The 56,948-nt window shown below is 57.6% G+C and carries 54 protein-coding genes (2 of these 54 cut by a window edge); 40 read left to right on the forward strand and 14 right to left on the reverse strand.

Annotated elements, in window-relative coordinates:
* The 3 genes in view from rlmN to L8V22_RS01245 are tightly spaced (at most 18 nt apart) and all read left to right on the forward strand, a layout consistent with a single transcriptional unit that may run on beyond the window.
* A protein-coding gene (rlmN, locus tag L8V22_RS01235) for a dual-specificity RNA methyltransferase RlmN (RefSeq protein WP_420839923.1) crosses the window boundary here: on the forward strand, positions 1–643 show its 3' portion. It extends 470 nt beyond the left edge of the window; the window shows 643 of its 1,113 coding nt (coding positions 471–1,113); the start codon falls outside the window, past its left edge; it ends in the stop codon at positions 641–643.
* An 18-nt stretch (positions 644–661) separates the two neighbouring features.
* On the forward strand, positions 662–1,492 hold the full coding sequence (locus L8V22_RS01240; RefSeq protein WP_238799660.1) for an ABC transporter ATP-binding protein: 831 nt from the start codon (positions 662–664) through the stop codon (positions 1,490–1,492).
* A 5-nt stretch (positions 1,493–1,497) separates the two neighbouring features.
* Entirely contained in the window at positions 1,498–3,090 is a 1,593-nt protein-coding gene (locus L8V22_RS01245; RefSeq protein WP_238799664.1) for a hypothetical protein, read from the forward strand.
* A gap of 186 nt (positions 3,091–3,276) precedes the next feature.
* Here the strand turns inward: L8V22_RS01245 and L8V22_RS01250 are convergent, their stop codons facing one another.
* Positions 3,277–3,738: a DUF2631 domain-containing protein gene (locus L8V22_RS01250; RefSeq protein ID WP_238799673.1), complete on the reverse strand. Its 462-nt coding sequence runs from the start codon at positions 3,736–3,738 to the stop codon at positions 3,277–3,279.
* A gap of 177 nt (positions 3,739–3,915) precedes the next feature.
* Between L8V22_RS01250 and dxr the strand changes: the two genes are divergently transcribed.
* From dxr to map, 5 genes are all read left to right on the forward strand, one after another.
* Entirely contained in the window at positions 3,916–5,076 is a 1,161-nt protein-coding gene (dxr, locus tag L8V22_RS01255; protein ID WP_238799675.1) for a 1-deoxy-D-xylulose-5-phosphate reductoisomerase, read from the forward strand.
* A gap of 14 nt (positions 5,077–5,090) precedes the next feature.
* The gene (locus tag L8V22_RS01260; RefSeq protein WP_238799677.1) at positions 5,091–6,299 is read left to right on the forward strand and encodes a M50 family metallopeptidase; all 1,209 of its coding nucleotides are present in this window, start codon (positions 5,091–5,093) and stop codon (positions 6,297–6,299) included.
* A 108-nt stretch (positions 6,300–6,407) separates the two neighbouring features.
* Positions 6,408–7,571: a flavodoxin-dependent (E)-4-hydroxy-3-methylbut-2-enyl-diphosphate synthase gene (ispG, locus tag L8V22_RS01265; protein ID WP_179386645.1), complete on the forward strand. Its 1,164-nt coding sequence runs from the start codon at positions 6,408–6,410 to the stop codon at positions 7,569–7,571.
* Positions 7,572–7,652: 81 nt separating this feature from the next.
* Positions 7,653–9,506 (forward strand): penicillin-binding transpeptidase domain-containing protein, encoded by a 1,854-nt coding sequence (locus tag L8V22_RS01270; RefSeq protein ID WP_238799679.1) that lies wholly within the window; start codon positions 7,653–7,655, stop codon positions 9,504–9,506.
* Positions 9,507–9,571: 65 nt separating this feature from the next.
* A complete protein-coding gene (map, locus tag L8V22_RS01275; protein ID WP_238799681.1) occupies positions 9,572–10,441 on the forward strand; it encodes a type I methionyl aminopeptidase in 870 nt (289 codons plus the stop codon).
* 231 nt (positions 10,442–10,672) lie between these two features.
* Here the strand turns inward: map and L8V22_RS01280 are convergent, their stop codons facing one another.
* The 4 genes from L8V22_RS01280 to L8V22_RS01295 form a co-directional block, all read right to left on the reverse strand.
* A complete protein-coding gene (locus tag L8V22_RS01280; protein ID WP_238799683.1) occupies positions 10,673–10,972 on the reverse strand; it encodes a hypothetical protein in 300 nt (99 codons plus the stop codon).
* A gap of 242 nt (positions 10,973–11,214) precedes the next feature.
* The gene (locus L8V22_RS01285) at positions 11,215–11,427 is read right to left on the reverse strand and encodes a hypothetical protein (RefSeq protein WP_238799685.1); all 213 of its coding nucleotides are present in this window, start codon (positions 11,425–11,427) and stop codon (positions 11,215–11,217) included.
* Positions 11,428–11,710: 283 nt separating this feature from the next.
* On the reverse strand, positions 11,711–13,114 hold the full coding sequence (mtr, locus tag L8V22_RS01290; protein WP_238799686.1) for a mycothione reductase: 1,404 nt from the start codon (positions 13,112–13,114) through the stop codon (positions 11,711–11,713).
* Positions 13,115–13,141: 27 nt separating this feature from the next.
* Positions 13,142–14,173: an alpha/beta hydrolase gene (locus L8V22_RS01295; protein WP_238799687.1), complete on the reverse strand. Its 1,032-nt coding sequence runs from the start codon at positions 14,171–14,173 to the stop codon at positions 13,142–13,144.
* A 264-nt stretch (positions 14,174–14,437) separates the two neighbouring features.
* Between L8V22_RS01295 and mqo the strand changes: the two genes are divergently transcribed.
* Positions 14,438–15,934 (forward strand): malate dehydrogenase (quinone), encoded by a 1,497-nt coding sequence (mqo, locus tag L8V22_RS01300; RefSeq protein WP_238799688.1) that lies wholly within the window; start codon positions 14,438–14,440, stop codon positions 15,932–15,934.
* A gap of 81 nt (positions 15,935–16,015) precedes the next feature.
* On the opposite strand, the gene L8V22_RS01305 is transcribed toward mqo, so the two are convergent.
* Together L8V22_RS01305 and L8V22_RS01310 are read right to left on the reverse strand one after the other, a co-directional pair.
* The gene (locus L8V22_RS01305; RefSeq protein WP_238799689.1) at positions 16,016–17,371 is read right to left on the reverse strand and encodes a protein adenylyltransferase SelO; all 1,356 of its coding nucleotides are present in this window, start codon (positions 17,369–17,371) and stop codon (positions 16,016–16,018) included.
* Positions 17,372–18,193, reverse strand: a complete 822-nt coding sequence (locus tag L8V22_RS01310; RefSeq protein WP_238799690.1) for a PhzF family phenazine biosynthesis protein — start codon at positions 18,191–18,193, stop codon at positions 17,372–17,374.
* 67 nt (positions 18,194–18,260) lie between these two features.
* Here L8V22_RS01310 and L8V22_RS01315 point away from each other — a divergent pair, with 67 nt between their 5' ends.
* The 5 genes from L8V22_RS01315 (at position 18,261) to L8V22_RS01335 (ending at position 23,286) form a co-directional block, all read left to right on the forward strand.
* Positions 18,261–19,445, forward strand: coding sequence for a sensor histidine kinase (locus L8V22_RS01315; protein ID WP_238799692.1), 1,185 nt, complete (start codon positions 18,261–18,263; stop codon positions 19,443–19,445).
* Positions 19,438–20,181 carry a response regulator gene (locus tag L8V22_RS01320; protein WP_238799693.1) on the forward strand — a complete coding sequence of 248 codons (744 nt, stop codon included), beginning with the start codon at positions 19,438–19,440 and terminating at the stop codon, positions 20,179–20,181. Before L8V22_RS01315 ends, L8V22_RS01320 begins: the two co-directional genes overlap by 8 nt.
* A gap of 66 nt (positions 20,182–20,247) precedes the next feature.
* A complete protein-coding gene (locus tag L8V22_RS01325; RefSeq protein ID WP_420839924.1) occupies positions 20,248–21,147 on the forward strand; it encodes an ABC transporter ATP-binding protein in 900 nt (299 codons plus the stop codon).
* 45 nt (positions 21,148–21,192) lie between these two features.
* The gene (locus L8V22_RS01330; protein WP_238799699.1) at positions 21,193–21,945 is read left to right on the forward strand and encodes an ABC transporter permease; all 753 of its coding nucleotides are present in this window, start codon (positions 21,193–21,195) and stop codon (positions 21,943–21,945) included.
* A gap of 27 nt (positions 21,946–21,972) precedes the next feature.
* Complete coding sequence (locus L8V22_RS01335) at positions 21,973–23,286, forward strand: DUF4921 family protein (RefSeq protein WP_238799700.1); 1,314 nt, start codon at positions 21,973–21,975, stop codon at positions 23,284–23,286.
* Positions 23,287–23,317: 31 nt separating this feature from the next.
* Here the strand turns inward: L8V22_RS01335 and yaaA are convergent, their stop codons facing one another.
* The gene (yaaA, locus tag L8V22_RS01340) at positions 23,318–24,040 is read right to left on the reverse strand and encodes a peroxide stress protein YaaA (RefSeq protein WP_238799701.1); all 723 of its coding nucleotides are present in this window, start codon (positions 24,038–24,040) and stop codon (positions 23,318–23,320) included.
* Between the two features lie 31 nt (positions 24,041–24,071).
* Here yaaA and L8V22_RS01345 point away from each other — a divergent pair, with 31 nt between their 5' ends.
* Both L8V22_RS01345 and L8V22_RS01350 read left to right on the forward strand, forming a co-directional pair.
* Positions 24,072–25,841 (forward strand): proline--tRNA ligase, encoded by a 1,770-nt coding sequence (locus tag L8V22_RS01345; RefSeq protein ID WP_238799703.1) that lies wholly within the window; start codon positions 24,072–24,074, stop codon positions 25,839–25,841.
* Between the two features lie 40 nt (positions 25,842–25,881).
* Positions 25,882–26,244 (forward strand): DoxX family protein, encoded by a 363-nt coding sequence (locus L8V22_RS01350; protein ID WP_238799705.1) that lies wholly within the window; start codon positions 25,882–25,884, stop codon positions 26,242–26,244.
* A gap of 126 nt (positions 26,245–26,370) precedes the next feature.
* On the opposite strand, the gene L8V22_RS01355 is transcribed toward L8V22_RS01350, so the two are convergent.
* Both L8V22_RS01355 and L8V22_RS01360 read right to left on the reverse strand, forming a co-directional pair.
* The gene (locus L8V22_RS01355; RefSeq protein WP_238799707.1) at positions 26,371–26,700 is read right to left on the reverse strand and encodes a transglycosylase family protein; all 330 of its coding nucleotides are present in this window, start codon (positions 26,698–26,700) and stop codon (positions 26,371–26,373) included.
* Positions 26,701–26,879: 179 nt separating this feature from the next.
* A complete protein-coding gene (locus L8V22_RS01360; protein ID WP_238799709.1) occupies positions 26,880–27,731 on the reverse strand; it encodes a DUF4439 domain-containing protein in 852 nt (283 codons plus the stop codon).
* A 38-nt stretch (positions 27,732–27,769) separates the two neighbouring features.
* Between L8V22_RS01360 and rimP the strand changes: the two genes are divergently transcribed.
* The 9 genes from rimP to L8V22_RS01405 all read left to right on the forward strand — a co-directional run bounded on the left by rimP (position 27,770) and on the right by L8V22_RS01405 (position 37,297).
* A complete protein-coding gene (gene rimP, locus L8V22_RS01365) occupies positions 27,770–28,309 on the forward strand; it encodes a ribosome maturation factor RimP (RefSeq protein WP_238799711.1) in 540 nt (179 codons plus the stop codon).
* Between the two features lie 23 nt (positions 28,310–28,332).
* On the forward strand, positions 28,333–29,349 hold the full coding sequence (gene nusA / locus L8V22_RS01370) for a transcription termination factor NusA (protein ID WP_238799713.1): 1,017 nt from the start codon (positions 28,333–28,335) through the stop codon (positions 29,347–29,349).
* 84 nt (positions 29,350–29,433) lie between these two features.
* Positions 29,434–29,781: a YlxR family protein gene (locus tag L8V22_RS01375; protein ID WP_238799715.1), complete on the forward strand. Its 348-nt coding sequence runs from the start codon at positions 29,434–29,436 to the stop codon at positions 29,779–29,781.
* Positions 29,782–29,887: 106 nt separating this feature from the next.
* A complete protein-coding gene (infB, locus tag L8V22_RS01380) occupies positions 29,888–32,722 on the forward strand; it encodes a translation initiation factor IF-2 (RefSeq protein WP_238799717.1) in 2,835 nt (944 codons plus the stop codon).
* Positions 32,723–32,982: 260 nt separating this feature from the next.
* Entirely contained in the window at positions 32,983–33,426 is a 444-nt protein-coding gene (gene rbfA, locus L8V22_RS01385; protein ID WP_238799719.1) for a 30S ribosome-binding factor RbfA, read from the forward strand.
* Entirely contained in the window at positions 33,427–34,392 is a 966-nt protein-coding gene (locus L8V22_RS01390; protein ID WP_238799720.1) for a DHH family phosphoesterase, read from the forward strand. It abuts the gene before it with no gap.
* Complete coding sequence (locus tag L8V22_RS01395) at positions 34,389–35,729, forward strand: MATE family efflux transporter (RefSeq protein WP_238799723.1); 1,341 nt, start codon at positions 34,389–34,391, stop codon at positions 35,727–35,729. Before L8V22_RS01390 ends, L8V22_RS01395 begins: the two co-directional genes overlap by 4 nt.
* An 84-nt stretch (positions 35,730–35,813) precedes the next feature.
* The gene (locus tag L8V22_RS01400; RefSeq protein WP_238799725.1) at positions 35,814–36,626 is read left to right on the forward strand and encodes a metallophosphoesterase family protein; all 813 of its coding nucleotides are present in this window, start codon (positions 35,814–35,816) and stop codon (positions 36,624–36,626) included.
* Complete coding sequence (locus tag L8V22_RS01405) at positions 36,623–37,297, forward strand: 4'-phosphopantetheinyl transferase family protein (protein ID WP_238799727.1); 675 nt, start codon at positions 36,623–36,625, stop codon at positions 37,295–37,297. Before L8V22_RS01400 ends, L8V22_RS01405 begins: the two co-directional genes overlap by 4 nt.
* Here the strand turns inward: L8V22_RS01405 and truB are convergent.
* Positions 37,294–38,187 (reverse strand): tRNA pseudouridine(55) synthase TruB, encoded by an 894-nt coding sequence (truB, locus tag L8V22_RS01410; RefSeq protein WP_238799730.1) that lies wholly within the window; start codon positions 38,185–38,187, stop codon positions 37,294–37,296. The genes L8V22_RS01405 and truB overlap by 4 nt on opposite strands.
* A gap of 23 nt (positions 38,188–38,210) precedes the next feature.
* On the opposite strand from truB, the gene L8V22_RS01415 reads away from it, so the two are divergent.
* From L8V22_RS01415 to L8V22_RS01430, 4 genes are all read left to right on the forward strand, one after another.
* On the forward strand, positions 38,211–39,233 hold the full coding sequence (locus L8V22_RS01415; protein ID WP_238799732.1) for a bifunctional riboflavin kinase/FAD synthetase: 1,023 nt from the start codon (positions 38,211–38,213) through the stop codon (positions 39,231–39,233).
* Positions 39,234–40,166: a nucleoside hydrolase gene (locus tag L8V22_RS01420; RefSeq protein ID WP_238799734.1), complete on the forward strand. Its 933-nt coding sequence runs from the start codon at positions 39,234–39,236 to the stop codon at positions 40,164–40,166.
* Between the two features lie 170 nt (positions 40,167–40,336).
* A complete protein-coding gene (rpsO, locus tag L8V22_RS01425; RefSeq protein WP_238799737.1) occupies positions 40,337–40,606 on the forward strand; it encodes a 30S ribosomal protein S15 in 270 nt (89 codons plus the stop codon).
* 143 nt (positions 40,607–40,749) lie between these two features.
* The gene (locus L8V22_RS01430) at positions 40,750–42,996 is read left to right on the forward strand and encodes a polyribonucleotide nucleotidyltransferase (protein ID WP_238799739.1); all 2,247 of its coding nucleotides are present in this window, start codon (positions 40,750–40,752) and stop codon (positions 42,994–42,996) included.
* 96 nt (positions 42,997–43,092) lie between these two features.
* Here L8V22_RS01430 and L8V22_RS01435 read toward each other — a convergent pair whose 3' ends face one another.
* Both L8V22_RS01435 and L8V22_RS01440 read right to left on the reverse strand, forming a co-directional pair.
* Positions 43,093–43,788: an AMIN-like domain-containing (lipo)protein gene (locus L8V22_RS01435; RefSeq protein WP_420839925.1), complete on the reverse strand. Its 696-nt coding sequence runs from the start codon at positions 43,786–43,788 to the stop codon at positions 43,093–43,095.
* A 122-nt stretch (positions 43,789–43,910) separates the two neighbouring features.
* The gene (locus L8V22_RS01440) at positions 43,911–44,300 is read right to left on the reverse strand and encodes a VOC family protein (RefSeq protein WP_238799741.1); all 390 of its coding nucleotides are present in this window, start codon (positions 44,298–44,300) and stop codon (positions 43,911–43,913) included.
* A gap of 141 nt (positions 44,301–44,441) precedes the next feature.
* Between L8V22_RS01440 and dapB the strand changes: the two genes are divergently transcribed.
* From dapB to L8V22_RS01475, 7 genes are all read left to right on the forward strand, one after another.
* On the forward strand, positions 44,442–45,188 hold the full coding sequence (gene dapB, locus L8V22_RS01445; RefSeq protein ID WP_238799743.1) for a 4-hydroxy-tetrahydrodipicolinate reductase: 747 nt from the start codon (positions 44,442–44,444) through the stop codon (positions 45,186–45,188).
* Positions 45,189–45,191: 3 nt separating this feature from the next.
* Positions 45,192–45,938: an FAD-dependent thymidylate synthase gene (gene thyX, locus L8V22_RS01450; protein ID WP_269966377.1), complete on the forward strand. Its 747-nt coding sequence runs from the start codon at positions 45,192–45,194 to the stop codon at positions 45,936–45,938.
* Positions 45,939–45,994: 56 nt separating this feature from the next.
* Positions 45,995–46,903, forward strand: a complete 909-nt coding sequence (gene dapA, locus L8V22_RS01455) for a 4-hydroxy-tetrahydrodipicolinate synthase (RefSeq protein ID WP_238799747.1) — start codon at positions 45,995–45,997, stop codon at positions 46,901–46,903.
* A gap of 2 nt (positions 46,904–46,905) precedes the next feature.
* A complete protein-coding gene (locus L8V22_RS01460; protein WP_238799749.1) occupies positions 46,906–49,050 on the forward strand; it encodes a ribonuclease J in 2,145 nt (714 codons plus the stop codon).
* A gap of 57 nt (positions 49,051–49,107) precedes the next feature.
* Positions 49,108–49,743 carry a TIGR03085 family metal-binding protein gene (locus tag L8V22_RS01465; protein WP_238799750.1) on the forward strand — a complete coding sequence of 212 codons (636 nt, stop codon included), beginning with the start codon at positions 49,108–49,110 and terminating at the stop codon, positions 49,741–49,743.
* A gap of 217 nt (positions 49,744–49,960) precedes the next feature.
* Positions 49,961–53,275: an FtsK/SpoIIIE family DNA translocase gene (locus L8V22_RS01470; RefSeq protein WP_420839929.1), complete on the forward strand. Its 3,315-nt coding sequence runs from the start codon at positions 49,961–49,963 to the stop codon at positions 53,273–53,275.
* 166 nt (positions 53,276–53,441) lie between these two features.
* Positions 53,442–54,563, forward strand: a complete 1,122-nt coding sequence (locus L8V22_RS01475; protein WP_238799755.1) for a TerC family protein — start codon at positions 53,442–53,444, stop codon at positions 54,561–54,563.
* Here the strand turns inward: L8V22_RS01475 and L8V22_RS01480 are convergent.
* Positions 54,560–54,847: a YciI family protein gene (locus L8V22_RS01480; protein ID WP_238799757.1), complete on the reverse strand. Its 288-nt coding sequence runs from the start codon at positions 54,845–54,847 to the stop codon at positions 54,560–54,562. The two genes, L8V22_RS01475 and L8V22_RS01480, sit on opposite strands and share 4 nt — an antisense overlap.
* Positions 54,848–54,906: 59 nt before the next feature.
* Here L8V22_RS01480 and pgsA point away from each other — a divergent pair, with 59 nt between their 5' ends.
* The 4 genes from pgsA to L8V22_RS01500 all read left to right on the forward strand — a co-directional run.
* A complete protein-coding gene (gene pgsA, locus L8V22_RS01485; protein ID WP_238799759.1) occupies positions 54,907–55,491 on the forward strand; it encodes a CDP-diacylglycerol--glycerol-3-phosphate 3-phosphatidyltransferase in 585 nt (194 codons plus the stop codon).
* 7 nt (positions 55,492–55,498) lie between these two features.
* Positions 55,499–55,996: a CinA family protein gene (locus tag L8V22_RS01490; protein ID WP_238799761.1), complete on the forward strand. Its 498-nt coding sequence runs from the start codon at positions 55,499–55,501 to the stop codon at positions 55,994–55,996.
* 26 nt (positions 55,997–56,022) lie between these two features.
* Positions 56,023–56,385, forward strand: coding sequence for a helix-turn-helix domain-containing protein (locus L8V22_RS01495; RefSeq protein ID WP_238800065.1), 363 nt, complete (start codon positions 56,023–56,025; stop codon positions 56,383–56,385).
* Positions 56,386–56,573: 188 nt separating this feature from the next.
* On the forward strand, positions 56,574–56,948 hold the start of the coding sequence (locus L8V22_RS01500; RefSeq protein WP_238799763.1) for a PspA/IM30 family protein. It continues 486 nt past the right edge of the window; the window shows 375 of its 861 coding nt (coding positions 1–375); its start codon is at positions 56,574–56,576; its stop codon lies off the right edge, out of view.

Below are 56,948 nucleotides of genomic sequence, written 5' to 3' on the forward strand. Positions count from 1 at the left end.
CGCTGCGGCGGCCATGGCTGCAGAAGGCGGGCGCCTTTCTAATGTGGTCTTCATGGGCATGGGTGAGCCGCTGGCTAACTATAAGCGAGTGGTGCAGGCCGTACGCCAGATTACTGGCCAAGATGGTGCCGGCTTTGGTCTATCTCAGCGCAACGTGACCGTCTCCACCGTGGGTTTGGCTCCGGCTATCCGCAAGCTTGCGGACGAGGACTTGGCTTGTACTCTGGCTGTTTCCTTGCACACTCCGGACGATGAATTGCGTGACGGTCTAGTGCCGGTCAACAACCGGTGGTCCGTTGATGAGGTGCTGGATGCCGCGCGTTACTATGCGGATAAGTCCGCGCGTCGCGTGTCCATTGAATACGCCCTAATTCGCGATAAGAATGACCAGGATTTCCGCGCAGATATGCTGGGGCGCAAGCTGCACCAGAAGTTGGGCTCTAAGGTCCACGTTAATGTCATTCCGCTGAACCCCACGCCGGGTTCGGAGTGGGACGCGGCCCCGCAGGAACGCCAAGACGAGTTCGTGCGCCGCGTGCAGGCCCAAGGCGTTCCCTGCACAGTGCGTGATACTAAGGGCGATGAGATTGCGGCGGCGTGTGGTCAGCTCGCAGCGGATGAGCGGGAAGATAAGTCTGCCTAACTGATAAGATTGGCGGACATGATTGTTCCGAATTATCCGCCACTTGCAGATGATCCGACCACGCAGGCCTTTGCCGTGCGCGGTCTGAACAAAATTTTTGCTGGACGCCCCGCGGTGTCGAATTTGAGCCTCGACATCCCGCGGGGCTCTATTTATGGCATCGTTGGCCCTAATGGCGCAGGCAAGACCACCATGCTGACTATGGCGTGTGGCCTGCAACGCCCAGATAGCGGCGAGGCCTTTATCGCTGGGCACAATACGTGGCAGGATCCGCTACCAGCCAAGGCGGCCATGGGCCTGCTTGTTGATGGCGCTCCGGTCTTTGACCGTTTATCGGGCCCAGAGTACTTGTTTTATCTCGGCGCATTGCGTCGCATGAATCAAGCCGAGGTAGAGCACCGCAGCGCACAGCTATTGGAAGCCTTGCAGCTTGCCGACGCCGCCGATAAACCCATTGCGGACTACTCCGCCGGCATGACTAAAAAGATACTTCTGGCTGGCGCGCTTCTGCATAATCCAGAGGTCGTGATACTAGATGAGCCTCTAGAGGCAGTGGATCCCGTTTCGGGGCAGCTTATTCAAGAGATCCTGCGTGCCTATGTCACCCGCGGAGGCACAGTAATCCTGTCTTCACACGTTATGCAATTAGTGGAAGGCTTATGCGATCACGTAGCCATCATCGCCGGTGGCCAGGTGCTCTCCGCCGGCCACGTGGAAGATGTGCGCCAAGGCGGCAGCCTGACGGATGCCTTTATCCACTTCGCCGGCGGAAGTGAATTTGATGCAGACTCTTTCGAGTGGTTGCGCAGCGAAGGCGGCACAACGCAGCGTGGGGAAGGGGAGGAGTAGGCGCAATGACTTCGACCCTGCTCAAGCTGCACCGCACCCTGTGGGCCCGCAGCCTTAAAGCGAATGCTGCAGCGGTTATGATCCCGATCTGCCTTTTGCTCTATGGACTCATCGGGCTAGCATCGCTCGCCGCTCTTGCTGCGGCAGATATTTCCACTGGAACTGGGAACGTGCAAGCCCTAACCGTGGCCCCTGGTCTTGGCACGCTTGCTTTCATTGTTATCGCCCTCATCATGCCCAGTGGAGAGAACCAGCTATCTGCCCGCGAACTTTCCGCGTTGCCGCTGCGGCTAAAAGACATCACACCGGCACTCGCTATCGCCTCGGTGCTTAATTTACGCGCCCCGGTATCAGTCTTGCTGTCCATTGCTTATGCGGTGGCCGGAAGCGTGATCCTGGCGGCAAACGGGAAGGCATTGTTCATCTTGCCTTTCTGTCTAGGAATGCTTTTCGCCCTTGTGCTGACGCTGGTGCTGGTGGATCTCGCGGTTTATGTGGGGGCTACTGCCGCGGAGCTTAGTTCCACGAAGCTTAAGGCCTTAGGCTCGGTGGCAGTGTTTGTGCTTATCTTTGGCTCGACTCAACTTTCCTCCCTCGCCGGCTCTGACTTCCCTTTGGGAACGGTAGGTGAAGGATTAGCATGGACGCCTGTAGGAGCGCCGGTGGGGTGGGCGCTTGCGCTTGCTCAAGGCGGACTGGTGGAAGCCTGCGCACAATTTCTCATCGCCGTAGTAACGCTGGGTGTAGCTGTGTGGGCGTGGCATCGATTGTTGCGGCGGCAATTCGAGCACCGCACGGTTTCCCCGTCGGCACGCAATCACCGTGAGAAGTCCAAGGGGATAAGCCGCTTTTCCCTTGGTTCCTTTTCCTATAGCAGCCCTGCTGCCATGGAATTTACGCGCTCGCTGCGCTATATTTTCCGTGACTCCCGCCTTATTGGCAGCATTATCATGCAGCCAATTCTGGCAGTCGTCTTGATCATCCAGGGCTTTGCTATTGACTCCGATTTATCGTCAGTAGGTTTGTTATTTCTGGGGCTGATAGGCGGAATAGTTGCTACCAATGATTTTGGTTATGACGGTCCAAGCCTGTGGGTAAAGATGGCCGCCCCAGTTCGTCCGCGCACGCTGCTTTACGCGCGGCACTGGGCGCACATGGCGCTATCCGCCATAATTTTTGTGCTCACGGCGATGCTGCTTTTTGCATTCAGTGCGGATAAAACTCGCACTGCCTGTTTGGCGGTTACTGCCTTGGGAATCTTCATTTCTTCCGCCGGATTGTCCTTGCTGCTCACCACCTTTAATCCCTTTGCCACCGCGCGGCCTGGAGGGAATATGTGGGCGGATAAATCCGGCTACTCGGCTAGTGCCTTCTTAAGCGCTATTTTGAGTTTGTTTATTGGCTGGGCACCTATTATCCCAGGCGTCATCCCGATGGCCATCGGCTACGGTTCGAATAAGGTGCTAGTTGCGCTGGGGTTTGTACTCGTTATCGCTGTGCCTGCTGCGTATTATATCCTCGCCCTCCGCGTCAGTGGTAAGCGCGTGGATAGTACCTTGCCCGAGATCTACGCCAAGGTGGGCCACTGGGTGTCCTAAACCCAGAGCGCTTCTAGCAAGCATCACCTGCATCGCAGAGCTGCTAGGGGCGCGGTGCGGGCAGAACGGCACCCAGCAGAGCGACACCCAGCAGAGGGAGCGCGAGAGGACGTCGTCAAGCGGAGACAAAAAGAAACCGCCGACCTTCGCAGGGAAGGGCGGCGGTAGCTAAAGTGTGCTGAAAGCTTAGAGCGCGTGCTTGCCGGAGGAAACCGGGGTGGCGTTGTTGGTGCCTGGCTCAACGCGCAGGTGAGAAACGCGGGAAGGCTCGATGTTGAGCGCGCGCAGCTGGGAATCGGTAAGCTCTGCGTATGCGCCAGTGCTGGTCTTTTGGTCGTAGACCCAGTCTGGCTCCTGGTGGCCCACCGGCTGGTTGCGGGCGGTCACGGTGCGCACCTGGTGCAGCTTAGGCTGGAAAGCGTGAATGAGCAGGCCAACTGCTACCAAGATAGCCAAGGCGATGAGCCAGATGGTCTCAACGTGGCCTTTGTGGTTACCAAAGTTGTAGGCAAGCAGGAACAGGACAGAGATCCAACCAGCAATCTGTACGCCAGAGCGGCTGATGCGAGACCAGCCGAATCCTGCGGATGGGACGTCCTCAGTAGAAACACCGTCATATACCTGTGGTACCGGCTTGTGGGAAGACACTTGCTCTCCTTCGCTTCTGCGTGTGCCCGTCTGCGCGATGGGCGTGCGGGCACACCAATGCCATTTGTCTGCTCAACATTCTAAAACATTGCACCCTAGATGGCGATTAAACACCCCCGTTGCAATGCCGGTTACCTGCCGTACCCGCCCCGTGGTGATGGGCGCTAGGGTGGAGGGGTGACTACACAGCGAATACTCATTCTTGGTTCCACCGGTTCAATCGGCACGCAAGCTTTGGAAGTTATTGCGGATAATCCCGATAAATTCGACGTAGTGGGAATCGCGGCGGGCGGCTCCAACCCGCAGCTCATCATTGAACAGGCTCGCCGCCTCAACCTTTCGTTTGACCACGTTGCAGTGGCTAAAGAGGAGGCTGCCGTCGAGGTCTCCGCCGCTTTGGGCGGCTCGGTATTAAGCGGCGCCGATGCGGCAGAGAACCTAGTGCGCTCGACCCCGGCCGATACTGTACTCAATGCTCTAGTGGGATCCCTCGGCCTTAAAGCCACTCTAGCGACGCTGGAGATGGGGGAGTACTTGGCCTTGGCTAATAAGGAATCCCTCGTCGCCGGTGGCAGGCTTGTTACCCAGGCGGCGCGCCCCGGCCAGATTATTCCCGTCGATTCGGAACATTCCGCCATGGCGCAGTGCTTGCGGGCCGGTGAGGAAGGAGAGCTAGACAAGCTCGTGCTTACCGCTTCGGGCGGGCCTTTCCGCGGGTGGTCGCGCGAAGAGATGTGGGACGTGACCCCAGAGCAGGCGGCGCAGCATCCCACGTGGTCGATGGGCCAGATGAATACCCTCAATTCAGCAACGCTCATCAATAAAGGTCTAGAGCTGATTGAGGCTACGCTGCTCTTTGACATCGACCCCGAGCGCATTGATGTCACCGTGCATCCACAGTCCATAATTCACTCTATGGCTACCTTTAAAGACGGCTGCACCATCGCCCAAGTTTCGCCGCCGTCGATGAAGCTGCCGATTTCACTGGCACTGAATTGGCCGCACCGCGTGCCAGGTGCGCAGCCTTCCCTGGATTTTGCGCAGGCACATGACTGGCGGTTTGAGCCGCTTGACGATGCCGCCTTTCCCGCCGTCGATCTCGCCCGCCGCGCCGCGGCAGAGGGAACAGGTGTCATCTATAACGCCGCCAATGAGGAAGCGGCGGCCGCGTTTTTATCCGGTCGTATCCACTTTCCAGAAATCGTGGACGTAGTAGGCAAGGTTCTTGATTCCGCTTCCGAGTTTGCTGGTGTAGTCTCTAGCCTCGATGAAATCCTCGCGGTAGAAGGCGAGGCGCGCAGGCGCGCGAATGCGCTTATTGATTCGCTGGCTGACTAGAAAGCTTTCACACCATGGCAAATTTGCTGGGCATTGTGTTTTTCGCCCTTGGCATTGGGCTTACCGTAGCGCTGCATGAAGCAGGCCATATGCTCACCGCGCGTGCCTTTGGTATGCGCGTGCGCCGCTATTTCATTGGATTCGGGCCACGGGTGTTTTCCTTCCGGAAGAGGCACACTGAATACGGGCTGGCGGCTTTTCCAGTGGGTGGCTTTTGCGATATCGCTGGAATGACCGCCCAGGATGAATTCCTCACCGAAGAAGAAGAGCCCCATGCTATGTACAAAAAGCCGTGGTGGCAGCGCATTATCGTGTTGGCAGGTGGCATTGGCGTCAACCTGGTTTTGGGTTTTGTCATTCTTTATTTTGTCGCGATGACGGCGGGCTTGCCCAACCCGGATGCTGATGTGCGCCCCCGCGTGGGCGAGGTGACCTGCTCGGCCAATCAGAAGCCGAACCAAGAGCTGGAGGAGTGTACGGGGTCGGGCCCTGCTGGCAAGGCTGGTGTTCGACAGGGAGATATCATCGTGGCCCTCGATGGCCAGAAGCTGGATTCTTTTACCCAATTGCGCGATGAAGTCATGCAGCGCCCCGGTGAGACCGTCACCCTGACGGTGGAGCGCGATGGGAAAGATAAAGACATCCCAGTCCACCTGGATACGGTTAAGCGGCTTAACAAAGACGGAGAACTGATAGATGCCGGCTCTATCGGGTTGAGCAATCAGCTTATCGATGTCGTCGAAAAGCACGGCGCCGTCGACGCACTACCGGCAACGTGGCGCTTTAGCACCTACTCGCTGGGGGCAACGGTTGATGGCCTCAAACAGTTCCCCGGCAAAATTCCGGGTGTAGTGGCCTCCATCTTTGGTCAGGAACGCGAGGCTGATGGCCCCATGTCTGTTGTCGGCGCTTCCCGCGTGGGTGGCGAATTAGCGGAACGTTCCCTGTGGTCGATGTTCTTTATGATGCTGGCCACGCTGAACTTCTTCCTAGCGCTTTTTAACCTGATTCCGCTGCCGCCCTTTGACGGCGGGCATATCGCCGTCATCATCTATGAAAAGCTGCGCGATGGGATCCGCAAGCTGGCAGGCAAGCCAGCTTTGGGCCCGGCCGACTACACCAAGTTGATGCCGGTGACGTACGCGATGGCTGCGCTGCTGATGGGCGTCGGCGTCATCGTTATCGTTGCGGATGTGGTAAACCCCATCCGGCTATTTGGTTAGCAGCCGCGGCCATCGCTGCGCGTACTTCAGGCATAAAGCAAGCAGTGCTAGAGTGGGGGCGTTAATCACCCACCGAATGTATTTACTGTGCTTCAACAAGGAGAATTCATGTCGACTCCTATCGGTCTAGGAATCCCAGACGGCCCACCACCGGTCCTGCACCCGCGCCGCAAGACTCGGCAGCTGCAGGTGGGCCCGGTCGGCGTTGGCTCTGACTCACCGATTTCGGTGCAGTCGATGACCAATACGAAGACGCACGACATTAATGGCACACTGCAGCAAATTGCGCAGCTGACCGCTTCCGGTTGCGATATCGTGCGCGTGGCTTGCCCTAAGCCCATCGATGCGGAAGCTCTTCCTGCCATCGCTAAGAAGTCTCCCATCCCGGTGATTGCGGATATCCACTTCCAGCCCAAGTACATCTTCCAAGCCATCGATGCCGGCTGTGCCGCTATTCGCGTTAATCCAGGCAATATCCGCGAGTTTGATGGTCGTGTGAAGGAAGTCGCTAAGGCTGCAGGCGATGCTGGCATTCCAATCCGCATCGGTGTTAATGGTGGTTCTTTGGACAAGCGCCTGCTGGAAAAGTACGGCAAGGCCACCCCGGAGGCACTCGTCGAGTCCGCAATTTGGGAGGCTGGCCTGTTTGAGGAGCATGGTTACGGCGATATCGCTATTTCCGTCAAGCACTCCGACCCGGTCCTGATGGTGGAAGCCTACCGACAGCTGGCGGAAAAGACTGACTACCCGCTGCACTTGGGCGTGACCGAGGCAGGCCCGAAGTTCATGGGAACCATCAAGTCCTCAGTTGCCTTCGGTGCGCTATTGGCTGAGGGTATTGGCGATACCATTCGCGTATCCCTGTCCGCGCCGCCGGTAGAGGAGATCAAGGTAGGCGACCAGATCTTGCAGTCGCTCAACTTGCGCCCACGCAAGCTGGAGATCGTGTCCTGCCCTTCCTGTGGTCGCGCCCAGGTGGACGTCTACAAGCTGGCAGAAGAAGTTACCGCTGGCTTGGACGGAATGGAGTTCCCACTGCGCGTTGCCGTTATGGGTTGCGTTGTCAACGGCCCGGGCGAGGCACGCGATGCCGACCTAGGCGTTGCCTCCGGTAACGGCAAGGGACAGATCTTTGTCAAGGGCGAGGTCGTACGTACCGTGCCGGAAGACAAGATTGTGGAAACTCTCATTGAAGAGGCCATGCGCATTGCCGATGAGCAGGGAATGGAGGCCGTAGAAGGCGCCAAGGCTGAGGTTCGCGTCACCCAGTAATCCACCCACATTAAGTAGACTGCCCCGCACTTCGGTGTGGGGCAGTCTTTTTTAGCTCTTGCGCTGCTAGAGTCCCAAGGCATGAAGAAGTTGGTCGCGCTGGTTGCCACTATCACGCTCGCTTCCACCAGCGTGGTTGCTTGTACGCCTAAACCGGTTTCAGCAGAACCGGTGGCGGAGGAATTCCTCGAAGGGATGGAATCCCGCAATAACGACGGTTTGGCCGCGCTTACCGACGCCCCCTCTGACGCCACCGCCGCCCTCGATGCCACCTACTCCGGCCTGCAGGCCGAGGGGCTCGACATTGAGTTAGAAGGCATTGACCAAAACGAGAACCTCGCTACGGCGAACTACAAGGTCAATTGGGATCTGCCCAAGGATCGCACCTTGAGCTATGACACGCAGATGACGCTTACCAAGACAGAGGATGAGTGGACGGTGCGCTGGAAGCCGAGCCTTATACACCCGGACCTGGGGGCAAATCAGCACTTGGAGCTGCGTGCTTTGGAGGCAAAACGTGCCAGCGTGGTTTCTTCCAATGGGGTGGAATTGATGAGCCCAGGGCTCAACTACCGGCTGGTGGTAGATACCGACTCGCTAGAAGATGTGCGCCCTACGGCCGCAAAGATCAGTGGCGCGTTGGCCGCCGCTCACCGGCAGGACAATTCCATCGCGGAGATGGATGCTAAGGACTTGGCCAAGAAATTGGAGGATGCAGACGGCCCCTTCTCTGTCACTATGTTCACCGAAGACCAAGCCAAGGCCGTGCGTCCCAAGGTGGAGGGTATGGACGGCGTGCGCCTCAACGAGGAGCCAGCCCTGGTTACCCGCGACCGCGGTCTTGCTCCCGATCTCATGTCGCGCGTGCGCTCTGCGGTCCAGGATGAGGTTGACGGCCAGACCGGCTGGTCTATTTCCGTGGTCAATGAGAATGGTGCGGCTCTTTCGGACGTCGAAAAGCATGATCCCAATGCGGCGCCTTCCATCAAGGTTGGTCTGGATTACGATGTGCAGCGCGCCGCGCAAGAAGCGGTAAATGAGCGTGCAGATTCGCAAGCCATGCTCGTAGCCATCCGACCTTCCAATGGCGATATCTTGGCCGTAGCCCAAACAGAAAAAGCCGATGAAGATGGCGACGTCGCCCTACAGGGTCAGTACCCGCCCGGTTCTGTTTTCAAGATTCTCACCGCCGCGGCAGGCGTGGATAAACAGGGCCTAAATACCGATACCATCGTTCCGTGCCCGGGAACTATGGATATCTTTGGCCGCGTGGTGACCAACTACAATGCCTTCTCTTTAGGTAGCGTTCCGCTCAGCCAAGCCTTCGCGCAGTCCTGCAACACCACCTTTGCGGATATCTCCACCAAGCTTAAGCCCGGTGAATTGAAGGACATGGGCAAGAAGTTCGGCTTCGGCGTTGAGTATGACATCCCCGGATTGACCACCATCACTGGCTCGATTCCAGAGGGAAAGGAGCCATTGGAGCGGACGGAAGCTGGCTATGGTCAGGGCTATGACTTGGCTAGCCCCTTCGGAATGGCGCTGGTTTCTGCAACGGTGGCTAATGGCAAGACGCCAACGCCTAGGCTGATTGAGGGCCATGAGACTAAAGCGTCCGATAAGCCGCAGCAGATTCCCAAGCCTGTGCTGGACAATGTCCGTGCTATGATGCGCCAAGTGGTCACCAGCGGTACCGCGCGCAGCATGGCTGCTGGCGGCACCATCTATGGCAAGACCGGTGAGGCCGAGATTAATGAAGGCTCGCATGCCTGGTTTACTGGCTACCGGGAAGAAGACGATATTGCCTTTGCCACCCTCGTGGTTTTGGGTGGTGGCTCCGATGCCTCGGTCAACATTACGAGCAATTTCTTGCAGAAAGTCGACGATTACCGCTCTGGTCCACACGAGGGGGCGGCGCCTCCAGCTGAAGGTTAGAACACCGACCGCCCTCGAGACCCCGGCTGCTGCTTTATGGGCGCAGAGGACTACCATGGGAAACCATGAGCAATCGAGGAAAGCTAAAGCCAGGAAAGCCCACCCCCATCCTCACCGTGCCGGAGAGCATTGAGCGACCGGAGTACGTGTGGAAGGACGAGGTACAGGAGGGCATTGGCGAGCCCTACGTCCAGTCCCCAGAGGTCATCGAGAAGATGCGCGAGGCCTGCAAGATTGCGGCCAACGCACTCAAGGAGGCTGGCAAGGCCGTTAAGCCGGGTGTGACTACTGATTATGTAGACCGCGTGGCACACGAATACATGTGTGACCACGGCGCCTACCCTTCTACGCTGGGGTACCGTGGCTTCCCTAAGTCCAGCTGTGTATCCCTTAATGAGATTGTCTGCCACGGCATCCCGGATACCACTGTGATCGAAGACGGAGACATCGTCAATATCGATATCACGGCTTATAAGAATGGCGTGCACGGTGATAATAACGCCACCTTCCTTGCGGGCGATGTCTCTGAGGAGCACCGTCTGTTGGTGGAGCGCACCAAAGAGGCCACTATGCGTGGCATCAAGGCAGCAAAGCCTGGCCGCGAAATTAACGTCATTGGTCGAGTTATTGAGTCTTATGCCAAGCGTTTTGGATACAACGTCGTGCGCGACTTTACCGGCCACGGCGTTGGCCCGACCTTCCACAACGGTCTGGTTGTCCTTCACCACGATTCGACCGTCTACCGCGATATCCTCGAGCCCGGTATGACGCTCACCGTCGAGCCGATGATTAACCTTGGCTCTCTGGATTATGAAATCTGGGATGATGACTGGACCGTCCAAAACACTGACGGTAAGTTCACCGCCCAGTTTGAGCATACCCTGGTCATTACCGAGGATGGCAACGAAATCCTTACCATCCCAGACGAAGACTAAGAATAAATAGCGACGGCCGCCTCCACGACCCGAAGCGGGGAAGTGAAGGCGACCTTGTGTATGCTTGCCGGCGCCGTGTCTAAGCCGTCCCATTCTTAGGGCGTACCGACGCGTAGAATAGGGGCCTCGTTCTAAGAACGAGGCCCTGCAAACCCTAGCTATCTAGAGCCAATCTACGGCTAATGATTAGCGGCGGAAGATTGGGTCCAGAACGTGAGGGACGAAGCCGTTCTATACGGTGTAGTTGTAGGCACCGATCAGGGTGCCGATTGCCGAGTTGATGTCCAGAGCAACGGTGCCGTCGCGCCAGATCTCGCCCCAGCGAGGGTTGTCCTTGTCCTTCTCTTCGCCGAGGATGGCGTGGCCGGTTACCTGCTGATCCTTGTCAACGTTAGCGCCGATCTTGGAGGACAGGGCGGGGAACTCGCCGTCGTCAGCCTTGGTGTTCTCAGCGGAAGCGACAGCGACGCCGCCGAAAGCGACGGTAGCAGCGGTGGCAGTAGCAACGGCTGCAGTGCGGAAGTTGCGCATTGTGAAATTTACCCTTCGGAAATTTTGATTTAGCCGTAGGGCTGTTGCTTAGAAGAAAGGGCCGTGGTTGATGAAGTTGAAGACCGGGCCGATGACGCCGCCCAGAACTGCACCGATGCCACCCAGGATGGTACAGGGGGTACAGAACCTTAGCCCATACCGACTGCTCGGAGAAGTCCTTAGAAGAGCCGAAGATCTTGGTGCCGCCAGCCGGACGTTCGCCTTAGTACTCGAGGTTCTGGTCAATCTGTTAGGGAGGTTCTGGCCCCGGAAGAGGAGCCCTGCTGGGAGGGGTCCTCGCTAGCTGAGGTGGTGGTCGGGTTAGCCTCAGCGGAGAAACCGTCTGCTGCTACGGCAATAGTGGTGCCGCCGAAGGCAACGGCGATACCGGTGGCGCCAGGGAATGCTGCATTGCGGATCGGCGTATCAAAATTTCTTAAAAGTCGTACTTGCAAGGGTTCCGCACAGGGAAACCAAAGTGTTATTGAGTACACAGGAGATATTCATGAACGTGCGGTAGCTGTTTTCAAATCGGCTCGAACCGATAGCTCATGGATTTTAAAAGACTGCGGCTCTTTTGCGCGACAAAGACCGGAATATCATCCATTAAATTAATGTCTGGCCCAATATGGTGGTAAATTCCTGAAAGGCTGAATGAGACTTCCTTGGCGTGAGGCGGGAATATGCTTCAAAAGCTGGAAGAAAACTGGGCGGGTGTGAGAAAGATTACGTAACAATTTACTTTTGCCACTCCAGTCCCAAAAGGGCGTTTTCCACCACTTCTGGTAGCGCGGGGTGGATCCAATATTGGCTACGCGTGAACTCCCGCATGTCCAACTTATAAACCATCGCGGTAACCAGTTGCTGGATCAAGGTAGAGGACTGTGGGCCCATGAGATGAGCGCCGAGAAGCTGCCCAGTAGCGCGGTCTGCAATTAGTTTGCAGATGCCGGTGCTATCTTCCATAGCCCAGCCATAGGCAACATCGCCGAAGTTTTGCACCTTGACGGTGATATCGAAGCCTTCCTTACGCGCCTGCTTCTCGGTAAGGCCCACCGTTGCGATCTGCGGGTGGGTAAAGATGGCCGCTGGGACATTGTCGTGGGGCAGTGGGCGGAGGTCTTCTGGGTGCAGCAAGTTGTGCTGCACGGCGCGGGTCTCGGCATTAGCAACGTGCTTGAGCATGTACGGCGAGGAGACGTCGCCAAGCGCCCACACGCCCTCGGCAGTGGTGCGACCAAATTCATCCGCTTTTACGCGGCCGTCGGCAAGCAGTTCAATGCCTGACTTGTCTACGTCCATCTGATCACCATTAGGGGTACGTCCAGTGGCGACCAGGATTGCCTCTGCTTCTATGGACTCACCATTGTCCAATTCCAACCGCACTCCCTGGTCGGTCTCCTCGAGCTTGGTGCCATTGGCAATATGCACGTCGAAGCGGTCGCGAGCAATCTGATTAAAGCGACTGGAAAGGTCGTCATCAAGGTGGCGCAGCAAAGTCTCGGAGCGATTGACTACGGTGACCTTGGTGCCGAGGCCGTCAAAGACATGGGCAAACTCCATCGCGATATAGCCACCGCCCACCACAATCAGACTCTCTGGCTGGTGGTCCATGCGCATAATGTCTTCATTGGTGTAGTACTTCACGCCGGAATTGGCATAAACGGCCGGAATGACCGGGCGGGAGCCAGCAGCGATGACAATTTGGTCGCCAGTGATGACATGTTCGCCGGTCTTAAGGGTTTTCGGGCCGATAAAGCGGGCGTGCTCGTCGTATACGGTGATATTCGGGGTTTCCTCACCGCGGCGGTACTCCTCGCCGCCTTGGGCAATCTGGTCAACGCGGTTGGTAAAGACGCGGTCCACGATGGAATCCCAGTCCACGCTATTGACCTGTGCGTCAAGGCCTAGCCGGCCGGCCTCGCGTGCAGCCAAGGCAATATCGGCGGCGTAGACGTACATCTTGGTGGGAATGCAGCCTACGTTGAGGCAGGTGCCGCCAAAGGTGCCCTTCTCAATAATGGCGATCTTGTGGTTATCAAACTCCGGGCTGGGAATGGAATTGCCGGAGCCAGAGCCGATGATGATGAGGTCAAAATGTTCCTCGCCGGCCGACGTGTGAGTCTGGTGTGAAGGAGTCATGTTTATTCCTTATATTTAGGGGCTAAATTACTGGACGGATTTATGGGAATCTAGGACTGTGGGCAACCACTCGTCACAGGCACCGAAAGCCTCTTGGAGCGGATCCGGAAGCGATAGAAAAACATCGTGCCTAGCGCCCTTGATGGGGTGCAAAGTGTAGTGGACGCCAAGTTCCTTTGCCCAGCGGCGCGTTTGGGAAACATCAATGATGACGTCCGCGTGGTTCGCGCTGTCGGAATAGGGCTGACCCAGCTGAGTGCGAGTGGACTGCAGGGTCAAAATAGGTACGCCGGCATCAACACGCCCGCTGTGGATAGCGTCAAAGCCACGGAATACTGCGGCTATCCAGCCGACATACTTTTTATGCCCAGCCAGTGGCTTAAAGCGAAGGTCAAAATTCCACTCGCCGTAGAAATCTTTGTGAACAGACTCGCCATAGGCGGTGAGGTTGCTACCGGGAAGGGGAGTCATGGGAGCGATGCGAGCCAGCGCGTACAACAGCGGTTTGAGTGGGGTGAGAACCTGGCCAGGCACACCCATCATGTCGAGCCACGGGCTATTGAGGATGAGGCCCTTTAGCCTCCGGTGGCGTTGTTGGTCGGAGTGGCGCAGGTGATCCATCCATAGCGGAGCGATTAAGCCACCGGTGGAGTGAGCGATGAAGATAACCTCATCATTAGGGATGGCATCGAGTGCGGCGGTGAGGTCAGCAAAATAAAACGCCAAATCCGAAACATAGTGCCATGACTGGCCGGGGCGGCGCGAACGGCCACACTTGCGCAGATCGACGGCGTAAAAGTCATAACCTTGGGCGGCAAAGTGCTCGGCTACGTGGGTGTGGAAGAAGTAGTCAGTCATGCCGTGTAGCCACACCAGTGCCGGGCGGGATGAGGTGGCGGATGACTCTCGTGCGGCATCGCCTGCTTGCTGGGGTGCGTAGTGCACCAGCGTGGTGACCACGTTGCCCTCGTCGTCGGGGTCTTCGCCCAAGTCAAGGGTGGAAGCTTCAAAGTCGGGACCGAGTTTATCTGGGCCCCATACCGGGGAGTGTGTAACCATGCCACGATTCTAGGTGCAATGAAGGATTGATGGTGTGGGTGCTGAGGTATAAATAATGGGGGGCGGAAATTCCCACATTTTTGCCACTGGTCTGGGGGAGAAATCCCAAATTGAGTAAGAAAAGCGTAGAGTAAGGCCTTAATGCGTGACGCGCTGCCAAGTTGTCATAGTGCAACGATGGTAGCGCGGGGCGCTAAGCGCTAAAAACAAGGCGTAGACCGCGCCGATGGATATCTATTTTCAATTCGAAGAGGTAATAACACAGTGTCCTCCGCTAAGAAGACAGCACAGGTTGTAGATGAGGTCGATGTAGCACTTATCGGTGCCGGCATCATGAGCGCCACCCTGGGTGCTATGCTCCGCGAGTTGGAGCCCAGCTGGACTCAAATGGTCTTTGAGCGCCTCGACGGCCCCGCATTGGAGTCCTCCTCCCCGTGGAATAACGCCGGTACCGGCCACTCCGCACTGTGCGAGTTGAACTACACCCCGGAGAAGAACGGCCGCATTGATGTCTCCAAGGCTCTGGGCATTAACGAGAAATTCCAGAAGTCTCGCCAGTTCTGGTCCCACCAGCTCAATAACGGCATCCTTACTGACCCAAGCGAATTCATTAACCCGGTCCCGCACGTATCCTTCGCTCAGGGTGAAATCCAGGTGGATTACCTTAAGCGCCGCTACGACGTGCTGAGTGAAAAGCACATGTTCCCAGGCATGCAGTTCTCCGCCGATGATTCTGTCTTTGCAGAGAAGCTGCCGCTGATGGCACAGGGCCGTGACTTTTCCAATAAGGTAGCAATCTCTTGGACTGATGCCGGCACTGACGTTAACTTCGGCGCGCTGACCAAGCAGTTCCTGACCGCAGCTAAGGCCTCCGGTACTGAGATCCGCTACGGCCACGAGGTCATCGATATCAAGCGCGATGGCTCCGCTTGGAAGGTGTACTCCAAGAACAAGCACACCGGTGATATCACCGTCGTAAAGGCTAAGTTCGTCTTCGTTGGTGCCGGTGGTTACGCCCTCGACTTGCTACGCAAGGCAAAGGTTAAGGAGGTTGCCGGTTACGCAGGCTTCCCAGTATCCGGTCTGTGGCTGCGCTCCAAGAACCCTGAGCTCATCGAGCAGCACCAAGCAAAGGTTTACGGTAAGGCAGCTGTCGGTGCCCCGCCAATGTCCGTGCCGCACCTGGATACACGCGTAATCGACGGTGAGAAGGGCCTGCTATTCGGCCCTTACGGTGGCTGGAGCCCGAAGTTCCTGAAGAAGGGCACTTATCTAGACCTGTTTAAGTCCATCCGCCCGGACAACATCACCTCTTACCTTGGCGTTGCCGTCCAGGAGTTTGGCCTGACCAAGTACCTAGTAGACGAGGTGCGCAAGAGCTTCTCCGACCGCGTGGAGGCCCTGCGCGAGTACGTACCGGAGGCAAAGGAAAGCGACTGGGAGACCGTCATCGCTGGCCAGCGCGTCCAGGTAATCAAGCCAGCCGGTGCCCCGCAGTTCGGCTCCCTCGAGTTCGGCACCACCCTGGTCAATAACCAGGAGGGCAATATCGCCGGCCTGCTCGGCGCTTCCCCGGGTGCATCCATCGCCCCAGCCGTCATGCTGGAGCTGTTGGAGCGTTGCTTCGGCGAGCACATGATCGATTGGGCAGACAAGATCCGCGAGATGGTTCCGTCCTATGGCATCAAGCTGAGCAACGATGAAAAGCTCTATGACGAGATGTGGGAGTACACCCAGAAAACCCTGAAGCTGGACCGCTAGAACCAGCTTCTTCCTAGATAACCCCTGTACCGCACCGAGACGGTACAGGGGTTTACTCGTTCTGGGCGAGGTGGGCAGGAGCTAGGTGCCGCAGTAAGTGAGGTATCCCTCCAGACCGTTGGGGTCCGGCGATTCGAATGAGGGGTTGGGCTCCCATGGGTGCGTTACCGCGTGGAGGAGTTCCTGATAGGGGCCTATGTCTCCGCGTTCTGCAGCGCTCAGCGCTGATTCCACTGCGAGATTGCGCGGGATAACCCGCGGCATGGCGCTATCTACACGGGCCGGATCCGGAGAAGAAGCCAGATACTCCTCTAAGAAGTCGCCCTCAGGCAAAAGCTCACGGGCGGGGGCGGGGTGGCCCGCGGCGGCGTCGGCAAGAGCGCGGTGGGCCAGCGTAATATCCGGGCCGTTGAGCTGCATGGCGGTGGAATAAGAAGAGATAAGGTCTGGGGAGGTATTCAAAGCCGCCGCCATATCTGCCTTGCGCTGGGCCTCAAAGTGATCTGCGAAGCCGTTGATTGACTCTTGGGCGAAGTCCATGGCTTTATTCATATCCAGGTCAAAGAGCGGCAGGAAGGACTCCGCCAAGCGCGCCAGATTCCAGCCCAGGATTGAGGGTTGATTGCCAAAGGCATAGCGGCCTTGGGTATCGATGCTAGAAAATACCGTGCTCGGTGAATAGGACTCCATGAAGGCACACGGGCCATAGTCAATCGTCTCGCCGGAGATGGTGGTGTTATCCGTATTCATCACGCCGTGGATAAAGCCGAGCCGCATCCACTGGGAAACAGTGCGGATCTGTGTATCCATCACCTGGGCGAAAAAATGCTGGTAGTCCGCACCAGGGTAGTGGCGCGCGATGGCATAATCGGCCAGCTGACGTGTGTAATCAGTCTGCGCGGCGAGGTGGAAGGTGCCGACGCGGATGTGACTGGCGGCCACGCGCACTACTATTCCGGCAGGCTGTACGTGGCCGCGCTGGATGGGCTGGCCGGTGGAGAGTACTGCAAGTGCCCGGGTGGTGGGCACGCCCAAGGCATACATGGCTTCAGAAACAAGGTATTCACGCAGCATGGAAGAAAGCGTTCCGCGGCCATCGGAGCCCGGGCGGGAAAAGGGTGTCAGCCCAGTTCCCTTGGCATGGAGATCCCACAGCTGGCCGTCCTTTTCCACCTCTCCTAAGAGCATGGCGCGGCCGTCTCCCATCTGCGGATTAAATGCACCGAATTGGAAGCCGGAATAGGCCATGGCGTGGCCGCCCGCGCGGCCGGTGAGGAACTCGATGCCTTCGGAGGAGCGCAGCCAGTCCGGATCAAGGCCTAGCTGTGTGGCTAGCTCCTCGTTGAGGATAAGCAGTTGTGGGTGCGGCTGCTCCTCGCCTTCGGTAGGGCGGACCAAGTGGGGAAGCTTCTGGGCAAAATCGTGGTGTAGCTGCATTTAAACCTCCAGTGTTCCGCGCACGCGAATATGGGCGCGCCCGCCTACCCAGATATCCGTGCCATCATCGTTAATAAAGACCTCGCCCGCTCTGCCTATCTGGCTTCCTTGCACAGCCGTATAGCGTGGCGGGACTAGGTTTCGCGAGCGCATAAACTGCGCGGCGCCGCCATTGAAAGACCCAGTCACCGGATCCTCGAATTGAGTGGTAAAAGCTCGCACTTCATAAGCCGGCTCGCCCTCTGCAGCGCGGGCATTGAGCCCCACAATGCCGACCTTGGGGCGCCCTGCTTGCGGCGTCACTGCGCGCACCGCGTCGGCGTTACGCATTTGCAGCAGGCGCCAGCCCGGACCATTGTCTACCCAGCTGTGGTCCACAATGTCTGCGCTTTCAAGGCCCAACCCGACGCACGCTTCCTCTAGCTCTTCTGGGGACAGCGGTTCCTCGCGGCGCAGCGGCGGGGTAGCAAAGGAAAAGACTGAGTCTTCTTCGCGGACGGTAACTAGACCCACGCCGCATTCTTGGACGAGTGTTCCCTCCACTCGCGGGTGATTGCCTAGGGCACGCCACGCGGCGGCACTCCCTAAGGTGGGATGGCCAGCGAAGTCAAACTCCTCGTACGGGGTGAAAATGCGCACGCGGTAGTCCGCGCGGGCGTCGGTAGGCTCGAGCAGGAAGGTGGTCTCAGAAAAGTTGGTCCAGTACGCAATGGACTGCATCTGCTGGGAGCTTAAGATATCGGCACCGGCTACTACCGCGAGCGCATTTCCGTTAAAGGCGCCGGTGGCAAAAACATCAACCTCAAAGAACTCGTGCTGCATGCCCGCCAGTTTAGTCAGCCCCAGGGATGAGGACTATAGCCTGAAGCCTGCGCTAGCCTAGAAGGCCATGAAGAAGCTATGGCCGGATGCGGTTCGTGCCTGGGTAGGCTCGCCGTGGAGAATTATCATTCCGTTGTTTTTCTGGGTTTCTTCGGTGCCGGCGGCAGAAGGTGCCATTGATAAAACATCGCTTTTTCAAGAGTTGGTCTTCTTACTTTATGCCGTTGGAGTTCCATTATCACTGTGGCTGCATCCTAAGCTCAAGGAATACGCTATTGGGTTTATTGCGATTACATTAACGGTGTGCATCTTTACCCCGCTGGCTGCAATGGGTAACGCTCACTTCTTCCCAGTGGCATACTGCGTATTTCTTATAGGTGCACATTCACCCAAGCGGTTACAACGGATCTGGATAGGGTGGATTGCATTAGGCACCTTGGCGGCCACTGCAGCGTCGCTCTACGGGCGGAGGGTTTTTGGCGGCATCGACTTTGGCCTAGAGGATTCTAGCATCGGCCCGCTGCCTGCTTTTGGGTCCCTCATCGCCATGGCGTGGCCGGTTATGGGCTTTTTCTACTTGCTTGGCACCAATGACCGTAAAAAGCGCGAGGACCAGCAGCTGCTGATTGAACGTGCGGAAATGGCTGGCGCGGTAGAGCGCAACCGCATTGCCCGCGAGATGCATGACATTGTGGCGCATAATTTAGCGGGCGTTATTGCCCTTGCCGACGGCGCCCGGTTCGCCGCCGCCAAAAATCCCGCAGCAGCCACAGAAGCCTTGGAGACCATCGCCTCTACCTCCCGCGATTCCCTCAAACAGATGCGCGGTTTGCTCTCTGTGCTGCGTGATGGGGATTCCCGCGCCGATACCAAGGCACCTGGTGCGAGCGATATTGCAGGACTTATTTCGGAAGCGCGCCGCACCGGTTTCGATATCACCGTGCACGGGCTGGAGGATTTGCCGACCGAAAGCGACGAGCTATACCAATTCACCGTCTACCGCGTGGTGCAAGAACTTTTGACCAATATGATCAAGCATTCGCGTGATAAAAGGGGAGTACTGCGCTTTCGCTCTACTGGAAATGGCTTAGTACTTAACGCCGATAACCCGGCCTCGCGTACGCCGAATAATCACAATCCTGGCTACGGCCTCATCGGAATGAGCGAGCGCGTCAAGGCCTATGGTGGCAGCGTTGAGACCCGCACTGAGGATGGACATTTCTTAATTACCGTGGAGGTACCCAATGACTAGCCCTAAGCAGCCAGCAAGCTCGCATGCTGGCCCCATCCGCATTGGCTTGGTAGATGATCAGCCCCTCGTGCGCGCCGGGTTCGCTATGCTTCTCGGCTCCCAAGAGGATTTAGAAGTTGCTTGGCAGGCATCCGATGGCGATGAAGTGCTCGATCTAGCCCGCGCGCAGCCCGCCGATATTGTGCTCATGGATGTCCAGATGGCCCGCGTCAACGGTATCGCCGCCACCGAAAGGCTCCTGCCAGAGTTTCCGGAAACCCAGGTCATTATGCTTACCACCTTCGATGACCAGAACTTTGTCCACGGCGCCATTTCCGCTGGGGCTTCCGGATTCCTGCTGAAAGATGTAGAACCTGAAGAACTCCTCGCCGCCATCCGTACCGTGCATTCCGGCGAGGCGGTGCTTTCGCCGCGCATTACCGCCCAGGTGCTGCAGCAACTACGCAGCGAACAGGCTGCTTCTAAGTCGCCCACCAACCACGTGGAGCCCGCGGCGGCACCGCCCGTCCCTCCGTCAGCAGACCTCACCCCACGCGAGCTTGACGTCCTTAAGTTGATGGCATTGGGGTATTCGAATACCGAAATCGCGGAGTGCGAGTTCGTATCCATGGCCACGGTGAAGACTCACGTGCGCCATATTCTTACTAAGACCAGCTCGCGCGACCGTGTTCATGCCGTGCTGTATGCCCTAACTCATGGCGTGGTTTCGGTAGAGGAGCTGCTGTCTCATCCCTAGGTATGACCTGCTAAATCACTCCCGAGGATGGTTACTGCGTGCTGGTCAGGCGGCACGATGGAAACCATGCTCAAAGTTTCACACCTTTTCAAGAATTTCCGTACCTTTAAAGCAGTAGATGACCTCTCCTTTGAGGTCCCAGACGGCCAAGTCACCGGATTCCTCGGCCCGAACGGTTCTGGTAAGTCCACCACCATGCGCATGTGCGTGGGCCTAGAGAATCCGACTTCCGGCACCGCGACCTTTGATGGCACGCCTTTCCGCGAACTGTCCAATCCTGCCACCACGGTGGGCACGTTGCTGGATGCCAACTGGTTCCACCCGGGTCGCAGCGCCCGTGCGCACTTGGGCTATATGGCTGCGTTGCAGGGCGTGTCCATGGACCACGTGGATGACACCTTGGACCGCGTCGGCCTTACCCAGGTAGCCACCAAGCGCGTGGGCGGATACTCGCTGGGTATGAAGCAGCGTCTGGGCCTTGCCTGTGCGCTTATCGGGGAGCCGAAGCACTTGCTTCTCGACGAACCCGTCAACGGCCTCGATCCCGAAGGCGTGCACTGGATGCGTGCTCGCATCCGTGAATTCGCTGAGGCCGGCTGCTCCGTACTTGTTTCTTCCCACTTGCTTTCGGAAATGCAGCTAACAGCAGACCGCCTTGTGGTCATCGGCAAGGGCAAGCTGTTAGGTGAAGGCACTATGGATGAATTCGTGAACGGTACGGAAAGCGCAAGCTTTGAGGTCATCGTTGACCAACCCGATGAGCTCCTCCGTCTGCTACACGGCACCGATGCGGAGACCTCCTTTGACGGCGAAGTCCTGCGCGTGCGCGGCCTAGAAGGCTCTGACATCGGCCGAATCTGCCTGGATAACCGCATCCTCATCTCCAGCTTGGAACGCAAGCAGCCCTCTCTGGAAGAGGCCTACCTCGGCGCCACTGCCGACCACGTGGCCTACCGCTCTGCATAGTTTTTCACCTGCACAATACGCTTCATCTGCAAAGGATTGAGTTAAATGAACGCTCTGATTTCTGAATCCCGGAAACTATTTTCGCTCCGCTCTACTTGGATATACCTCGCCGTAGTTTCAGCTGGCATGGCTGCCGGCGCTGTCTTGTTGGCTTGGGCGAATGACTTCAATGGTACGGTCGACGGCAAGTTCGAGGCTGTCGATGTGTCCATTTCCGGTTCACTCGCCATTGTCGTGATGGTGTTTGCTGCCGCCATGATGGTAGGCGGGGACCAAAGTAATGGAACAGTTTCATGGTCATACCTCTCATCAAATCGCCGCGTAGGTATAGTGCTGAGCCAATTTTTCATCATCACCTTTTCGTTACTGCTCGCGGCCACACTGGGCATGATGGTAGCCACGCTGTTGATTACTGCCTTCGGAGGTGATTTCAATTTTGACAGCTTCATGCATTGGCCGGATAACAATGGGTTCATCCTTGCCTACGTTGAGTGGACTGTCTTTATCCTGTTAGCTACCAGCTTGGCCTACCTTTTGCGCAGTGGTGCACTCGCAGCGATGATTCTCGTGGCAGAGTATTTCGTCATTGAAACCGCCCTCGATGCCGTTAGCGCTCCTTGGGCTAAGGCTATCCTCCGCGTGCTGCCTGATGCCAACGCTTGGGGGCTAGTAATGGGCGTCAATCGCAGTGGTGATGAGCAATCTCGAGCCGGTGCCGCTGTCATTCTAATCGTGATGATCTTGCTCACCGTTGGCGGGGCCTGTGCGGTGGCGCGTCGTCGCTCTGTTGCGAAATAGCTACTAGGCGTTACTACCCTAGTGGGCATGAGTGACGCACTTTTTGCCCGCATTGAGCCCATCCAGTCCATGCGGGATGGCACGGTCAAACAGGTCAACCCGTTCTCAGGAACCGAGGTGTGGACCGTGCCAGGGCGCGGCAACCGCCCGCTGGCTGTACCAGTAGCTAACCCGCAGCCGCTACAAGAGGAGGACTTGGCCCACCGGTGCGCTTTTTGCTCCGGACGCATGACCGATACCCCGCCGGAAAAGGCTCGCATCCTGCCTTCCGGCGGGATTGTGCGTGGATTGCCTTTGCAGGAATACGACCACACCGTAGCGGCCTTTCGCCGCATCCCCAACCTGTTTGAAATCGTCTCCTATGAGTACTGGCACGCCAACTACGGCTTTGAAATGGATGCCGAAACCCGCCAGCGCATGGATAACTACATCAGCGATCCGGCCGGCCGAGAACATGTGCTCAAGATAGTGCGCACTAAGCGCAAGGCGGCGCACCTGCCTGAGGCAAGCGAAGAAGAATTGGTGGACCAAGCCGCTGGATTCTTCGCCGGCGGTCACGACGTCATCGTGGCGGGCCGCCATTTTGAGCGCGGCGCACAAGATGATTCGCAGTTGGCATCTTCAGGCACGCTAAGCGCCGAAGAACATCTGCTGTTTATGCAGCTGACCATCGACTCCATGCGGGACCTCTACGAGCGCAACCGCTACGCGCCTTACGTGGTGGCTTTCCAAAACTGGCTGCAGCCAGCCGGCGCCTCCTTCGAGCACCTGCACAAGCAGCTCGTTGCTATCGATGATCGCGGCATGGCTTCACACCGAGAAGTCCAGATGCTGCGCAGCAATATGAATATGTACAACGAGTGGGCGGTGGATTATGCCGCTAGCCGCAACCTCATCATTGCGGAAAATGATCATGCCGTCCTCTTCGCGGGCTTTGGTCACCGCTATCCCACCTTGGAGGTCTACTCCAAGTCCGCAACCTGCGAGCCGTGGCGGCAGTCGGAAGAGGAAGTCCGCGCCATGAGCGACCTTGTGCACGCGGCCCACGCCGCAGTTGGCCGCGAGGTGCCCTGCAATGAGGAATGGCACCACAAGCCCGCTGACGTCGATGTTGCCCAACCATGGCGCATCCTCATCAAACTGCGAATTTCCACCCTTGCCGGATTCGAAGGCGGCACCAAGATCTACCTCAACACCATTTCGCCCTGGGACCTGCGCGATAAGGTAGTAGGTCAGCTGTATCCTCTGCGCGAGTCGGGGCACGTCGCTAGCTCAGTGCATGTAGCCACCGAATGCTCTGTACAGCGCAATAGCCTGTTGTATAACCCGCTGCTGCGCTAAACAGGTTGCGTTGAGTGGTGTCCTAGTGGGCTCAACGCTTCACGACGAGCGTAAGCTCACTCGACCCTGGCCTCGGCTCTTCAATGGTCATCCCCGCGGCGCGCGCGATAGCAGCAACGTCGGCGGCGCTATAGGCATCGGCAGGAGAGAGCGCTAGCTCGCGGGCGAGGAGGCCCTTGTAGTGCTTATTAAAGTGGCTGACTACCTTCCGCGAGCCATCTTCTTGCACGCTTTCCACCCGCACCGTTACCGCGTCTTTCACCCGGCCCAATTGTTGGTACGTACCCGAGCGCAGATCAACAATAAGCTCGTCTACCCCCTCCAGAGTCTGCGTAATCTGCTTGCCCCAGTGCGATTTCATGGTGCGGCCGTTAAGTTTTGTCCCGCCCGACAGACGGTAATGGGGGATGGGGTCGCTGGCGCGGAGGACGCCAAAAAGGGCGTCGCCAATGGCAAGGCGGTCCCACGTGGGAAGGGTGGGAGCGTCTAAGGCATCAAAAAGCACGCCGGTATAGCGCAACACGGCCGGCATGGTGGGGGTGGTATACAGCCCCTGATTGGATTCGGCCTCACCGCGCAGCTTTTCCGAAAGCCGCAATACTTCCATGGCCTCGTCAACCGGAAGAGACTGCAGCTCAGCGGCGATTTCGCGCCGGGTGTCGTGCAGTTGTGGGAAAGAGAGCTTATCAAAGTCAAGAGGCTGGCCCGTACCGTCGTGCGCTTTAGTTTCTGAAGGAGGGAGGATAATGAGCATATATACAGGGTAGCGAGGTATATTTTGGTGCATGATTACCCGCCTTTCTGAACTATTTCTCCGTACCCTCCGTGAGGATCCCGCTGATGCCGAGGTCCCTAGCCATAAGCTGCTCGTTCGCGCTGGTTATGTACGCCGCGTCGCGCCGGGCGTGTATACCTGGCTGCCGTTGGGTCTGCGCACCCTGCGCAAGATTGAAGATGTAGTCCGTCAGGAAATGGATGCTATTGGCGGCCAGGAAATGCTCTTTCCGGCCCTGCTGCCACGCGAGCCTTATGAAAAGACTAACCGTTGGGTTGAATACGGCGATAATCTCTTCCGCCTGAAGGACCGCAAGAACGCAGACATGCTACTCGGCCCTACCCATGAGGAGATGTTTGCCAGCGCCGTAAAGGACATGTATTCTTCTTATAAGGATTTTCCGGTTACGCTGTATCAGATTCAGACCAAGTATCGCGATGAGGAGCGCCCCCGCGCCGGCGTGCTGCGTGGCCGTGAGTTCACCATGAAGGACTCATACTCCTTCGACATGACTGATGAGGGCTTGGATGAGTCCTATGGTCGCCACCGGAAGGCGTATCAGAATATCTTCAACCGTCTAGAGATTGATTACGCCATTTGTAAGGCTACCTCTGGCGCGATGGGTGGTTCTGCCTCGGAAGAGTTCCTCGCCGTCTCTGAAGTCGGTGAAGATACCTTCGTTCGCTCTACTGAAGGCGATTATGCTGCCAACGTGGAAGCCGTAGTTACCCCAGCGCCGGCGGAGAAGGACATCGAGGGCCAGCCGGAGGCGCAGGAATACGATACCCCGGATGCAGAGAGCATTGATTCACTCGTTAACTGGGCAAAGCAAGCTGGAATTACTATCGACGGCCGCGAGGTCAGGGCCGCAGATACCCTCAAATGCATGATGGTAAAGCTCTTCCACCCAGCTGCTGAGAGCGAAAAGCGCGAGTCCGAGTTGGCCGCCGTGCTCATCCCAGGTGATCGTGAGCTGGATGAAAAGCGCCTTGAGGCTGCACTCGAGCCGGTGGAGTTTGAATTGGCCGGGGACAAAGACTTTGCTGACAATGACTTCCTAGTCAAGGGCTATGTTGGACCGCGCGTATTGAATGCCAATGGCATTAAGGTCTTGGCCGATCCGCGCGTGGTCAAGGGTACAGCGTGGATTGCCGGCGCTGATGCGAGTGAGCGCCACGTTGTTGGCTGCGTGGCCGGCCGCGATTTCACGGTGGATGAGTTTATCGAGGCCGCAGAGGTCAAGGAAGGCGATCTTGCCCCGGATAACCAGGGCACGTTGACCCTGGAGCGTGGCATCGAGCTGGGCCACATCTTCCAGCTGGGCCGCAAGTACACCGAGGCCTTCGATGTACAAATCCTGGATGAAAACGGCAAGCGCGCGGTTCCTACTATGGGCTCCTATGGCATCGGCATTACCCGCATGCTGGCCGTGCTGGCCGAGCAACGCCACGATGATAAGGGACTCAATTGGCCGGTTGCCGTTGCTCCCTATCAGGTGCACGTGGCCGTGGCCAACAAGGATGCCGCCGCTATGGAGGCTGGCGACAAACTGGTAGAAGAGCTCTCCGCCAAGGGGATCGAGGTGCTTTTTGATGACCGTCCGAAGGTCTCCCCAGGCGTGAAGTTCAAGGATGCAGAGCTGCTAGGCATGCCATTTGTGGCAGTCCTGGGCCGTGCCTTCAAGGAAGGCAAGATAGAGCTGCGCATCCGCGGCGGAGAGACCCTGGAGGTCCCGGCGGAGGAAATCGTGGACAAGATTCTTGAGCTGGTTCGCGGTTAGAAAAGCGCGCAATGATTCGCGTCGGGGTACCGTGGAAGGCATGAATTTCCAAAAGAATGGACTTTCCACCGTACTTTCCGCCATAGGCGTATTGCACTTTGTGAAGGCGCAAACTTTCGAATCCATCGTTCCGCCGCACCTGCCTGGACCTGCACGGTTTTATAACTTTGCCTCTGGTCTCTGGGAGATTGCCACCGGTGCGTTGCTGCGGCGCCGCGCTACCCGTGGGTTCGGTGGTGCTTCTGCGCTTGCGCTCTTTGCCGCTGTATGGCCAGCCAATATGTACCACGCGTGGATCGAGCGCAAGTCCGGGTGGCCGAAAAAGATCTACCACGTCATCCGCCAGCCGCTGCAGGTGCTGCTCATGATGTATGCCTGGAATATTGCCAAGCACGAGGCTTAAAGCAATTGGCATTGCTGCGCGCTAGCCAGGAAGACGCAGCAGAAAAGCCGGCCCCGTCCTCAACCCCGCGGAAACGCCGCAGGGTGGGGAGGGGCCGGTTTTCGCTTTCGTGCCGGAGCCTAGGACTTAGCCGGCAACTGGGCCGCCGCAGTTAGGCCATGCGCCAGCGCCCTGGGTGGCCAGAACGTTTTCGGCCACGGCAATCTGCTGCTCTCGCGTTGCCTGGTCAGCGGTTGCAGCGTACTGGGTGCCGCCATTGGCAGACCAGGTTTGCGCGTTGAACTGCAGGCCACCCTGGTAACCGTTTCCGGTATTGATATGCCAGTCGCCGCCGGACTCGCAGGCGGCTACCTGGTCCCATGCGCTAGCCGGTGCGGCGGTAGCGGCGGGTGCAGCAAGACCTGCAAGGCCCAGTGCAGCGGCGGATACGGTCAAAATGGTCTTCTTAGAACGCATTGAGAGGAAACTCCTTCTCTTTGTGTCTTTCTAGCTTGCGGAATCTCCTGCAAGCTCATGGTCGCCCAACTTACGCACGTTTGAAGAGTCGATGCAATGCATGCGGCCGTAAAGGTTGTTGTTTTTCTACTGTCTAGCGTTCAGTGGATGTACAGGTGGGCTGGCAGGCTAGTGGTGTCTTAGTGCATCCCGTGGGACTCGGCGGCTATGCCAACCAGCCAGGTGACCCACTCTTGGTCCGGAGACTCTTCCTGTGCCGCATTCGTGGCAGCAGCTGACCATTTGCGTCCGTCGCGATCGGCAAGGCCATTGATAAAATCCAGTGCAGAGGCGGAATCGTGGGGTAGTTCTTGTTCCCCCGAGGTATAGGCCGGTTCTGGCTGCGGAATAGTGCCATAGCGGGCAAGCGCATCTTGGAGGGCGTCGATGCGGCGGTGGTGGACTGCTAGGCGATGATCCACATCGTCTTCATGCTCCGGACCCACGTAAGCGCGGGCGAAATCTAGGCCGTATACCTGCTCGTATTCCCAGGCAAGGAGATCGGCAGCGCCTTTTTGCTCCGGTTGGGAAAGCTCGGGGATATCGGGGGCATCGCCTGGCAACCAAGCATTGAGGGCAATGGCTTGTTCAGTAACGAGCGTGCGTGATTCAACGGTGACTTCATCGGCCGCCTCCGTCGTAGCGGATGCGGCATTTTCCATAATTTCGCTGGAGTCTACGGCACGATTGGCCTTCGTTGGGCGCTCTACTTCACAGGAGCGCGGGGCGTCGCCGGTAGCATCGGTGCCGCACAGGCGCGTAATCTCCGCATAAAGCGCATCCGCCTGGGAGCTGCGCAGCCCCGCGGCATGGTCGTCAACGCCGCTGAGGGCAAGGGCGTCGGTTGCGGCGGCGTCGGCAAGCGCCAGCAGCCTGTTTTCTGGCCGCGGACCAAAATAGGCGACGACGGAATCAACCGCTTGGCACCCCGCCACAGTAGGCAGGAGGGCGGTTGCGGCTACGAGGGTCAAAGCTATACGTCGGCGGTTCACGCAAAAGACTGTACTCCGTAGCACGTAGGCTAGTGGGCATGGCTTTCCCAGATGCACAACAATTGACCGATCTTCTGCAGCCGAAGCTCGCTGAGCGGGGACTGGATGTAGAAGACATTAAAACCACCAAAGCGGGGAAGAAATCCCAGGTGATTATCCGTATTGATGGCGATAAGCGCCCTAGTTCCGATGTGCTGGAGGAAGTATCAAACGATATTTCTGCCTTCTTTGATGACAAGGAAGCGCAAGGGGAGTTGAATTTTGGTGCCGGCTACACCTTGGAGGTTTCCACCCCCGGCGTGGATTTGCCGCTGACTGCCCCACGCCACTGGCGCCGCAATCGGGGACGCAAAGTCTCTTTCGACCTTGGCGATGGCAAGACACAGACGGCGCGCATTGGTGCGCTTAACGACGCCGCCGATGCCGTAATCCTCATCACGGCAACCAAAAAGGACGTGCAAGTGCGTGCCGAGCGATTGGAAAACATTGCCCGGGCAGTGGTAGAAATTGAGTTTGCACAGCCGTCCGAACAGGAGTTAGCGGCAGTGCAAAAGACGTTTGAAGAAGCCGAGAATTAACCGGCAACCGAGAGGAATGACAAGTGAATATTGATCTGCAGGCACTTCGCACCATCGAATCCGAGCGCAACGTCCCGGTAAAGGACTTGCTGGAATCGATTGCGGGTGCCTTGTTGTATTCCTACCTGGACTACCGCGAGTCTAATGCTGGCGGCAAGGTAGAAGGCGCCAAGTCCCGCGTCGATATCGACGCCACCACTGGTGCAGTCAGCGTCATTGTCTCGGAGCGCGACCCGGAAACCGGGGAAGTTACCACCGAATACGATGACACTCCGGAAAACTTTGGACGCGTGGGCGCACAGGCCGTACGCGACGCTATTTTGCGCAAGCTGCGCGAGGCGGAAGCAGAGCGCACCTATGATTCCTACTCAGAACTCAGCGGCCGCGTGGTCAGTGGCATTGTCCAGCGCGATGCGCGTGCTAATGCCCGCGGCATCGTGGTGGTCCAGTTGGGCTCTGAACTGGAATCTCAGGACGGTATCTTGCTGCCAGCCGAGCAGATTCCGGGCGAGAAGCTTGAACATGGTGACCGCATTAAGGCTTATGTCGTAGGCGTAAACCGCAATGGCGCCCAGGTGCAGATCAACCTCTCACGCACCCACCCTGAGCTGGTGCGTGGACTCTTTGAGCTCGAAGTTCCTGAGGTTGCCGATGGCACCGTAGAAATGATTGCCATTGCCCGCGAGGCGGGACACCGCTCCAAGGTGGCTGTTATCGGCCACGCCAAGGGCCTTAACGCCAAGGGTGCCTGCATCGGACCGCGCGGCCAGCGCGTCAATAACATTATGCGCCAGCTCGGCGGTGAGAAGATTGACATCATTGACTTCAGTGAGGACCCCACGGTCTATGTGGGCAATGCCCTAGCCCCCTCGAAGGTGGTTAAGGTCACCGTTGTAGACAACGAGGCGCAAATCGCCCGCGTGGTGGTGCCGGATTATCAGCTCTCCCTGGCCATTGGTAAAGAGGGTCAAAATGCCCGTCTAGCTGCCCGTTTGACCGGCTGGAAGATTGATATCCACTCGGATGCTGACGCTAATTAAGGATCTGCGCTTTTGTAGCGTAGGCTGGTAAACGGCCCAGTTGCAGATTGGGGCATATTGGCGACGCGAAAAGTAAGGAGTTGAATGTCTGAGAGGCTAAGACTCCGGACTTGTATCGCTACTCGCCGCCGCCTGCCAGATTCGGACTTGCTACGGGTGGTCATCGATAGAGATGATCCGCACGGCCGCCGTCTGGTAGCCGATCCACACCGTCGGCTTCCCGGCCGCGGAGCGTGGATTAGCCCCACTATTTCTGCACTCGAGCTGGCGGAGCGCAAACGCGCTTTCAAGCGCGCGCTTCGCACGTCCGCACCCGTGGACACAGGTCAGGTACGGCAGTACTTGGAAGCGCACAGCGGACAAGTACTTGGCGCGGGAAATGCCGCGTTAAATTCGTACAAACCAGAGTTACAAAGGAAGACCGAACACTGATGAGCGCACAACGATGAAGCATCAGCGATGAAAGTCCAACAAACCTAACTAGGGGTCAGGCCAGTTTCCGCGGCCTTGGCTCCTAGTCGATACCAAGAGGAGACAAGTGCCCGGAAAGCTACGTGTTCACGAGCTAGCAAAGCAGCTCGGAGTAACCAGCAAGGAACTGCTCGCTACCCTGAAGGAACAGGGTGAGTTTGTAAAGACTGCTTCTTCCACCATCGAACCGCCGGTGGTCAAGAAGATGCGAGCTCACTATGAAGCACAGTCCGGTGGCGATGAGGCCGCCGAAAAGAAGCAAGACAAAAAGCCTGCCAAGGGTGCCGCTAAGGCAAGCGCTCCTAAGCCGGGCGCGAAGTCCGCTGCTCCCAAGCCAGGTGCCAGCGCTAAGTCTGCTGCCCCGAAGCCGGGCGCAGAGGCACCGAAGCCAGGTGCTAAGCCTGCCGCACCGAAGCCTGGCCAGGGCACTGCCGCCAAGCCTGGCGCAAAGTCTGCTGCCCCGAAGCCGGGTGCACAGGCACCGAAGCCAGGGGCAAAGTCTGCCGCACCGAAGCCTGGCCAGGGCACTCCAAAGCCCGGACCGGCTGGTGGCAAGAAGTCGGGCGAGCGCCCGACCCCAGGCAATTCCATGCCTCGCCCGATGCCGAAGCCAGGTGGCACTCGCCGCGTAGCCAATAACCCGTTCTCCACGGGTGGCGGCGATAACCGTCCGGGCCCACGCCCAGGCGGTTCCAAGGGCCAGCGTGGCGGCAATAAGCCAGGCGATAACCGCGGCAAGCGCGGTGGCCAGAACGAGGGCGGAAATAACCGCCAGGGTGGCAATAGCCAGGGTGGCGGCGGTCGCCGTCCGTCCCCAGCCATGATGCCTTCCCACCCGAACCCTGCATCGATGCCGTCTAAGGCACCGAGTGGTGGTGGACGCGGCGGCCGTGGCCGTGGTGGTCACGGCGGACCAGGCGGCGGTAGGCCGGGTGGCGGCCGTCCAGGCGGCTTCCGTGGCGGCGGACGTGGCGGACGTCGCGGTGGCACCGCAGGTGCATTTGGCCGCCCAGGTGGCGCTCCACGCAAGGGCAAGAAGTCTAAGCGTCAGAAGCGCCATGAGTACGAGGAGCAGCAGAAGCATGTCGTAGGCGGCGTGCGCTTGCCTGACGGCAAGGGCCAGACCGTCCGCCTGCGTCGCGGTGCTTCCCTGTCGGACTTCGCCGAAAAGATTGGTGCGGATCCAGCAGCACTGGTGCAGGCACTGTTCAACCTCGGTGAAATGGTGACGGCAACCGCTTCCGTATCGGAAGATACGCTGCAGCTGCTCGGCTCCGAGATCAACTACAATGTCGAGGTTGTCTCCCCTGAGGATGAGGACCGCGAGCTGCTCGAGTCCTTCGACCTGAAGTTCGGTGAGGACGAAGGCGGCGAGGAAGCACTGGAGAATCGTCCTCCAGTCGTCTCCGTTATGGGTCACGTTGACCACGGTAAGACCCGCCTGCTGGACGCCATCCGCAAGACCAACGAGGGCGCCCGCGAGGAAGGCGGCATCACCCAGGGCATTGGTGCATACCAGACCACGGTGGACGTGGATGGCGAGCGCACCATCACCTTCCTGGATACTCCGGGTCACGAGGCCTTTACCGCCATGCGTGCGCGTGGTGCTAAGTCCACCGACTTGGCCATCCTCGTGGTTGCTGCCGATGACGGCGTCATGCCGCAAACCGTGGAGGCCATCAACCACGCCAAGGCTGCCGATATTCCGGTAGTCGTGGCAGTAAACAAGGTGGATAAGCCAGAGGCTCAGCCGGATAAGATCCGTGGGCAGCTCACCGAGTACGGCTTGGTTCCGGAAGAGTACGGTGGCGACACCATGTTCGTGGATATCTCCGCTAAGCAGGGCAAGAACATTGACCAGCTGCTCGAGTCCGTCATCCTGACCGCGGATGCAGCCTTGGAGCTGACCGCGAATCCAGACATGGACGCACAGGGCGTGGCCATTGAAGCACACCTGGACCGCGGCCGTGGTCCGGTTGCTACCGTTATTGTCCAGCGCGGTACCTTGCACGTGGGTGACTCCATCGTCGTAGGCGATGCACACGGTCGTGTGCGCCGCATGCTCGATGAGTTTGGCGAAGACGTGACCGAGGCCGGTCCATCCCGTCCGGTCCAGGTTCAGGGCCTGTCCGGTGTGCCGGGCGCTGGCGATAACCTGCTCGTGGTGGAAGATGACCGCGTTGCCCGTCAGATTGCCAACCAGCGTGACGCTCGCAAGCGCTCTGCCCTGCAGGCAAAGCAGCGCAAGCGCGTCTCCTTGGAGGATCTGGACAAGGTATTGCAGGAGACTTCCACCCTCAACCTCATCCTCAAGGGCGACAACGCCGGTTCCGTCGAGGCACTGGAAGATGCCCTGCTGGATATCAAGACCGAGGACGAAGTCGAGCTCAACATCATCGACCGTGGTGTGGGCGCTGTGACCGAGACCAACGTCTCCCTGGCTGCGGCTTCCGACGCCGTTATCATTGCCTTCAACACTCGTGCGGAAGGCAAGGCGACGGAGATGGCCACCCAAGAGGGCGTGGATATTCGTTACTACACGATCATCTACAAGGCCATCGAAGAGGTCGAGGCTGCTCTCAAGGGCATGCTCAAGCCGATTTACGAGGAACGCGACACCGGTGCGGCCGAAATCCGTGCCCTGTTCAAGTCCTCCGCAGTGGGTACCATTGCCGGCTGCATGGTTACCGAGGGCAAGGTTGTCCGCAACGGCAAGGTTCGCTTGCTGCGCGATAACAACGTCATTACTGCCGACGCCAAGATTGAGTCCCTGCGTCACGAGAAGGATGACGCGACCGAGATCAAGGCCGGCTACGAGTGCGGTATGGTGCTCTCTTACCCGGATATCCAGGTAGGCGACATCATCCAGGCCTACGAAGAGGTCGAGGTTCCGCGCGACTAATTGCGGCAGACTTAGGGCCCGTTTCTGCTTCTACCGCCTACGCTTATATGCTTCCCGCGTATAAGCGGGGCGGGTAGGGGAGTAGAAGCGGGCCTTTTGCTATACCAGCGTGTCTAGGAGACGAGTGCCCTATGGGCCGCTTCACACCGGGGCTGCCGGTACGGGTTTTCATTGCCTGGGATTCGGCACTAGACTGGTGTTTTCTTATACCGGTTGGCGGTAATTTTAGGAATAGATTCTTTTTGAGCTGGGAGGTTCACATGGTCGATCACGCACGCGCAGCGCGCATGGCCAAGCGCATTCAGGAAATCGTGGCAAGCGCCATCGAACGCCAGATTAAAGATCGCCGCCTCGAGTTGGTGACCATTACGGATACTCGCGTCACAGGCGATCTGCACGATGCCACCGTTTTCTATACGGTACGTGGAAAAGACATTGACTCCGAGCCGGATTTTGCACAAGCAGAAGAAGCGCTCAAGCGCGCTAAGGGGCAGCTGCGCAAGATTGTGGGCGACCAGCTTTCCGTGCGCTTTACCCCGACGCTGAGCTTTGAGGTCGATACCGTCCCAGAGGCTTCGGCACATATGGAAGAGCTTCTGGCCCGCGCCCGCGCCCGCGATGAGGAATTGGCAAAGCTGAAGGAAAACGCCCAGCCTGCAGGGGATGCAAACCCATATAAGACCTCCGATGAAGACGAGGCTTAAGTGACTAGAAAGCAATATCAGCCGGCAATTGCAGCCTTGCAGGATGCCCACAGCATCTGCATTGTCACGCATCTGCGGCCGGATGCCGATGCCATCGGTTCAGCTGCGGCGTTGCTGCTCGCCTTGCGTCAACGAGGCAAAGACGTGTGTGCCGTGGTGGGCCAAGATCGGGAAATCTCCCGCAACTTGTATACCATTCCAGCTGCCGATGAAGTTACCACCAGCCAAGAGCTGCCTGAAGGCTATGACCTCTACGTCACGGTTGACTGCGGGTCCTTGGACCGGACGGGATTTTTTGCGGACCGGATTGAGCAGCTAGCGCAGCAAGGCAGAGTTCTGTGCATCGACCACCATTCCTCCAATCCAGGATTCGGTGCCATTAATGTGGTGGACACCGAATGTGAGTCCACTACCGTGGTATTGCTGAGCATTTTGGATTTTTTGGAAATTCAAATTGACCGCCACATTGCACACTGCTTGTACGCCGGTTTGATGACTGATACAGGCAGTTTTCGGTGGGGAAGGCCGGCCATGCATGATATTGCCACCCGCCTCATGCATTACGATCTAGATACCAAGCAGATCGCCTCTGATCTACTGGATTCCACCACGCCGGACGATATACAAATGATCGGAAGGGTACTGGCTGGTTTGCGCCTTGAGGAAGCAGGGCAGGAGCATACCCTGGGTATTCTCGTGGCGCGACAAAAAGATATTCAGGGACACTCCGATTCGGCCGTCGAATCACTGGTGGATTTCGTTCGCGCGCTAGAAGGAACCACTGTGGGCGTGGTGTTTAAGGAACAAGCTCCAGAAGTTTGGGCGGTATCCCTGCGTTCTTCTTGCATTGATTGCTCTTCCGTAGCGCTGACCTTCGGTGGCGGCGGGCATGTTCCGGCCGCAGGTTATACCGCTTATGGTGCTCCGGAAAAGATCATTAAGGAATTGGTGGCCGCTATTCAATGACTAAAGGGCACACGGATGGAATAAATACTCAGGATTGCTCCACCGCGGGCACGGTAACCGCACGCGAGGTCTTTGGCCTCGCGTTTCCCGCGCTTGGTGTGCTTGCGGCGATGCCGCTCTACCTCCTTCTGGATACCGCGGTGGTAGGCCGACTCGGTGCCCAAGAGCTCGCCTCGCTGGCTGCAGCTACCACGATTCATTCCGTGGTGACGACGCAGCTGACCTTTTTGTCCTACGGTACAACTGCCCGTTCGGCGCGTCTCTTCGGTTCAGGCAAGCGCGAAGCAGCGGTTGCTGAGGGCGTGCAAGCCACCTATGTGGCCCTAGGAGTGGGCGGACTTCTTGCGGTTATTATGTGGATCTTTGGCGGCGTATTTGCTCGCGCTTTAACCGGTGACCCCAACACGGCTGCGGGGACGGCCTTGTGGCTGCGCATCGCCGCACTAGCAATTCCCGTAACCCTGGTGGAAATGGCTGGAAACGGCTGGATGCGTGGTGTCCAGGATACGAAGAAGCCGCTGTACTTTACTTTGTCTGGCATGGTTCCCGGCGCCATTGCGGTGCCCATCTTCGTCCACTTTTGGGGATTGGCTGGATCCGCTATAGCTACGGTATTAGGCATGAGCATTATTGCTGCTCTATTCGTGCGCGAGCTGCACAAGGAACATACCGGTTCGTGGCAATTTCACTGGCACGTGGTGCGTGAGCAGCTCATTTTGGGCCGCGACCTTATATTGCGCTCGGCTAGTTTTCAGGTCGCTTTCCTTACCGCCACGGCTGTGGTTTCCCGCGTTGGTACCGCTTCTTTGGCCGGTCACCAAATCATGATGCAGCTGTGGAACTTTATGTCCCTCATCTTGGATTCTTTGGCCATTGCCGCGCAATCTTTGACGGGAGCGGCCTTAGGCGCTGGCTCTGCTAAGCATGCACGCGGTGTAGGCAGCAAGGTCGTGTTGTACTCTACGATTTTTTCGGGACTGCTGGCCGCCGTTTTCGCTGCTGGTGCCCGAATTATTCCGCGCATTTTCACCTCCGCTTCGGAGGTTCTGGATGCCATTTCCCAGCCGTGGTGGATCTTGGTAACCATGGTCATTGGCGGTGGCGTGGTCTTTGCTCTCGATGGCGTACTGCTTGGCGCCGGCGATGCGGCCTTCTTGCGCACACTGACAATTTCTTCGGTTTTGGTGGGATTTTTGCCAGGCGTTATCTTGGCCCACTTTATGGGCACGGGATTAACCGGCGTGTGGTGCGGCCTCGCCGCCTTCATTGCTTTCCGTATGGTAGGCGTGGTCTACCGGTTCCGATCCATGAAATGGGCCGTAGTACAAGAGAACTAGCTGCGCTAAAGTGGGCGTATTGATATTCGCGGGTGAGGCACGTCTCCGTGCAGTGCGCAGTTGTTTGGAAGGCAGGTAGAACCTATGCCAACAGTGTGGGCAGTTTCTGACCTGCATGGTGCAGTAAGCGCCAATAGCGAGCGCATTGCTCAGCTCACGCCGCCAGATCCCGCGGATTGGCTCATCGTGGCTGGAGATGTAGCAGAACGCACCGATCTCATCATTCGTATTCTGCGCCAGCTCAAAGATCGCTATGCCAGAGTCATTTGGGTGCCTGGCAACCATGAACTCTTCTCGCGCTCACAAGAGCGGTATCAAGGTCGAGACAAATACACGCACCTGGTGGAAAGGTGCAGGGAAATCGGGGTAATTACTCCTGAAGATCCGTATCCGGTATTCCACGGGACCACCATCGTGCCGCTTTTTACGTTGTATGACTATAGCTTTCGTCCGCATGGGCTCACGGTGGACCAAGCAATTGACGCGGCGCGTGTGAAGCAACTGTTGATGACCGATGAGTTCACCATTGCCCCCTTCGTAGACGTGCGGGCGTGGTGCTGGGATAGGTTGGCCTATTCCATCAAGCGTCTTTCTAGGGTGCATGGCCCCACGGTGTTGGTGAACCATTGGCCGTTGGTACAAGAGCCGACCATGTTGCTGCGTTTTCCAGAGATTGCACTGTGGTGCGGCACGCGGCATACAAGGTCGTGGCCGCGGCGTTATAACGCGCAGTCTGTGGTTTACGGCCACTTGCATATGCCCTTGCGCATGAACGTGGATGGCGTTGACCACATTGAGACCTCTTTGGGATATCCGCGTGAATGGCAGGGCCGTGACAGCGTTCAGCCTTGGCCGTATCCGGTACTGCGTTCCTTTGTGGAGGAGGGGACACCATGATGTATCCAGAGCTTTTTCCTGACAGCGCGCGCTATTGCTATGTACGCACGGATTCGAGTTACGCGAATTTGGCCAATTTCGAACAGCTCGCGGCCGAAGAAAAGTCGCTCGTTTCCCAGGCAGTTGATGTACGCAAGGCGGAGTTCGGCGATGCTAGGTGGTGCGCGCACCGAGCCTTGCAGGAATTGGGTGCTAATTCGACGACGCCGATTTTGCGCGGCGAGCGCGGAATGCCGCTGTGGCCAGAAGGGTTTATCGGCTCGATGACACATACTGAGGGGCTGCGAGCCGCGGTGGTTGCTCCAACCACAGCCCTAAAATCTGTCGGCTTGGACGCAGAACCTGCCGAGCCGCTGCCGGATCATGTGCTCACCATGATTGCCCGGGCCGGGGAGATGCCGCAGCTATTGCGGCTAAGTAAGGCGGGGATTAACTGCCCAGACCGATTGCTCTTCTGCGCCAAGGAAGCCACGTATAAGTCGTGGTTTCCCATGACCTTCCGCTGGCTCGACTTTGATCAAGCTGAAATTGATCTGCGCGAGGACGGCACGCTCATTTCCTATATTTTGGCTAGGCCCACACCGGTTCCGTTTATCACTGGGCACTGGGTGATTCGAGACGGCTACGTCATAGTGTCTACTACGGTTCCGGCCCTAGACTTTAGCCATTAAAGGGTAGAAGGCCGTGCTACAAACACGGTGGCTAGGCGCTTGCCCTTTTCCTTGATGAGCGCGACTGCCTGACCATTGGGAGCCACGGCAGCATGCACGCCTTTGAGCCCACGCGGCTCGAGCCATTTGCCCATGGCAAGCGCGCCTGCTTCATCTTTGGTGACGGAAAGGACCGGGAAGCAGCGAGCCAAAGCTTCGTCCAAGCTCAAAGAAAGGCGAGGGGAATTGGCGAGGTCGTCGAGCGAGAGGGCGTCGGCAAGAGCAAAAGGGCCCACTTCAGTGCGCCGTAGAGCCGTCAGGTGCCCGCCCACCTGTAAGGCCTTGCCCAAATCGCGGGCTAAGGAGCGGATATAAGTGCCAGAAGAACAATCCACCGTAACGTCTAAGTCGATGTAGTCGCCCTCGCGGCGTTCGGCAAGAACGTCGAATTTATTAACCGTTACGGGCCGGGCAGGAATGTCTACTTCGTGCCCCTCGCGGACGAGGTCATGGGCGCGGCGGCCGTTAATCTTAATGGCGGATACGGCCGCGGGCTTTTGCATGATATCGCCAGTGAGCTTGGTAATTTCAGCATCAATTGTGGGGTGTTCGATGGCCGCAGCGCTAGCGCCCCAGGAGTGTTCTCCCTCTGCGTCATCGGTTGTGGTGGCCGCGCCGAGGCGAATGGTGGCGTCGTAGGACTTAGTGGAGGCCACCATATGGGCCAAAAACTTGGTGCCGCGCTCCAATCCAAGAATTAGAACACCGGTGGCCATAGGGTCGAGGGTGCCGGCGTGGCCTACTTTCTTGGTGTGGAAATACCTGCGTAGGCGACCAACCACATCGTGGGAGGTCATGCCGGCAGGTTTGTCTACGATGACGAGTCCGGAGTTTGCGAGCGCATCAGTCATAGCCTCTAAGTCTATGCTCTACGATGGTCTGCGTGGATATTTGGTACGGAATCAATGAGATCCCCGCGCAAGTGGGCCCAACGTCAATAACCATCGGCGTCTTTGACGGCTTGCACCGCGGCCATCAGCAGCTCATTTCCGCCTGCGTGGAGCACGCGCGCGCCAATGACGAGCTTCCAGTCATGGTGACCTTTAACCCGCACCCAGTGTCAGTATTCCTGCCGGAGCGCGCCCCACTGGCGGTGCTGAGCTTTGAGCGCCGGCTGGAATTGGCCGAAGAGATGGGTATTGAAGCCGTGCTAGTCATCGACTTCACGCGGGACCTAGCCGGCGTGGAGCCGCGGCCCTACGTAGAAGAACTATTGATAGGAAAGCTCAACGCCCAGCACATTGTGGTGGGGGAGAACTTTACCTTTGGCGCGGGTGCCACCGGAACTGCCCAGGCTATGCAAGATTTCGGAGCCGAGTTCGGCTTTAGCGTGGATATCGTCCCGTTGCTGGATGATGCTGGCGTGCGCATTTGCTCCACCCATATTCGCGAGTGCCTTGCAAACGGGGACGTTGAATCCGCCAATTGGGCGCTCGGCCGCCATTTCACCGTGACCGGGCCCGTAGTACGCGGGGCAGGTCGGGGAGGAAAGGAACTGGGATTTCCTACGGCCAATCAGTACTTCCCGGATACGGTGGCCATCCCGGCCGATGGCGTTTACGCGGGCTGGTTTATCGTCCACTCTGAGGCTTCTATTGATGGTGATATGCGCCCAGGCGTGGCTTATGCGGCTGCAATTTCCGTGGGAACCAACCCCACTTTTGGTGATGAGGAGCGCTCCATCGAGTCCTTCGTACTCGACCGCGATGCGGATCTGTATGGATATGAGGCCACGGTGCATTTCGTCAGCCATCTTCGCGATATGGTGAAGTTCAATTCCGTAGATGAGCTGCTAGACGCCATGGCTAATGATGTAGCCAAGGCCCGTCAGGTGCTTGCTGCCGATGCTAAGGCTCAAGGCTGGACCGCCAAAGACTACTTCTTACGGGAGAAATAAATGAAGGCCATTCTCGATCTTGATACCGGCATTGATGATGCCTTAGCGCTGGCATATGCCATCGCTCATCCAGACCTGGAATTAATCGGCGTGACCTGCACGTACGGCAACGTGACCGTACCGTTAGCCGTGCGCAATACACTGGCCCTTTTGGAGCTGCTGGGCAAAGACAATATCCCGGTCTTTGCCGGCTCGAGCCCCGATGGTTTTCAGCCGAGCGATATTTCCTCCTTCATCCACGGCCGCAACGGCGTGGGCGAGGTCCTCCTACCGCCGGCAACCGGGCAGGCCCAGTCCCAACCCGCGGCAGAATTCCTCATCCAAGCAGTCCATGAACATGGCGATGACTTGGTCATTATTCCCACCGGCCCTTCCACCACGATCGCTGCCGCAATGCGCCAAGACCCCAATTTCGCCGCTAATGCGCATCTGGTGATGATGGGTGGAGCTCTCACTGTCCCTGGCAATGTCACTCCATGGTCTGAGGCCAATATTTCCCAGGATCCGGAGGCGACCGATTATCTTTTCCAGCACACCATCGATACCACCATGGTGGGGCTGGACGTCACCTTGCGCACGCTGTTGACCACTAAAGAATCAGTTCGTTGGCGCGCTACCGGTACCCGCGCTGGGCGCATCTTCGCGGACATGGTGGACTATTACATTCGGGCCTATGCCACCACATCGCCACACTTGGGCGGCTGTGGGCTGCACGATCCACTGGCCGTAGCGGTAGCGGCAGATGCCTCGCTTGTCGACGTCCTTTCGATAAACCTCAAAGCTGACACCACTGGCCCTACCCGCGGCCGTACGATCGCAGACGAAAACCGGCTTTCCACACCGGCAACCGCGAAAGTAGCTGTGGGCGTGGATAGCGAGCGTTTTGTGCGGGAGTTTGTAGAACTATTGGAAACGCTTTTTAGCGAGCTCTAGCAGGCCAGACTTAGGGGCCAGGTGGTTTTGATTTTCTGTGCCTGCGCGCTGTAAGGTGTTTCTTTGGCTTAGCGACTGCGGTTCACAGCAGTTGCGGCACGCACAAGTTATGCGCGCAGCGCGAGCTTATGCGTCACGATAATGTGGACTGAAATAAAGGAGAAATACTCATGGCATTGACCACTGAGAAGAAGGCCGAAATCCTCAAGGAGTACGGTCTGCACGAAACCGATACCGGTTCCCCCGAGGCACAGGTTGCCCTGCTGACCTCCCGCATCAATACTTTGACCGAGCACCTGAAGTTCCACAAGCACGATCACCACTCCCGTCGTGGTCTGTTGCTCATGGTTGGTCGCCGTCGTGGCCTGCTGAAGTACCTGGCCGAGAACAACATCGATCGCTACCGTGATCTGATTTCTCGCCTGGGCCTGCGCCGCTAGTTTCGGTCCAGCTTCGGCCATTTCGCCCCGCCTTTTGGCGGGGCTTTTGTGGTTTTTCTGTTAGAATTTGACACCGTTGTCATAGACAAAATCGACCAGGCGGCACCGACGATCGCCTAAACCACTCAAGGAGACATTTTTTAATGAGCGTTCAGAACTCCGTCGAGTTCAATATTGACGAGGACTTTGGCATTACCGAGGCCATTGCCACGCTAGACAATGGCGACTTTGGCACCCGCACCCTGCGCTTTGAAACCGGCCAGCTGGCCCGCCAGGCAGACGGCTCTGTGACCACCTACTTGGACGATGACACCATGTTGTTGGCCACCACTACCGCTTCTAACCAGCCGCGTGAAGGATTCGATTTCTTCCCCCTGACCGTAGACGTTGAAGAGCGCATGTATGCCGCCGGTAAGATTCCGGGTTCCTTCTTCCGCCGTGAAGGCCGCCCATCTTCTGAGGCCATCTTGGCGTGCCGCCTCATCGATCGCCCGCTGCGCCCGACTTTTGTCAAAGGTCTGCGCAACGAGGTTCAGGTCGTCGTCACTGTGATGTCCCAGGATCCGGAAGAGTACTACGACGTCGTTGCTATCAACGGCGCCTCCGCTGCCACCCAACTGTCCGGACTCCCTGTCTCCGGCGCTGTCGGCGGCGTCCGCATGGCACTTATCGCTGATGATAAGCACCCAGAAGGCCAGTGGGTGGCCTTCCCGAACCACGAGCAGCATGAGCGCGCGCTATTTGAGATGGTCGTCGCTGGCCGCATCGTCAAAAAGGGACGCAAGGATGACGTAGCCATCATGATGGTTGAGGCCGGTGCCGGCACCAACGTTGCAGAGCGCATTGCTGATGGCGCTCCTGCGCCGCAGGAGCCAGCCGTTGCTGAAGGTTTGGAGGCAGCCAAGCCTTTCATTAAGACCTTGTGTGAGGCCCAGAACGGTCTGGCAGAGCGTGCCGCCAAGGAGACCCAGGAATTCCCACTGTTCCCGGCATACGGTGATGATGTATTCGAGGCAGTGGAAAAGGCCGCTGCTAAGAAACTGGAGAAGCTGCTGACCATTCCGGGCAAGCAGGAACGCGACGAAGCCACTAATGATTACATGGAGCAGGTCGAAGACAAGCTCCTTGACCAGTTCGCGGACCTCGATGAGGCGGATGCTTCTAAGCAGATCCGCGGCGCTTATAACGCCCTAATGAAGCAGATCGTGCGCCAAAAGATCCTGTCTGAGGGCTTCCGCATCGATGGCCGCGGCGTGACCGATATCCGTGACTTGTCCGTTGAGGTGGATTTGGTACCGCGCGCTCACGGATCTTCGCTATTTGAGCGCGGAGAGACCCAAATCTTGGGTGTCACCACGCTGGACATGCTCAAGATGGAACAGCAGATCGATTCCCTGACCCCAGTGGAATCCAAGCGCTATATGCACCACTACAATTTCCCGCCATTTTCCACCGGTGAGACTGGCCGTGTGGGCTCGCCGAAGCGCCGCGAGATCGGCCACGGCGCTCTGGCTGAGCGCGCCCTACTTCCGGTTATTCCTTCCCGCGAAGATTTCCCATATGCTATCCGTCAGGTCTCTGAGGCCTTGGGCTCCAACGGCTCTACCTCCATGGGCTCCGTGTGCGCCTCCACGTTGTCTCTCTACAACGCCGGTGTTCCGTTAAAGGCTCCGGTAGCCGGCATCGCGATGGGCTTGGTTTCTGGCGAGGTCGACGGCAAGGAAAAGTTCGTCGCCCTCACCGATATCCTCGGCGCCGAGGACGCATTTGGCGATATGGACTTCAAGGTTGCCGGCACCTCTGAGTACATCACCGCTCTGCAGCTGGACACCAAGTTGGATGGCATTCCTTCTAAGGTTCTGGCCCAGGCTCTGGAGCAGGCTCGCGATGCCCGTTCTACCATCCTGGAGACCATGGCTGAGGTTATCGATACGCCGGATGAGATGTCCGGCCTTGCCCCGAAGATCACCTCGGTGAAGATTCCGGTCAATAAGATCGGCGAGCTCATTGGACCAAAGGGCAAGACCATCAACCAGATCACCGAGGAAACCGGTGCGGATGTCTCCATTGAGGATGACGGAACCGTCTTTGTTTCCGCTGCTACTGGTGAAGCCGCAGATGCTGCCATCGATAAGGTCAACTCCATTGCGAACCCACAGCTGCCGAAGGTGGGAGAGCGCTTCCTGGGCACCGTGGTAAAGACTGTTCCGTTTGGTGCATTCGTTTCCCTGACCCCGGGTCGCGATGGCCTGATTCACATCTCTAACCTTGGTGGCGACGAGCGCATCGAAAAGGTAGAAGATGTCATCAACGTTGGCGATAAGGTGCAGGTAGAAATCGCGGACATCGATAACCGTGGCAAGATTTCTCTGGTTCCAGTAGAGGACTAATCCTAAAGCCTAAAGAAGGCCCTGAGTTCCAGCTGGTGAGCTGGAATTCAGGGCCTTTCTTGGCTTTGCACGCCACCGAGCATCGATGCCGGAACTCTAATTCTGGAAATCAATCACCACACGTGACGGGTCCTGGAGATAGGTGACGGAGTAGGGCGTCTTTTTCTCCAGGCCGATAATGAGCTGGGTTTGTGCTTCAAACGTGGTGGTGTAGTTGATTTCGCTTACTACGCCGGCACCAGGTGTAGTTCCTGGTGACATATACTTTTCCTTGAGCTCAGGAGTTGAAGGCCATGGCGTTCCCTCTATGTCTAGGTTGAGGAACGTATTTCCTTGGACCGCAACTGGCTTTCCAGATGCCTGTTGGGCAGGGGCATCGGTATAGGAGGTAAACCACCCCGGTTCACCTTCGCCCTCTAAGTCAATGACAACGCGAGTAAACCCATCGTGTGCTGCTACTCGCACACCAGTGGGGATGAGGTTTCCTAGCCCTTTCGGCATATGCTGTTGGTCCTCGAGCGAGGCCGTACCCATGCCCGCAAACGCAACTGGGAACGCGGCTTGTGGGATTTTTTGCTGACCAGCATCCGCCGCTGAGGTACTTTGCGGGGCGGAAGTAGTAGGTGCGGCGGTGTTGGTCTTGGCCTCAGTCGTGTCGATAGTTGACTGAACCCCGCTGACTGCTGGTGAGCTTTGCTGCGCGGTGTCCTCGGTGGAACAAGCGGCAAGTGCTAAAGCACATCCTGCGCTGGTGACTATGGCGAGAGGGCGAGAGAAAAATGAGCGAGACAAGTTCATCACTTCCTTCGTGCTTACCGTCCTATAAGCCTCATTCTACTGGGGCAGACGGGGCGGGGATTATAAAGTGATGCAATTGTTAATCCTCGCATGAGGCAAGTCGCAGAGGGGTGAACCTACTTCTTTAACTGTACGAGCTGAATAAGGTTACCTACGGTGTCATCAAAAACCGCAATGATGGACGGGCCAACATCGGTAGGCTCCATGGTAAAGTGCACGCCCTTGTCATTGAGGTCCTTGTATTCCTTTTCAATATCTGCCGAAAGGAACTGGGTCACTGGGATTCGATCGGCCTTTAGTGCTGCGGCATAGTCTTTTGCAGCGGGATGCCCCTTCGGCTCCAGAAGCAGCTCAGTATCTCCTTCACCATCGGCATTGGTGACGGTAAGCCACCGGAAATCGCCGTGCGTAACGTCATCCTTAACGCGGAAGCCTAGGGTGTTGACGTAGAAATCGTGAGCGCGTGAAACATCATCTACAGGAACAGAAGCGATATAAATCTGCATGCAGGCCATCCTAGTGACGAATGTAAGTCATCGTTTAGAAGCACACGTCCTTTCAGACAGGCGAGGAATTGCGCAGCTGTCATGCGCGTTAGGATGGAGAGAAAAGTACTAAGAATGTGGCTGAAGTAAGGAGAGCACACCATGGCAATCAAGGTTGGCGTTCTAGGCGCCCACGGACGTGTGGGCCAAGCAATCGTCGAAGGTGTTAGCGCGGAGGATGACCTAGAGCTGGTGGCAGAAATCGACCGCGGTGATGATTTGCAGCAGCTTGTCGACGCCCACGCAGAAGTCATCGTGGACTTTACCCAGCCGGATTCCGTCATGGGCAACCTTGAATTCTGCATCGCCCACGGTATCCACTGCGTGGTAGGTACCACCGGTTTTGATAAGGAACGCTTGGCGCAAGTAGAGGAGTGGACTAAGCAGGACGGAGCCGGCAATGTCCTTATTGCTCCGAACTTTGCCATCTCCGCGGTGCTCACGATGGTGCTGGCGAAGCAGGCCGCCAAGTTCTTTGAAACCGCAGAGGTCATCGAATTCCATCACCCGACCAAGTTAGATGCTCCTTCCGGTACTGCAATCCATACTGCTGAAGGTATTGCCGCCGCACGCAAGGAGGCTGGCCTTGGCGAGATGCCCGATGCCACGGAAAAGCAGTTGGACGGCGCGCGTGGTGCCAATGTCGACGGCATTCCGGTCCACGCAGTACGTACCCGAGGCATGGTGGCACATGAAGAGGTTATCTTTGGCGCCCAAGGCCAGTCGTTGACCATCCGCCAGGATTCTTATGATCGTGCGTCCTTTACCCCGGGCGTGCTGGTAGGCGTGCGCCAGATTGCGGATCACCCGGGACTGGTTGTGGGCCTAGACAAGTACTTGGGTCTTTAAGCCATGGCTAAAGCAAGTGAGCTAGATATCCAGCTCATTGCCGCAACGCAGTTTCAGGCCCCGCAGGGAGTGGGTTGGCACGCGGATAAATCGGCATCCGATGGAGAAGCGCTCGTCGAGTTCGCTGGCAGGGCGTGCTACGAGTCTTTTGATAAGCCAAATCCACGCACGGCAACCAATGAGGCCTACCTGCACCACATCATGGAGGTAGGCCATACGGCTTTGCTAGAGCATGCCACGGCCACGATGTACATCACAGGATTGTCGCGTTCGGCCAGCCATGAGCTCGTGCGACACCGGCACTTTTCCTTCTCCCAGCTTTCTCAACGCTTTGTTCACCCAAATGAAACTGAAGTTGTCCTGCCGAAAATGGTTGCCGAGGACGAGCAGCTCAGCCGGCTGGTTATGCAAGCGGTCGATGAAACTCGCTTCGTCTACGATGAGTTGCTTAACGCACTAGAGGAGAAGCTGGACGAGCCCAACGCGCTCCTGCGCAAAAAGCAGGCCCGCCAGGCCGCTCGTGCCGTGCTTCCCAACGCCACAGAAACCCGCATTGTTGTCACCGGCAATTATCGTGCGTGGCGGCACTTTATCGGTGCACGTGCGGCGGAGCAAGCTGACGAAGAGTTGCGCCACGTTGCAGTTGCGTGTCTGAAGTTGTTACAAAGCAAGGCGCCGGTCCTCTTTGATGACTTCAATATCACCACGTTGGCTGATGGCACGAAGATGGCAGCGAGCCCCTACGCCTAACACGCGCGTAGACCCGATGCGGCTAATTGTTAGTCAAAAGGGTAATCTTGACGGCTATGAGCACAGGTATGACAGCAAAGACTGGCGTCGACACCTTTGGACGCATCGGCGTCGCCATGGTCACCCCGTTTGATCGTGACGGTGCGCTGGACGTTGCAGCAGGTCGTCGCCTAGCAGCTCATCTCGTTGACAATGGCGTTGATTCGCTCATCCTCGGTGGAACCACGGGCGAGTCACCGACCACCTCGGTTGAAGAGAAGCTGGAGCTGCTCAAAGCCGTAAAGGAAGAAGTAGGAGACCGCGCAAAGCTTTGCGCCGGTGCTGGAACGAATGACACCGCAGCCTCCATCAAGTTAGCTAAGGCCACCGCGGAGGCGGGGGCAGATAGCCTATTGGTGGTTACTCCGTACTACTCTAAGCCTTCCCAAAAGGGCGTTTACGAGCACTTTGCCGCAGTCGCGCAAGCCACGGATCTACCGATCTGTGTCTATGACATCCCTGGCCGCTCGGGCATCCCAGTAGCGCCGGATACACTCCGCCGCCTAGCGGAATTGCCGACCATCCAAGCCGTGAAGGACGCCAAGGGCGATCTTCCTGCGGCCGCAGAACTCATCCGAGAAACCGGTCTGGCCTGGTATTCCGGTGACGATCCGATTAACCTGCCGTGGCTTTCCCTCGGTGCTTCTGGTTTTATCTCCGTCATCGGCCATGTTGCACCGCGTGCCTTGGCAGAACTTTATGAAGCTTTCGACGCGGGCGATATGGCCCGCGCCCGAGAAATCAATGTAACTACGCTCCTTCCGCTTACCCATGCACAAGCACGGTTGGGCGGAGCGACTTTTGCAAAGGAAGCCCTGCGCCTGCAGGGCATCGAAGTAGGCGATACCCGTCTTCCCAACACCGCTGCGAGCGAGGAGGAACGCGAGGTACTTCGCCGTGATCTGGAACAATCTGGAGTCCTCTAAGAATGAATGAACCCCGTAACCGTTCCCGCAAGGTGACCCGCAAGGCGGGACCACCGGCGGAAAACGAAACCGCCTCCAACGAGGCGGCTTCGCCAGTTTTCCAAGCCCCAGCAACTGATGCGGGCAACTCCGCGCAGGATAATTCGGCTAATGGCGACAAGGAAAACTCTAACAAGAAGAATTCTTCCGATAATCACAACGATGGTGGCGGCAATAATCGTCGCTCCCGTTCCCGTGGCAGCCGCGGCCGTGGTCGTGGTGGCAATGGCAATAACCACGGTGGTAATAACAATCACGGTGGCAATAACAAGAATGGCAATGGCAAGAACGGAAATGGCAACGGTAAGGGCCGTGGCCGCAATAACCGAGGTCGCCGCAACGTGCCTAAGTCTATGCAGGGCGCCGATCTGACCAAGCGCCTGCCGGAGCCGCCAAAGCAGCCGAAGGATGCGCTGCGTATTTACGCTTTGGGTGGCATTTCGGAAATCGGCCGTAATATGACCGTCTTCGAGTATGGTGACGACCTCATCATCATCGACTGCGGTGTGCTCTTCCCGTCCTCCGGTGAGCCAGGAGTGGACCTCATCCTGCCTGACTTCGGTCCGATTGAGAAGAAAATCCACAAGGTCAAGGCTCTCGTCGTTACTCACGCGCACGAGGACCACATCGGTGCCATCCCGTGGCTGCTCAAGCTGCGCCCAGATATCCCAATCGTTGCTTCCCGCTTCACTATCGCGCTTATTGCTGCGAAGTGTAAGGAACATCGTCAGAAGCCGAAGTTCGTCGAGGTTAATGAGAAGTCCGACGTAACCTACGGCCCGTTCCGCGTACGCTTCTGGGCAGTCAACCACTCCGTGCCAGATGCCCTAGGCATCATGTTGGGAACCCCGGCAGGCAATATCATCCACACCGGTGACATCAAGCTGGACCAGACCCCACTGGATAATCGTCCAACGGACCTACCAGCCCTGTCCCGCTATGGTGATGAGGGCGTTGACCTCATGCTGTGTGATTCCACCAACGCCACTGTGCCTGGTGTATCTGCCTCTGAGGGCGATATCCCCGCTAACTTTAAGCGCCTAGTTGCCGGAGCAAAGCAGCGCGTTATCTTGGCATCCTTTGCTTCCAACGTCTATCGCGTCCAGGCCGCTATCGACGCAGCCGTGGCAAACGGCCGCAAGGTGGCCTTCAACGGTCGTTCGATGATGCGCAATATGGAAATCGCGGAGAAAATGGGCTTCTTGAAGGTCCCACGCGGCACTATCATCCCTATCGATGAAGCCGCCAAGATGGCTCCGCATAAGACCATGCTGATTACCACCGGTACCCAGGGCGAGCCGATGGCTGCCCTGTCCCGAATGGCTCGCCGCGAGCACCGTCAGATCACCGTCCGCGACGGCGATACCATCATCTTCTCCTCCTCGCTTATTCCAGGCAATGAGGAAGCCGTCTACGGCGTGATCAACATGTTGTCCCAAATTGGTGCCAACGTCATTACTAACCAGGACGTCAAGGTGCACGCTTCTGGCCACGGTTATGCCGGCGAGCTTCTTTTCTTGTACAACGCAGCCCGCCCGCGCAACGCTATGCCGGTCCACGGCGAGTGGCGCCACCTGCGTGCCAATAAAGAACTGGCCATTTCTACTGGCGTAGACCGCGATCGTACGGTTCTTGCTCAAAACGGCGTGGTCGTGGATCTGCGCAAGGGCCGAGCCGAGGTTGTAGGCCAGATGCAGGTCGGCAACCTCTACGTTGATGGCGTTTCCATGGGCGATGTGGATGCTGATACCTTGGCGGATCGCACCAACCTGGGTGCCGGCGGCGTGGTTTCAATCACCTGCGTGATTGATAACCGCACCTCGCGCTTGCTGGAGCACCCGACGGTATCTACCACGGGCTTCTCCGATGATGACCGCGGCATCGTGCCGGAGGTTGCAGAGATGGTGGAAAACACCATGAACGATCTCGCTGCAGAAGGCGAGAACGATACCTATCGCATGGTGCAGAAGCTGCGCCGCAAAGTGTCCAAGCTCATGGACTCCAAGTACAAGCGCGAACCCGTTATCTTGCCGACCATCGTGCCGACCAACTCCGGCCCGTTGGTTACCGATGAGGAGGACGTCGACGCTTCTCGTGAGTCCCTGTAAATAGCACGGGACCGCACCTTAAATTGGACGAAGCCCCAGCATGCCAACCAGCTCGGTATGCTGGGGCTTATGTCGTTTTCTTCTGCCGAGCGTGCCAAGATGGTCGCGCTATTTCATAAGCTTGGACCCGATGCCCCTACCTTGTGCGAGGGCTGGACTACTCGCGACTTGGCCGTGCATCTGTGGGTGCGAGAAAATCGCCCCGTCGCAGCCGCCGGAATCTTTATCAACGCACTGTCTGGTCAGCTGGAGAAGGAATCACGTACGGCGGCTGAGCGTGATTTTGATGAGCTGGTTGATGACTGGGGGAGGGGGCCGGCCACCTATAATCCGGTTCGTTTTGTGGAGGCTCAGCAAAATTTCGTGGAGCATTTTGTGCACCACGAGGACATGCGTCGGGCTAATGGAATGGGTCCGCGGGATTTCTCCGCCCGGATCAAGCAGCAAATGCATAGCTACCTGAAACCCTTAGCTAAGGCGGCCCTGCGAAAATCCACCCGCCCAGTCATTATCCAGCCCGAAGGCTTGCTCCGCATTGTCGCAGCGGATAAGCATCACGTGGCTGACAAGGGTGATGCCGTAGTCAGAGTGACAGGCGAGGTTGGCGAGCTCATCCTGTGGTCCTTTGGGCGGGAGGCTGCCGAAGTTTCAGTCGAGGGAGATGCCACGGCCATCGTAAAGTCAATTTTCTAATCTTGATATAGCCATCAATACTGAAGTCCTCGCTGCATGAGGGTGATGTCTCGTCAGGCTGTGGAGCTAAGCGCTAAAGAAACGCGTGTGGCTAATGTGATTTATGGGGTGGCCCGGTTAGAGTAGAGGCATGTCTGTCAAAAATGCCTCATCGCGCGGGACGCGCCGAAAGTCGAATCGTTCACGGCCATCCGGCCGCAGCCGGTCCGGTGCTGGCATGCCGGAGACCTTGGCCATGACGTCTTCGCATCAGCGCGCAGCGGCGACCTCGCAGGAGCGCACGGGCAGTGCGTTCCGGGCCGTCGGCAAGGGCTTGGGCGTGGCATTTGGTGCCACGGCTCGCGGTATGGGAAATATGGCGCGAGGCATAAGCCATGGAATGGCCGGGCTCAAGCCCAGCGAAGATGCATATGACACTAAGGAGTACGAGACGACGAGGGAGCCGGAAGAAATTTCTGCACGCGGGGAGAAAAAGAAGCAAAGCAAGGTTACTCGTGCGCGCGACGTAGAGGCGGAAGAAGACTTTTCCGCTATGGAAGTGGGCGAGTCAGAAGCGCGCGGCATTCAGGTAAAAAATCCCGATGCGGTAGCACTGGTGCTTATCGGTATTGCCATCGTGCTCGCGGCCACGGTCTGGTTCGGTGTCGCCGGCCAAGTAGGCGCCTGGGTGGGCAATATCGTGCGCTATGTCATTGGTGCGGGCGCCTGGGTGCTTCCGGTGGCCCTAGTAGCTTTGGCCATTGCCCTTATGATGGATATTTCCGGCCCTGCGGGTCACTTCAAACCGCGCATTGTGGGCGGAGTCAGCATCATCGTCTTGGCCATGCTGAGCCTCATCCATATCTTTGCTGGAACCCCTGAGCTTGGCTTTACCCCGGACAGCGCTGGTGGTGCTGGCGGTGTTATCGGCTACGGCATCGGTGGCCTTTTGGAAACTGCCTTCACGTCCTTCGTTGCCGTGCCATTGCTTTTTCTGGTGATAATTTACGGCGCTTTGCTGGTCACCGGGATTACCATCCGCGAGGCCTACGAGTTGGTGGCCGATGCCATTGGTGCGGCTTTCTCTCGCTTCGGCGGAGCCGAGGATGACTCTTATGACGATGAAGGTGATGACCTTTATGGCCACGTCACCGGTGATATCGATGACATTGCAGAAGGCCGCGAGCGCAGCGAACGCCCCGCACGACCTGCGACCAAACGCCGTTCCTCTGAACGTGGGGGAAGCCTACGCGCTTTCCGACGCTCCTCCGAAGACCCTGCCCCGCATGGTTCCTCTTATCCGGTAGATTCCCCCGCTGCGGCAGAAGAGGAACACGCAACCCGCACCTTCAGTGCGCCAAAGCGCGATGGTTTCCAAACCGTGTCCAACCCCGCCGATAAGCCGGCAGAGCGCGAGATGGGGGATACCGATGAGAGCCCAGTGGTAGAAGACACCGCTGTTTCTTCGCCCGCTCAGCCAGAGTCTGCGGATCCGGAACCAACGCGCGTTTTGGGCACCGCGCGCCAGCGTCCTGCTTCTAATTCTTCTCGCTCTGCTGCCGCAGCGGGTTCCGCTGCAGGCTCCGCTGTGGGGTCGGCTACTGGCGCGGTGGCCGGCGCTGCTGGTGCTGCTGGTGCGGCAAGTGGCGCAGCCAAAACTGCTGCCGCCGGAGCTGCAGGTGCCGCTGGTGCGGCAGCAGCCGGTGCTGCTGCAGGTGCTGCCGGCGCCGCTGCAGAAGGAGGTGCGGATGCGGTCTCATCCGCACACGAGAAGGCTCGCCAGCTCTTCCGTGAGCGTTCCGGGCGCGACGCCACGACCGGCGCGCAAGTGGATAACGCTGAGCCTGCAACCGAAACCGCAGGAGGGACGAGCTCTACAGCTGCTCCTGCACCTGCTGCGCAGTTTGGTAACGAGAATTACGCGGTTCCCAGTACTGACTTGCTAACTCCGGGTACTCCGGCCAAAGAGCGTACCGAGATTAATGACCGCATTATCGAGGCCATCACCGATGTCTTCGAAGAGTTCAAGGTGGATGCCCAAGTAACCGGCTTCAGCCGTGGTCCGACAGTGACCCGCTATGAAATCGAGCTGGGGCCAGGCGTCAAGGTATCCAAGATTACGAACCTACAATCCAACTTGGCCTACGCTGTGGCCACGGATAATCTGCGCTTGTTGACGCCTATTCCAGGCAAATCTGCAGTTGGTATCGAGGTTCCGAACCCCGACCGCGAAATGGTTCACCTGCGCGAGGTACTGGATGCGCCAGCCATGACCAGCTCGCCAGACCCTATGCTCATCGGATTGGGCAAGGACATTGAAGGCGAATACACCTCCTTCTCAGTACAGAAAATGCCGCACTTGTTGGTCGCTGGTGCTACCGGTTCGGGTAAGTCCGCCTTTGTAAACTCCATGTTGGTCTCGCTGCTTACCCGCGCTACCCCAGAGCAGGTTCGCCTCATCCTGGTGGATCCAAAGATGGTGGAGCTTACCCCGTACGAGGGTATTCCGCACCTGATTACGCCCATCATCACTCAGCCGAAGAAGGCGGCGGCTGCCTTGCAGTGGCTGGTGGAGGAGATGGAGCAGCGCTACATGGATATGAAGGCTGCTCGTGTGCGCAAGATCGAGGACTATAACCGCAAGGTTGTCTCCGGTGAATACCAAGCGCCCGCAGGTTCCGAGCGCGAGGTTCGCCCGTACCCGTACATTGTCTGCGTCGTCGACGAGCTGGCCGACCTCATGATGACCGCGCCGAAGGAGATCGAGGACTCCATCGTCCGCATCACCCAGAAAGCGCGTGCCGCCGGTATTCACCTCGTGCTGGCAACCCAGCGCCCGTCCGTGGACGTGGTTACCGGTTTGATCAAGACCAATGTGCCTTCGCGCTTGGCTTTCGCCACATCCTCGCTGACGGACTCTCGCGTCATCTTGGACCAAGGCGGAGCTGAGAAGCTCATTGGTATGGGCGATGGCCTCTTTATCCCGCAGGGTAAGCGGCCGGTGCGCATGCAGGGCGCGTTCGTTTCAGATGATGAGGTCATGGCCGTCGTCGATGCCGCGAAGTCTCAGGCTGCGCCGAACTACACCGAGGGCGTGACTGAAGAAAAGCAGTCCGAGGCCAAGCAGGAAATTGACGAGGAAATTGGCAAGGATATGGATGACCTTCTCGAGGCCGTCGAGCTGGTTGTCACCGCCCAATTGGGATCTACTTCTATGTTGCAGCGTAAGCTGCGCATTGGCTTTGCCAAGGCTGGCCGCCTAATGGATCTCATGGAATCCCGTGGTGTTGTCGGTCCATCCGAGGGCTCAAAGGCCCGCGAAGTGCTTGTGAAGCCGGAAGAGCTCGATACCATCATTTGGATGATTAAGGGCGCCGACCCGGCTGAGGCCCCGAAGGAGATTCAGGAAGAGATGCAGCAGCAGGAGCAGAATGAAGCGGCAGCTTCCTCCGATGCCGATGCTCCCGCACCCTCCGATTCCTCCCCGGAAGGCGATGCTGGTGATACCCGTACCGTCCAGGCAACGTATAACCCTTCGGCAGGCGCCTTTTAAGATCGTGTAGAGTTGGACGAGTCTTGGAGGGGAGTACCCCATTTTTCGGTATCGATCGTCAGCACGGAAGCGTCAAGCTCCCGGTCGTGCCGGCCCGGCTGCTTTGTAGTCGGGCGGGGGAGACCTCCGGTCATTTTGTTGTATCTTCGACCGGAGGGATGTACCAATGCATGTGCCATTGTGGATCTGGGCGATTTCCATCGTCGTTATTTTGGGATTCTTTGTTTTTGACTTCTACTCTCATGTGCGGACCCCGCACGAGCCAACGCTGAAGGAATCCGGGTTTTGGACCCTGTTCTATGTAGGTGTTGCTCTTCTCTTTGGTGCCGGTGTGTGGGTCATTTGGGACCACGAACACGGCATTCAATACCTCACGGGTTACGTGACCGAAAAGGCGCTATCAGTAGACAACCTCTTTGTCTTCGCGCTCATCATGGGGGCCTTCAAAATCCCGCGCAAGTACCAGCAAAAGGTATTGCTCATCGGTATCGTCATCGCCTTGGCGTGCCGATTAGTATTTATCCTCTTGGGTGCTGCGGTCATTGCTGCTTGGTCCGATATTTTCTATCTCTTTGCACTATTTCTCATTTACACGGCGATTAAACTTATCGTCGATGAGGTTCGCGATGCCCCTGAGACCGATCCCAATGACATGGGCATCATCAAACTGATCCGCAAGGTAGTCCACGTTACTCCGCGCTACCACGGTGATAAGCTCACGCACCGCGTGGAGAATTCCGCCGGTAAGCGCAAATTTGCCTTTACCCCGCTTTTTATTGCGCTGGTTTCCGTTGGCCTCATTGACGTGATGTTTGCCTTTGACTCCATTCCGGCTATCTACGGCATTACTTCAGAGGCGTTTTTGGTCTTTACCACCAACGCATTCTCCCTTATGGGATTGCGCCAGATGTATTTCCTGCTTGATGGCCTGCTTGATCGCCTGGTGTACCTACCTTATGGTTTGGGCATCATCTTGGGCTTTATTGGTGTCAAGCTGCTATTCCACGCGCTGCATGAGAATAACTTGCCGTTTATTAACGGCGGCGAGAACGTGGAGACCATTCCAGAGTTTTCCACTATCACCTCCCTCATCGTGATCGTGGGTGTACTGATTATTACGGTGATCGCCTCGATTATTAAAAATAAGCGAGATGAGAACCAAGGCGGAGTGCCGGTATCGCACAATCACTTCGACTGGGACGAGGAAGGCAATAAGATCGTTCGCAATAAGAAAGGCGAATTCTTGGGCAAGGCCGAAGACCTGCCCAAAGAGGAATTGCCGCACTAAAAGCGAGCGTTGACGGGACTCCATTCGCGGAAGCTACGGCCGGTGATGCAGCCGGCCTGATAGAACGGGTCGTTGTCCATGAGGGCGATGGCATCAGCAACCACGGCGTCGTCGTCAAGTGCCACGATGATAAGCGCGCCTCCCTTGGAATCTGTCAGCGGGCCGGTGGCAATAATGGTGCCCTCTTCAAAAAGCTGCGAGGTAAATTCGCGGTGCGCTGGGCGGGCCTTGGCGATCTCTGGATTAGTGGGGTTGTAGTCGTAGCTAACTGCAAAATACTTCATGCTGTGCATTTTAATTTGCAGGGGCATCTAAGCGCAGGCCCTTAGTGCTAACGGGTAGTATGTATAACGTGAATCAACCCGGAACACAGTCAGCGCAATCCTCGGATGTGAATCCGCAGGTGTCCAATTGGAACCTGCCAAATATTCTCACCAGCCTGCGCATTCTATTCATTCCGGTATTTGCATGGCTGGTCATCGCAGACCATGAATGGTGGGCTTTTGGCCTATTTGCAGCGCTAATGTTGACCGATAAGCTCGACGGCGACATTGCCCGCGCCCGCGGCCTTATCACTAACTTCGGCAAAATCGCCGATCCCATCGCGGATAAAGCGCTTATGACCACTGCACTGGTCTGCCTCAATATTATTGGGGTATTGCCGGTGTGGATTACTGTTGTCATCCTCATCCGTGAATTCGGCATCACCATCTGGCGGATGATTTTGCTGCGCCGCGGAAAGGTAGTGCCTGCTTCCAAGGGCGGCAAGCTAAAGACGGTATTGCAATCGGTGGCCGTTGGTCTGTACTTGTGGCCGCTGCCAGAGTGGATGAACCTACCTACCTTCCTAGTCATGCTGTTGGCAACAGCGGTGACTGTGGTCACCGGTGCGCAGTATCTCATTGACGGCAAAAAGCAGAATAGCTAGGGAATCCATGAGCACTACGGCGGCTGGTCTGGTATCACAGCTCACCCAGCGTGGCGAAACCGTGTCCTTCTGCGAGTCACTTACTGCCGGGTTGGCTAGCGCTACGGTGGCGTCCGTTCCCGGCGCATCGGCTGTGTTGCGCGGGGGTCTAATCACGTATGCCACCGAGGTGAAATCCCACTTCTTGCGCCAATCTATCGCTGATATCGAGGCCGTCGGCGTGGTTTCCGGCGAGACCGCTCTGGCTATGGCGCGTGCCGCAGTGGCAGAAACCGATGCAGACTGGGGGATAGGCCTTACCGGAGTCGCGGGCCCAGACCGACAAGAGGGCAAGCCAGCAGGCACGGTCTACATTGGAATCTATTCCCCTGGCAGAGTTGCTTTCTCCCAGCTGCTTGCCGGACTAGGGGAAGAACGAAATGAGATCCGAGAGGCCACGGTGGCAGCGGCTTTGCGGATACTAGGAACAGCTTTGGAACAAAATCCGGTAGGGCGGGAACAATAACGGGAAGAGGGGCGTTGACTATAGTGATGAACATTTCTACTGCAGTCCTCGAACACTCGATATCCGGCGCCGCAACACCGGCGGCACCCAGCACTGCTCGTACCCCTGAGCCGCTTTTGCGCGAAGCCCTTGGGTTGACGCTGCGCGCCTTCCGCGCGGACAAGGGAGTAACCTTGCGTGAATTAGCTGGAGTAGCTCGCGTATCCCCAGGATATCTCTCGGAGTTGGAGCGCGGCCGCAAAGAGGTCTCCTCTGAACTGCTCGCGTCTGTATGCCACGCGCTAGATTGCTCGGTGTCTGACGTACTGATCGAAGCCGCCGGTTACATGGCTCTTCCTTCCATGGATGAGGAGCTTGCCCACACGGCGCCTGCCGCATCAGAACTCTAGAGCACCGCGGTTCGCCGTGCCTGCAGCCGGCCTTGTCCATGCGAGGAGGTCGGCTGTGGTGATTATGGGGAGGACGTCGCCAAGCCTCGGCGAAAGTGGGGAGTGCAAGCGGCGGAAACGGCGCTTCGCTACTATAAATTGCAGAACAAAACGCACGTATATTTAGCCAAGGAAGGTTGAAGCACACCATGGCGAACCCATTTGTTAAGGCCTGGAAATACCTGATGGCCCTCTTCGATAACAAGATCGAGGAAAACGCCGATCCGAAGGTACAAATCGAGCAGGCCATCGAGGAAGCTCAGCGTCAGCACCAAGAGCTATCTCAGCAGGCCGCTGCCGTGATTGGTAACCAGCGTCAGCTGGAAATGCAGCTCAACCGCCGCCTGTCTGAGGTAGAAAAGCTGCAGGGGAATGCCCGTCAGGCTCTGGAATTGGCTGACCAGGCCCGTGCCAAGGGCGATGAGAACAAAGCCGTGGAATACGAAAATGCAGCCGAGGCTTTCGCCGCCCAGTTGGTGACTGCGGAGGAATCCGTAGAAGATACCAAGAAGTTGCACGACCAA

The organism is Corynebacterium yonathiae, assembly GCF_027570195.1.
Lineage (GTDB): Bacteria > Actinomycetota > Actinomycetes > Mycobacteriales > Mycobacteriaceae > Corynebacterium > Corynebacterium yonathiae.

Excerpts from the sequence above, each read along its gene's own strand:
- L8V22_RS01465 (WP_238799750.1), top strand. The coding sequence starts at position 49,108 with ATGCTGGGGCTTATGTCGTTTTCTTCTGCCGAGCGTGCCAAGATGGTC.
- L8V22_RS01245 (WP_238799664.1), top strand. The coding sequence starts at position 1,498 with ATGACTTCGACCCTGCTCAAGCTGCACCGCACCCTGTGGGCCCGCAGC.
- L8V22_RS01335 (WP_238799700.1), top strand. The coding sequence starts at position 21,973 with ATGAGTGACGCACTTTTTGCCCGCATTGAGCCCATCCAGTCCATGCGG.
- dapA (WP_238799747.1), top strand. The coding sequence starts at position 45,995 with ATGAGCACAGGTATGACAGCAAAGACTGGCGTCGACACCTTTGGACGC.
- L8V22_RS01305 (WP_238799689.1), bottom strand. The coding sequence starts at position 17,371 with ATGCAGCTACACCACGATTTTGCCCAGAAGCTTCCCCACTTGGTCCGC.
- L8V22_RS01480 (WP_238799757.1), bottom strand. The coding sequence starts at position 54,847 with ATGAAGTATTTTGCAGTTAGCTACGACTACAACCCCACTAATCCAGAG.
- L8V22_RS01270 (WP_238799679.1), top strand. The coding sequence starts at position 7,653 with ATGAAGAAGTTGGTCGCGCTGGTTGCCACTATCACGCTCGCTTCCACC.
- L8V22_RS01415 (WP_238799732.1), top strand. The coding sequence starts at position 38,211 with ATGGTCTGCGTGGATATTTGGTACGGAATCAATGAGATCCCCGCGCAA.
- L8V22_RS01295 (WP_238799687.1), bottom strand. The coding sequence starts at position 14,173 with ATGGTTACACACTCCCCGGTATGGGGCCCAGATAAACTCGGTCCCGAC.
- truB (WP_238799730.1), bottom strand. The coding sequence starts at position 38,187 with ATGACTGATGCGCTCGCAAACTCCGGACTCGTCATCGTAGACAAACCT.
- mtr (WP_238799686.1), bottom strand. The coding sequence starts at position 13,114 with ATGACTCCTTCACACCAGACTCACACGTCGGCCGGCGAGGAACATTTT.
- L8V22_RS01260 (WP_238799677.1), top strand. The coding sequence starts at position 5,091 with ATGGCAAATTTGCTGGGCATTGTGTTTTTCGCCCTTGGCATTGGGCTT.
- thyX (WP_269966377.1), top strand. The coding sequence starts at position 45,192 with ATGGCTAAAGCAAGTGAGCTAGATATCCAGCTCATTGCCGCAACGCAG.
- dapB (WP_238799743.1), top strand. The coding sequence starts at position 44,442 with ATGGCAATCAAGGTTGGCGTTCTAGGCGCCCACGGACGTGTGGGCCAA.
- L8V22_RS01400 (WP_238799725.1), top strand. The coding sequence starts at position 35,814 with ATGCCAACAGTGTGGGCAGTTTCTGACCTGCATGGTGCAGTAAGCGCC.
- L8V22_RS01430 (WP_238799739.1), top strand. The coding sequence starts at position 40,750 with ATGAGCGTTCAGAACTCCGTCGAGTTCAATATTGACGAGGACTTTGGC.
- rpsO (WP_238799737.1), top strand. The coding sequence starts at position 40,337 with ATGGCATTGACCACTGAGAAGAAGGCCGAAATCCTCAAGGAGTACGGT.
- pgsA (WP_238799759.1), top strand. The coding sequence starts at position 54,907 with ATGTATAACGTGAATCAACCCGGAACACAGTCAGCGCAATCCTCGGAT.
- L8V22_RS01420 (WP_238799734.1), top strand. The coding sequence starts at position 39,234 with ATGAAGGCCATTCTCGATCTTGATACCGGCATTGATGATGCCTTAGCG.
- rimP (WP_238799711.1), top strand. The coding sequence starts at position 27,770 with ATGGCTTTCCCAGATGCACAACAATTGACCGATCTTCTGCAGCCGAAG.
- L8V22_RS01395 (WP_238799723.1), top strand. The coding sequence starts at position 34,389 with ATGACTAAAGGGCACACGGATGGAATAAATACTCAGGATTGCTCCACC.
- L8V22_RS01470 (WP_420839929.1), top strand. The coding sequence starts at position 49,961 with ATGCCGGAGACCTTGGCCATGACGTCTTCGCATCAGCGCGCAGCGGCG.
- L8V22_RS01315 (WP_238799692.1), top strand. The coding sequence starts at position 18,261 with ATGAAGAAGCTATGGCCGGATGCGGTTCGTGCCTGGGTAGGCTCGCCG.
- L8V22_RS01440 (WP_238799741.1), bottom strand. The coding sequence starts at position 44,300 with ATGCAGATTTATATCGCTTCTGTTCCTGTAGATGATGTTTCACGCGCT.
- L8V22_RS01345 (WP_238799703.1), top strand. The coding sequence starts at position 24,072 with ATGATTACCCGCCTTTCTGAACTATTTCTCCGTACCCTCCGTGAGGAT.
- L8V22_RS01280 (WP_238799683.1), bottom strand. The coding sequence starts at position 10,972 with ATGCGCAACTTCCGCACTGCAGCCGTTGCTACTGCCACCGCTGCTACC.
- L8V22_RS01320 (WP_238799693.1), top strand. The coding sequence starts at position 19,438 with ATGACTAGCCCTAAGCAGCCAGCAAGCTCGCATGCTGGCCCCATCCGC.
- L8V22_RS01475 (WP_238799755.1), top strand. The coding sequence starts at position 53,442 with ATGCATGTGCCATTGTGGATCTGGGCGATTTCCATCGTCGTTATTTTG.
- L8V22_RS01490 (WP_238799761.1), top strand. The coding sequence starts at position 55,499 with ATGAGCACTACGGCGGCTGGTCTGGTATCACAGCTCACCCAGCGTGGC.
- L8V22_RS01355 (WP_238799707.1), bottom strand. The coding sequence starts at position 26,700 with ATGCGTTCTAAGAAGACCATTTTGACCGTATCCGCCGCTGCACTGGGC.
- ispG (WP_179386645.1), top strand. The coding sequence starts at position 6,408 with ATGTCGACTCCTATCGGTCTAGGAATCCCAGACGGCCCACCACCGGTC.
- L8V22_RS01495 (WP_238800065.1), top strand. The coding sequence starts at position 56,023 with ATGAACATTTCTACTGCAGTCCTCGAACACTCGATATCCGGCGCCGCA.
- L8V22_RS01460 (WP_238799749.1), top strand. The coding sequence starts at position 46,906 with ATGAATGAACCCCGTAACCGTTCCCGCAAGGTGACCCGCAAGGCGGGA.
- L8V22_RS01350 (WP_238799705.1), top strand. The coding sequence starts at position 25,882 with ATGAATTTCCAAAAGAATGGACTTTCCACCGTACTTTCCGCCATAGGC.
- L8V22_RS01310 (WP_238799690.1), bottom strand. The coding sequence starts at position 18,193 with ATGCAGCACGAGTTCTTTGAGGTTGATGTTTTTGCCACCGGCGCCTTT.
- L8V22_RS01240 (WP_238799660.1), top strand. The coding sequence starts at position 662 with ATGATTGTTCCGAATTATCCGCCACTTGCAGATGATCCGACCACGCAG.
- map (WP_238799681.1), top strand. The coding sequence starts at position 9,572 with ATGAGCAATCGAGGAAAGCTAAAGCCAGGAAAGCCCACCCCCATCCTC.
- L8V22_RS01330 (WP_238799699.1), top strand. The coding sequence starts at position 21,193 with ATGAACGCTCTGATTTCTGAATCCCGGAAACTATTTTCGCTCCGCTCT.
- L8V22_RS01375 (WP_238799715.1), top strand. The coding sequence starts at position 29,434 with ATGTCTGAGAGGCTAAGACTCCGGACTTGTATCGCTACTCGCCGCCGC.
- L8V22_RS01325 (WP_420839924.1), top strand. The coding sequence starts at position 20,248 with ATGCTCAAAGTTTCACACCTTTTCAAGAATTTCCGTACCTTTAAAGCA.
- L8V22_RS01405 (WP_238799727.1), top strand. The coding sequence starts at position 36,623 with ATGATGTATCCAGAGCTTTTTCCTGACAGCGCGCGCTATTGCTATGTA.
- rbfA (WP_238799719.1), top strand. The coding sequence starts at position 32,983 with ATGGTCGATCACGCACGCGCAGCGCGCATGGCCAAGCGCATTCAGGAA.
- yaaA (WP_238799701.1), bottom strand. The coding sequence starts at position 24,040 with ATGCTCATTATCCTCCCTCCTTCAGAAACTAAAGCGCACGACGGTACG.